Origin of the sequence: Bdellovibrio sp. HCB2-146, assembly GCF_047345725.1 — a bacterium.
In the GTDB taxonomy this organism is placed as follows: domain Bacteria; phylum Bdellovibrionota; class Bdellovibrionia; order Bdellovibrionales; family Bdellovibrionaceae; genus Bdellovibrio.
This window is the reverse complement of sequence record NZ_JBLEQP010000001.1, coordinates 798,297-853,806: the sequence shown is the minus strand read 5'-3', so window position 1 is coordinate 853,806 and position 55,510 is coordinate 798,297. Positions and strand designations below refer to the sequence as shown.

57 protein-coding genes and 1 pseudogene (2 of these 58 only partly in view) are annotated in these 55,510 nt (G+C 45.3%); 21 read left to right on the top strand and 37 right to left on the bottom strand.

Annotation, left to right across the window (positions count from 1 at the left end):
• Window positions 1-286 carry the 5' end (the start) of a hypothetical protein gene (locus tag ACLWOR_RS04185; RefSeq protein ID WP_413939415.1) on the bottom strand. The gene continues 728 nt to the left of window position 1, outside the view, so the window shows 286 of its 1,014 coding nt (coding positions 1-286); its start codon is at window positions 284-286; its stop codon lies beyond the left edge, outside the window.
• Window positions 287-384: 98 nt separating this feature from the next.
• Here ACLWOR_RS04185 and ACLWOR_RS04180 point away from each other — a divergent pair, with 98 nt between their 5' ends.
• From ACLWOR_RS04180 to ACLWOR_RS04160, 5 genes are all read left to right on the top strand, one after another.
• Window positions 385-933 (top strand): SLBB domain-containing protein, encoded by a 549-nt coding sequence (locus ACLWOR_RS04180; protein ID WP_413939414.1) that lies wholly within the window; start codon window positions 385-387, stop codon window positions 931-933.
• A 2-nt stretch (window positions 934-935) separates the two neighbouring features.
• Window positions 936-2,231 (top strand): O-antigen ligase family protein, encoded by a 1,296-nt coding sequence (locus tag ACLWOR_RS04175; RefSeq protein WP_413939413.1) that lies wholly within the window; start codon window positions 936-938, stop codon window positions 2,229-2,231.
• Between the two features lie 167 nt (window positions 2,232-2,398).
• Window positions 2,399-3,823: a hypothetical protein gene (locus ACLWOR_RS04170; RefSeq protein ID WP_413939412.1), complete on the top strand. Its 1,425-nt coding sequence runs from the start codon at window positions 2,399-2,401 to the stop codon at window positions 3,821-3,823.
• A 9-nt stretch (window positions 3,824-3,832) separates the two neighbouring features.
• Window positions 3,833-4,960 (top strand): polysaccharide deacetylase family protein, encoded by a 1,128-nt coding sequence (locus ACLWOR_RS04165; protein WP_413939411.1) that lies wholly within the window; start codon window positions 3,833-3,835, stop codon window positions 4,958-4,960.
• 6 nt (window positions 4,961-4,966) lie between these two features.
• Entirely contained in the window at window positions 4,967-5,347 is a 381-nt protein-coding gene (locus ACLWOR_RS04160; protein WP_413939410.1) for a YkgJ family cysteine cluster protein, read from the top strand.
• Here the strand turns inward: ACLWOR_RS04160 and ACLWOR_RS04155 are convergent, their stop codons facing one another.
• Window positions 5,348-5,752 (bottom strand): hypothetical protein, encoded by a 405-nt coding sequence (locus ACLWOR_RS04155; RefSeq protein ID WP_413939409.1) that lies wholly within the window; start codon window positions 5,750-5,752, stop codon window positions 5,348-5,350.
• A gap of 254 nt (window positions 5,753-6,006) precedes the next feature.
• Here ACLWOR_RS04155 and ACLWOR_RS04150 point away from each other — a divergent pair, with 254 nt between their 5' ends.
• Window positions 6,007-6,531, top strand: a complete 525-nt coding sequence (locus ACLWOR_RS04150) for a MarR family winged helix-turn-helix transcriptional regulator (protein ID WP_413939408.1) — start codon at window positions 6,007-6,009, stop codon at window positions 6,529-6,531.
• A gap of 68 nt (window positions 6,532-6,599) precedes the next feature.
• Here the strand turns inward: ACLWOR_RS04150 and ACLWOR_RS04145 are convergent, their stop codons facing one another.
• Window positions 6,600-7,352 (bottom strand): hypothetical protein, encoded by a 753-nt coding sequence (locus ACLWOR_RS04145; RefSeq protein ID WP_413939407.1) that lies wholly within the window; start codon window positions 7,350-7,352, stop codon window positions 6,600-6,602.
• A 154-nt stretch (window positions 7,353-7,506) separates the two neighbouring features.
• Here ACLWOR_RS04145 and ACLWOR_RS04140 point away from each other — a divergent pair, with 154 nt between their 5' ends.
• From ACLWOR_RS04140 to ACLWOR_RS04130, 3 genes are all read left to right on the top strand, one after another.
• Window positions 7,507-7,809 (top strand): hypothetical protein, encoded by a 303-nt coding sequence (locus ACLWOR_RS04140; protein ID WP_413939406.1) that lies wholly within the window; start codon window positions 7,507-7,509, stop codon window positions 7,807-7,809.
• 206 nt (window positions 7,810-8,015) lie between these two features.
• Complete coding sequence (locus ACLWOR_RS04135) at window positions 8,016-9,068, top strand: hypothetical protein (RefSeq protein WP_413939405.1); 1,053 nt, start codon at window positions 8,016-8,018, stop codon at window positions 9,066-9,068.
• A gap of 39 nt (window positions 9,069-9,107) precedes the next feature.
• Window positions 9,108-9,842 carry a hypothetical protein gene (locus ACLWOR_RS04130; protein ID WP_413939404.1) on the top strand — a complete coding sequence of 245 codons (735 nt, stop codon included), beginning with the start codon at window positions 9,108-9,110 and terminating at the stop codon, window positions 9,840-9,842.
• Here ACLWOR_RS04130 and rfaE2 read toward each other — a convergent pair.
• The 6 genes and pseudogenes from rfaE2 to ACLWOR_RS04100 all read right to left on the bottom strand — a co-directional run.
• A pseudogene (rfaE2, locus tag ACLWOR_RS04125) lies at window positions 9,843-10,271 on the bottom strand (D-glycero-beta-D-manno-heptose 1-phosphate adenylyltransferase); the annotation flags it as partial. It abuts the gene before it with no gap.
• Window positions 10,272-10,328: 57 nt separating this feature from the next.
• A complete protein-coding gene (locus ACLWOR_RS04120) occupies window positions 10,329-11,120 on the bottom strand; it encodes an RDD family protein (RefSeq protein ID WP_413939403.1) in 792 nt (263 codons plus the stop codon).
• Between the two features lie 11 nt (window positions 11,121-11,131).
• Window positions 11,132-11,893 (bottom strand): RsmE family RNA methyltransferase, encoded by a 762-nt coding sequence (locus ACLWOR_RS04115; RefSeq protein ID WP_413939402.1) that lies wholly within the window; start codon window positions 11,891-11,893, stop codon window positions 11,132-11,134.
• On the bottom strand, window positions 11,890-12,822 hold the full coding sequence (locus ACLWOR_RS04110; protein WP_413939401.1) for a 50S ribosomal protein L11 methyltransferase: 933 nt from the start codon (window positions 12,820-12,822) through the stop codon (window positions 11,890-11,892). The genes ACLWOR_RS04115 and ACLWOR_RS04110 overlap by 4 nt, the downstream gene beginning before the upstream one ends.
• Window positions 12,779-13,420: a hypothetical protein gene (locus tag ACLWOR_RS04105; RefSeq protein WP_413939400.1), complete on the bottom strand. Its 642-nt coding sequence runs from the start codon at window positions 13,418-13,420 to the stop codon at window positions 12,779-12,781. The genes ACLWOR_RS04110 and ACLWOR_RS04105 overlap by 44 nt, the downstream gene beginning before the upstream one ends.
• A 94-nt stretch (window positions 13,421-13,514) precedes the next feature.
• Window positions 13,515-13,778 carry a DUF2945 domain-containing protein gene (locus tag ACLWOR_RS04100; RefSeq protein ID WP_413939399.1) on the bottom strand — a complete coding sequence of 88 codons (264 nt, stop codon included), beginning with the start codon at window positions 13,776-13,778 and terminating at the stop codon, window positions 13,515-13,517.
• A 214-nt stretch (window positions 13,779-13,992) separates the two neighbouring features.
• On the opposite strand from ACLWOR_RS04100, the gene ACLWOR_RS04095 reads away from it, so the two are divergent.
• Window positions 13,993-14,985: an extracellular solute-binding protein gene (locus ACLWOR_RS04095; RefSeq protein ID WP_413939398.1), complete on the top strand. Its 993-nt coding sequence runs from the start codon at window positions 13,993-13,995 to the stop codon at window positions 14,983-14,985.
• 15 nt (window positions 14,986-15,000) lie between these two features.
• On the top strand, window positions 15,001-15,858 hold the full coding sequence (locus ACLWOR_RS04090) for a DUF6492 family protein (protein WP_413939397.1): 858 nt from the start codon (window positions 15,001-15,003) through the stop codon (window positions 15,856-15,858).
• On the opposite strand, the gene ACLWOR_RS04085 is transcribed toward ACLWOR_RS04090, so the two are convergent.
• The 12 genes from ACLWOR_RS04085 to ACLWOR_RS04030 all read right to left on the bottom strand — a co-directional run bounded on the left by ACLWOR_RS04085 (window position 15,855) and on the right by ACLWOR_RS04030 (window position 27,668).
• A complete protein-coding gene (locus ACLWOR_RS04085; protein ID WP_413939396.1) occupies window positions 15,855-16,712 on the bottom strand; it encodes a LysR family transcriptional regulator in 858 nt (285 codons plus the stop codon). The genes ACLWOR_RS04090 and ACLWOR_RS04085 overlap by 4 nt on opposite strands.
• Before the next feature lie 68 nt (window positions 16,713-16,780).
• Complete coding sequence (locus tag ACLWOR_RS04080) at window positions 16,781-17,698, bottom strand: hypothetical protein (RefSeq protein WP_413939395.1); 918 nt, start codon at window positions 17,696-17,698, stop codon at window positions 16,781-16,783.
• Entirely contained in the window at window positions 17,691-19,067 is a 1,377-nt protein-coding gene (locus ACLWOR_RS04075; protein ID WP_413939394.1) for an ABC transporter permease, read from the bottom strand. The genes ACLWOR_RS04080 and ACLWOR_RS04075 overlap by 8 nt, the downstream gene beginning before the upstream one ends.
• Window positions 19,058-20,368 (bottom strand): Mur ligase family protein, encoded by a 1,311-nt coding sequence (locus ACLWOR_RS04070; protein ID WP_413939393.1) that lies wholly within the window; start codon window positions 20,366-20,368, stop codon window positions 19,058-19,060. The genes ACLWOR_RS04075 and ACLWOR_RS04070 overlap by 10 nt, the downstream gene beginning before the upstream one ends.
• Before the next feature lie 2 nt (window positions 20,369-20,370).
• Entirely contained in the window at window positions 20,371-21,474 is a 1,104-nt protein-coding gene (locus ACLWOR_RS04065) for a glutamate-cysteine ligase family protein (protein WP_413939392.1), read from the bottom strand.
• A gap of 12 nt (window positions 21,475-21,486) precedes the next feature.
• On the bottom strand, window positions 21,487-21,984 hold the full coding sequence (locus tag ACLWOR_RS04060) for a PepSY domain-containing protein (RefSeq protein WP_413939391.1): 498 nt from the start codon (window positions 21,982-21,984) through the stop codon (window positions 21,487-21,489).
• Between the two features lie 278 nt (window positions 21,985-22,262).
• The gene (locus ACLWOR_RS04055) at window positions 22,263-22,661 is read right to left on the bottom strand and encodes a hypothetical protein (RefSeq protein WP_413939390.1); all 399 of its coding nucleotides are present in this window, start codon (window positions 22,659-22,661) and stop codon (window positions 22,263-22,265) included.
• 157 nt (window positions 22,662-22,818) lie between these two features.
• Window positions 22,819-24,609 carry a DUF4105 domain-containing protein gene (locus ACLWOR_RS04050; RefSeq protein ID WP_413939389.1) on the bottom strand — a complete coding sequence of 597 codons (1,791 nt, stop codon included), beginning with the start codon at window positions 24,607-24,609 and terminating at the stop codon, window positions 22,819-22,821.
• A complete protein-coding gene (locus ACLWOR_RS04045) occupies window positions 24,599-25,075 on the bottom strand; it encodes a DUF3015 family protein (protein ID WP_413939388.1) in 477 nt (158 codons plus the stop codon). The genes ACLWOR_RS04050 and ACLWOR_RS04045 overlap by 11 nt, the downstream gene beginning before the upstream one ends.
• Before the next feature lie 141 nt (window positions 25,076-25,216).
• On the bottom strand, window positions 25,217-25,996 hold the full coding sequence (locus ACLWOR_RS04040; protein ID WP_413939387.1) for a lytic transglycosylase domain-containing protein: 780 nt from the start codon (window positions 25,994-25,996) through the stop codon (window positions 25,217-25,219).
• 150 nt (window positions 25,997-26,146) lie between these two features.
• Window positions 26,147-26,809 carry a PAQR family membrane homeostasis protein TrhA gene (trhA, locus tag ACLWOR_RS04035; protein WP_413939386.1) on the bottom strand — a complete coding sequence of 221 codons (663 nt, stop codon included), beginning with the start codon at window positions 26,807-26,809 and terminating at the stop codon, window positions 26,147-26,149.
• 43 nt (window positions 26,810-26,852) lie between these two features.
• On the bottom strand, window positions 26,853-27,668 hold the full coding sequence (locus ACLWOR_RS04030) for a DUF4423 domain-containing protein (protein ID WP_413939385.1): 816 nt from the start codon (window positions 27,666-27,668) through the stop codon (window positions 26,853-26,855).
• Between the two features lie 122 nt (window positions 27,669-27,790).
• Between ACLWOR_RS04030 and ACLWOR_RS04025 the strand changes: the two genes are divergently transcribed.
• The gene (locus ACLWOR_RS04025) at window positions 27,791-28,945 is read left to right on the top strand and encodes a hypothetical protein (protein ID WP_413939384.1); all 1,155 of its coding nucleotides are present in this window, start codon (window positions 27,791-27,793) and stop codon (window positions 28,943-28,945) included.
• 50 nt (window positions 28,946-28,995) lie between these two features.
• Here ACLWOR_RS04025 and ACLWOR_RS04020 read toward each other — a convergent pair whose 3' ends face one another.
• Genes ACLWOR_RS04020 through ACLWOR_RS04010 form a run of 3 tightly spaced genes read right to left on the bottom strand, consistent with a single transcriptional unit; the run spans window position 28,996 to window position 31,864 of the window.
• A complete protein-coding gene (locus ACLWOR_RS04020; protein WP_413939383.1) occupies window positions 28,996-29,895 on the bottom strand; it encodes an EamA family transporter in 900 nt (299 codons plus the stop codon).
• On the bottom strand, window positions 29,892-30,857 hold the full coding sequence (locus ACLWOR_RS04015; protein ID WP_413939382.1) for a pseudouridine synthase: 966 nt from the start codon (window positions 30,855-30,857) through the stop codon (window positions 29,892-29,894). Before ACLWOR_RS04015 ends, ACLWOR_RS04020 begins: the two co-directional genes overlap by 4 nt.
• On the bottom strand, window positions 30,812-31,864 hold the full coding sequence (locus ACLWOR_RS04010; RefSeq protein WP_413939381.1) for a hypothetical protein: 1,053 nt from the start codon (window positions 31,862-31,864) through the stop codon (window positions 30,812-30,814). The genes ACLWOR_RS04015 and ACLWOR_RS04010 overlap by 46 nt, the downstream gene beginning before the upstream one ends.
• A gap of 108 nt (window positions 31,865-31,972) precedes the next feature.
• Between ACLWOR_RS04010 and ACLWOR_RS04005 the strand changes: the two genes are divergently transcribed.
• Window positions 31,973-32,479, top strand: coding sequence for a hypothetical protein (locus ACLWOR_RS04005; protein ID WP_413939380.1), 507 nt, complete (start codon window positions 31,973-31,975; stop codon window positions 32,477-32,479).
• A gap of 126 nt (window positions 32,480-32,605) precedes the next feature.
• Here the strand turns inward: ACLWOR_RS04005 and ACLWOR_RS04000 are convergent, their stop codons facing one another.
• The gene (locus ACLWOR_RS04000) at window positions 32,606-34,420 is read right to left on the bottom strand and encodes a protein-disulfide reductase DsbD family protein (protein ID WP_413939379.1); all 1,815 of its coding nucleotides are present in this window, start codon (window positions 34,418-34,420) and stop codon (window positions 32,606-32,608) included.
• Window positions 34,421-34,521: 101 nt separating this feature from the next.
• Between ACLWOR_RS04000 and motA the strand changes: the two genes are divergently transcribed.
• Both motA and ACLWOR_RS03990 read left to right on the top strand, forming a co-directional pair.
• Window positions 34,522-35,388 (top strand): flagellar motor stator protein MotA, encoded by an 867-nt coding sequence (motA, locus tag ACLWOR_RS03995; RefSeq protein ID WP_413939378.1) that lies wholly within the window; start codon window positions 34,522-34,524, stop codon window positions 35,386-35,388.
• A gap of 15 nt (window positions 35,389-35,403) precedes the next feature.
• Window positions 35,404-36,375, top strand: coding sequence for a flagellar motor protein MotB (locus ACLWOR_RS03990; protein ID WP_413939377.1), 972 nt, complete (start codon window positions 35,404-35,406; stop codon window positions 36,373-36,375).
• Here the strand turns inward: ACLWOR_RS03990 and ACLWOR_RS03985 are convergent.
• Window positions 36,344-37,024 carry a TorF family putative porin gene (locus ACLWOR_RS03985; RefSeq protein WP_413939376.1) on the bottom strand — a complete coding sequence of 227 codons (681 nt, stop codon included), beginning with the start codon at window positions 37,022-37,024 and terminating at the stop codon, window positions 36,344-36,346. The two genes, ACLWOR_RS03990 and ACLWOR_RS03985, sit on opposite strands and share 32 nt — an antisense overlap.
• A 125-nt stretch (window positions 37,025-37,149) precedes the next feature.
• Here ACLWOR_RS03985 and ACLWOR_RS03980 point away from each other — a divergent pair, with 125 nt between their 5' ends.
• Window positions 37,150-37,980, top strand: a complete 831-nt coding sequence (locus ACLWOR_RS03980; protein ID WP_413939375.1) for an exonuclease domain-containing protein — start codon at window positions 37,150-37,152, stop codon at window positions 37,978-37,980.
• On the opposite strand, the gene ACLWOR_RS03975 is transcribed toward ACLWOR_RS03980, so the two are convergent.
• Entirely contained in the window at window positions 37,977-38,984 is a 1,008-nt protein-coding gene (locus ACLWOR_RS03975) for a trypsin-like serine protease (protein WP_413939374.1), read from the bottom strand. The genes ACLWOR_RS03980 and ACLWOR_RS03975 overlap by 4 nt on opposite strands.
• A 159-nt stretch (window positions 38,985-39,143) precedes the next feature.
• Window positions 39,144-40,079, bottom strand: a complete 936-nt coding sequence (locus tag ACLWOR_RS03970) for a signal peptidase II (protein WP_413939373.1) — start codon at window positions 40,077-40,079, stop codon at window positions 39,144-39,146.
• A 128-nt stretch (window positions 40,080-40,207) separates the two neighbouring features.
• On the opposite strand from ACLWOR_RS03970, the gene dacB reads away from it, so the two are divergent.
• The 3 genes from dacB to ACLWOR_RS03955 all read left to right on the top strand — a co-directional run bounded on the left by dacB (window position 40,208) and on the right by ACLWOR_RS03955 (window position 46,930).
• The gene (gene dacB / locus ACLWOR_RS03965; RefSeq protein WP_413939372.1) at window positions 40,208-41,629 is read left to right on the top strand and encodes a D-alanyl-D-alanine carboxypeptidase/D-alanyl-D-alanine-endopeptidase; all 1,422 of its coding nucleotides are present in this window, start codon (window positions 40,208-40,210) and stop codon (window positions 41,627-41,629) included.
• A 34-nt stretch (window positions 41,630-41,663) separates the two neighbouring features.
• Complete coding sequence (locus ACLWOR_RS03960) at window positions 41,664-42,836, top strand: lytic transglycosylase domain-containing protein (RefSeq protein WP_413939371.1); 1,173 nt, start codon at window positions 41,664-41,666, stop codon at window positions 42,834-42,836.
• A gap of 86 nt (window positions 42,837-42,922) precedes the next feature.
• Window positions 42,923-46,930 (top strand): DEAD/DEAH box helicase, encoded by a 4,008-nt coding sequence (locus ACLWOR_RS03955; protein ID WP_413939370.1) that lies wholly within the window; start codon window positions 42,923-42,925, stop codon window positions 46,928-46,930.
• Window positions 46,931-46,965: 35 nt separating this feature from the next.
• On the opposite strand, the gene ACLWOR_RS03950 is transcribed toward ACLWOR_RS03955, so the two are convergent.
• Window positions 46,966-47,655: a TetR/AcrR family transcriptional regulator gene (locus ACLWOR_RS03950; RefSeq protein ID WP_413939369.1), complete on the bottom strand. Its 690-nt coding sequence runs from the start codon at window positions 47,653-47,655 to the stop codon at window positions 46,966-46,968.
• Window positions 47,656-47,820: 165 nt separating this feature from the next.
• Complete coding sequence (locus tag ACLWOR_RS03945) at window positions 47,821-48,270, bottom strand: hypothetical protein (RefSeq protein WP_413939368.1); 450 nt, start codon at window positions 48,268-48,270, stop codon at window positions 47,821-47,823.
• A 398-nt stretch (window positions 48,271-48,668) separates the two neighbouring features.
• Between ACLWOR_RS03945 and ACLWOR_RS03940 the strand changes: the two genes are divergently transcribed.
• A complete protein-coding gene (locus tag ACLWOR_RS03940) occupies window positions 48,669-49,448 on the top strand; it encodes a hypothetical protein (protein ID WP_413939367.1) in 780 nt (259 codons plus the stop codon).
• Between the two features lie 64 nt (window positions 49,449-49,512).
• Here ACLWOR_RS03940 and ACLWOR_RS03935 read toward each other — a convergent pair whose 3' ends face one another.
• The 6 genes from ACLWOR_RS03935 to ACLWOR_RS03910 all read right to left on the bottom strand — a co-directional run bounded on the left by ACLWOR_RS03935 (window position 49,513) and on the right by ACLWOR_RS03910 (window position 54,451).
• Window positions 49,513-50,733 carry a M14 family metallopeptidase gene (locus ACLWOR_RS03935; RefSeq protein ID WP_413939366.1) on the bottom strand — a complete coding sequence of 407 codons (1,221 nt, stop codon included), beginning with the start codon at window positions 50,731-50,733 and terminating at the stop codon, window positions 49,513-49,515.
• Between the two features lie 105 nt (window positions 50,734-50,838).
• On the bottom strand, window positions 50,839-51,852 hold the full coding sequence (gene murB, locus ACLWOR_RS03930; RefSeq protein WP_413939365.1) for a UDP-N-acetylmuramate dehydrogenase: 1,014 nt from the start codon (window positions 51,850-51,852) through the stop codon (window positions 50,839-50,841).
• Between the two features lie 14 nt (window positions 51,853-51,866).
• Complete coding sequence (locus tag ACLWOR_RS03925; RefSeq protein WP_413939364.1) at window positions 51,867-52,169, bottom strand: PilZ domain-containing protein; 303 nt, start codon at window positions 52,167-52,169, stop codon at window positions 51,867-51,869.
• A 78-nt stretch (window positions 52,170-52,247) separates the two neighbouring features.
• A complete protein-coding gene (locus tag ACLWOR_RS03920) occupies window positions 52,248-52,760 on the bottom strand; it encodes a dihydrofolate reductase (RefSeq protein WP_413939363.1) in 513 nt (170 codons plus the stop codon).
• The gene (locus ACLWOR_RS03915) at window positions 52,757-53,551 is read right to left on the bottom strand and encodes a thymidylate synthase (RefSeq protein WP_413939362.1); all 795 of its coding nucleotides are present in this window, start codon (window positions 53,549-53,551) and stop codon (window positions 52,757-52,759) included. Before ACLWOR_RS03915 ends, ACLWOR_RS03920 begins: the two co-directional genes overlap by 4 nt.
• Window positions 53,552-53,575: 24 nt before the next feature.
• Window positions 53,576-54,451, bottom strand: a complete 876-nt coding sequence (locus ACLWOR_RS03910) for a LysR family transcriptional regulator (protein ID WP_413939361.1) — start codon at window positions 54,449-54,451, stop codon at window positions 53,576-53,578.
• A gap of 211 nt (window positions 54,452-54,662) precedes the next feature.
• On the opposite strand from ACLWOR_RS03910, the gene ACLWOR_RS03905 reads away from it, so the two are divergent.
• On the top strand, window positions 54,663-55,364 hold the full coding sequence (locus ACLWOR_RS03905; protein ID WP_413939360.1) for a pirin family protein: 702 nt from the start codon (window positions 54,663-54,665) through the stop codon (window positions 55,362-55,364).
• 39 nt (window positions 55,365-55,403) lie between these two features.
• On the opposite strand, the gene ACLWOR_RS03900 is transcribed toward ACLWOR_RS03905, so the two are convergent.
• On the bottom strand, window positions 55,404-55,510 hold the 3' end of the coding sequence (locus tag ACLWOR_RS03900) for an RCC1 domain-containing protein (protein WP_413939359.1). The gene runs 3,199 nt beyond the window's last position; 107 of the gene's 3,306 nt are visible here — the last part of the coding sequence; its start codon lies off the right edge, out of view; the stop codon is at window positions 55,404-55,406.

Sequence of the window (55,510 nt, the reverse complement as noted above, 5' to 3'; positions counted from 1 at the left end):
TTGTGTTGTTGGCTCTTTCTGCTGAAAGTTGGTCGGCCAGTTGTTTTGACTGGGCGTCCAAGATTTCAGGACCGTAAGAAACGTTCTCGAGACTTTTGATTTTCTCGCGGAACTCTTCTTGGGATCCAACAAGCTCTGAGTGGAATTTTTTCATCTGCACTTGCATCTGCTCATACTTAGGTTGAGCTGGTACGGCCTCTCCGTCTTGGCCTTGTGAGCCTAGTTCGTTGAGTTTATTACAGATTTCATTAAATAATTTTTCGTGCTCTGGAACTGGATTCGTCATACTTCTGATTTTGCGGCACAGACAGAAGTCAAGTCACCGAAAATTTATTGACAAGAGTCGAGGCTCTCGATTTAGGTCCAGTGATGGAGGAAAATAAAATGAACTGGAATCGTGCTTTTTCTGGAATTATGTCCGTGGTTTTTTTCTTCAGCACCACTCAATTGGCATATGCAGAAGATTTTGGCCTGCTAAACGACATCCGTCCTCCACAGCAAACCTCTGAATACATTTTTCGTTCAAGTCCCAAAGAATCCCTGATTTCGGTTCAACTTTTAGGAGCCGTGAACAAGCCTGGTATCTATTATATTCCAGTTAACACCGATCTTTTAAAGCTTCTGACATTGGCAGGGGGGTCCAATAACGGTGGAGACATCTCTGAGATCCTTGTCCGCAAAGCTGAACCCAAAGCTTGGGCCGATATTAACACGAAAGCTGTGAATGAATATCAGGGAGCCTATGAAGTTGATGCCGAAAAAATTCTTAAATACGGCGGCGCCCGTCAGTTGAAACTTGCTCAAGATGATTTTGTCTATGTGCCACCTCGCACTCCGTGGATCAGCACCGAAGCATCACGAAACATAACAATTGTTTCAGTGGTTCTTGGTATTGTCCTCACGGCTGTTCTTATCCAAGACAACACTAAGTAGTTATGATTAAAGCCCACGATATTCGCATTGTCTTTCTGATCAAAGCGCTCGTCGGGCTGGTCTTTATTGCGAAGATTTGTTTTGGCAGCTTCCTTCCAATTCCATACAGTTTTTCATTTTTGATTTTCCAGCAGGGACTTCATCCGGTTCTCAATGTGTTCTTGGCGTTCCTATTTGGTGGACCTTTATTTTTGCTGTGGATGAAAGTGCGAGAGCGCCATCACCTCAGTGGTTTCTATAAACTTTTTGTTTTCCTTTTAATGATGACTTTGACGGTGCAAACTCTTTTGCAAATGCACTTTGTAAACTCGGAAGAGTCCGTGTTTATGCAACTGGCGGCCTTGGTCAGCTCTCTTTTTATGATCGGCATTTACGGTCTCGTCATTCCAAGTCTTTGGAACGTGGAAGACTTTGTTCGTTATGTGCAGCGATGGTCCGGTGCTTTGGTGGTGCTGTCGTTGTTGTTATGGCCGATTGCGGGCGGGGCCTTTTTCAAAGGTGGGCGCTTTATCGGCGTCTTTAAACATATCCCGTACATGGTAACTTGCGGAACTGTGGCATTTATTTTCTCACTCGGAGTTTTACTTTTTGCGACGAAAAAACAGGAAAAAGTAGGGGCCTTGTTTGTGATGTTGGCCAGTTTTTTTGCGATCATTCTCACTGGAACTCGCTCGTCGGCTGCAGCGTTATTAATTGCTTTGGTTTTAACAATGATCTTGCACAAAACGCGTTCGAATCAGGCGCGTTTGTTCAAAGTGGCGATGATCGGTGTCTTTGTTAGTTTCACGTTATTTTTTGGCTCCGAAACTTTGGAGCTTGCCCGCGGGTTGGCAACGGGAACAGCATCACTTGGCAATCGACAAGCGCAAGATGGTGTGGCTTCACGTTGGGAAGAAGTCGAACGCGGCAGTCAGATTTTCCAAGAACAACCTTGGTTAGGACACGGTTTGGTGTCCAAATTTGCATCGGGCAGTGAGGTGGATGTTTCAAACTACAATGCCATGAAGGATCCGCATAATATCTTCGTATCGGCGGGCGTGATTGGGGGATGGCCGTTGCTAGTTCTTGCCGCCGTCGCTCTTCTTTTGATGACTATTGGAGCTTTAAAGGCCCTTCGCAGCGCCGATATTTCTAAACGTCAGCTGGGAATTTATCTTGCCGCCCATATTCCGATTCTTGTGATTTATCACGTGCACTTGTCACTCGGAGGAATGGCAGATCGCATTTACTGGTTGGTCTTCGGATTTCTCGCCGCTTCCATCAATTTTAGCACTCGCAAACCTGTTAAGAACACCTAAGTAGCTGGGCTTTAAAAATAGAGCAATTAACCCACGTACCGCTCATTTACAAAAGGGGTATGTAGGAATTTCAAATTCTTAATTCTCATTACAGATTAAACAGAGGCCAAGAGTATAAATCAGTGGCACAACGAATGCTTAGGACTGAACGCAAAGGTGGCCGGGATATGAACGAGCAACAGATGGAACCTGAATTAACCGTTGGCGAGATCATGAAAGTGTACTTCTCGCATTGGAAGATGTTTGCGGTTTTTACCGGAGTTTTGTTTGTAATTAGCACTTTGATCTATGTTGTGAAAGTTCCGTACGTTGCATCTGCAACCATCGTTATCAACGATTCTCAAAACTCTTCCTTGCAAGCTTTCTCCAGTCAGTTCTTTGGTCTTTCTAAATCAGTTCAAGAATCTAAAAAAGGCAGCAGCCTTCTTTCTAAACACATTGAGTATCTTAAAACCCGCGAATTTTTTGAAAGCTTCCTCACTCATTTGCAGCAGCGAGGACAAAGTCCCCGCATCACGATGGAAGAGCGCGCGGGCTACGAACAGTTCGTACAAAATTACCAACAATATTTTGATGTCAAGAGTCCTGGCCATATCGATCTTTTGCAAAAACTCGACAGATGGACTCGCTTCCAATTGGATTCTGATTTCGAATTGAAAGTGTCAGCTGCCACTCCAAATCGTTCGCTGTCGTTGTTTTTGTCAAATAGCGCAGCGGAACTTGCAACTGAGCTTCTTAAAAAACGTGAGTTGCAAGAAATCTCGCGCGTTGAAAACTTCATGAATAAACAACGTGAAGACGCCGATCTTAAGCTGGTCGAAATTGGCAAAAAACTTTCTGATATGCAAAATAAAGATGGAGCGTTGTTGCCTCTCGTGTCGAAAGACAAGATGGGTGACTATGTTTCCGAACTCATCGTTCGTTCCAACGAAATCAAATTAAAGATCGCTGAAAACAGAAAGATGATCGAGTATCTACAAAAAGGTCGCAGTGGTCAGCGCGAAGCTTCGCTGTACGGTGTCGCTGGTAAAATCGAAACTTTGAAAATTGAAAACAGCATGCTTGGTGAAAAACTCGGCCAAGTTCAAGCTTCAATCAATAATCTTAAAAAAGAAGTGAAACAGTTGCCGTTTGAAGCGCAAATGGTTGAGGACTTGAAAAAGAAATCGGAGTTGGAGTTTGCGCGCTTCAAAGAACTCAGCACGGGTCTTGCGAAACTTGAAGCTCAAAAAATTTCGATCGACACGCGTTTTGAAGTTTTAGAATCAGCTCGATGGGATAATACGTTGCCACAAATCGGTTTGATGACATTGGCTCTGTTGTCCGTATTGATCAGTCAGTTCGCTGGTTCGTTGATCATTTACTTCCGTTACTTGTGGAATCCACACGTGGTGACGGCGCAAGCTTCAAGAAATGTGGTGATCTTGGACAATCATTCGGCGGATCCGCGCGTGATTATCGAAAATTCGAAAATCAAATTCAGTCTTAAAAAACCAGAGAAACCAAAGGACGAAGTTGAACAACAAGACGAGCAAAGCACACTTGCTTGGAATATGTTGAATATGGGGCAAAGTACCGACGTTTCTCAGTAGAGGTCGTATATGAAAGCTCAGTTGCTAATTGGAGTTCTATTCGCTGCGACTCTTGTGGGTTGTGGTAAATCCACGCAGGGTCTGGTCACTGATTCTGTACAAAGCAACCAAGATGCGACGACACTGGGTGATTGGGAAAGCTCGGACGCCCATCCTGAAGTTCTTTTCAGCCGCTGGCGCACAGAAGCCAAAGATGCCGATCGTGCGGCTTCTCTTAAAAAAGAAATCTGCGAAGCTCTGGTTCAATTAGATGGTCAGGCTTTGACTGTTTTTGAAGAAGAAATCGGAAAATCCGAAAACAAAGATTTGCTCTTGGGATGTCGTAGGGACCTTAGAGATCAATTGAATGCCTATTATGCGGAACAACGCCGTCGTCTTCCGGGAACTGTGGATGCGCGGGGAACGGCGGGCTCACAGAATCAATTTCGTTTCCCTGATAATGTTCAGGTCCGCGATTTTTCCAATGGCTATTATGCCGTCAGTGGAGATGTCGCGAGAAAAGAAGTCATTCTGACATTCGATGATGGACCAAGCGGTATTTACACGCCGTCTATTCTGCGCTCACTCAAAGAAGTCAATGCCAAGGCCATGTTCTTTCATTTAGGAAAAGCGGTTCGCGCCAATCCTGCCGTCGTCAAACAAGTCGCAGCTGACGGACACTCGGTAGGATCGCATTCGGTCACCCATCGTTGTTTGGGAACGCGTGATATCTGCGCCCGCAACAATGGACGTTTGCTGACTTTTGACGAAGCTGTGGAAGAGATCAGAGGTGGCCACCAAGCTGTCTATGACGTTTTAGGATGGGTTGATCCTACCTTCCGTTTCCCTTTTGGCGAAACTTCACCGGAGCTGAGAGATTTCCTCAAAACAAATTCCGTTGGCGAGTTCTATTGGGCGATTGACAGTGAAGACTGGAAAGCGCAATCAAATGAAGACATGCTCAGAAATACCCTAGCGCAAATCGATCAGCGAGGACGCGGAATCGTTTTATTTCATGATATCCAACGCAAGACCGCTGAAACTCTGCCTGCTTTCTTGAGCGAACTTTACAAGCGCGGCTACAGTGTTGTAGTGTTGAAACCCGCAGACCCGTCTGCGCGTTATAACAGTAAATTGGTGAAGAAAAAGCTGCCTTAGTATTCTATGAAACGCCCTGATAAAGATCGTCCCTCAACTTGGAAACCTTATAAACAAGGCATGTGCGAAGGCTGCGCGGGCAGCTGTTGTACAATGCCTGTTGAGGTGAAATTGTCAGATTTGATTCGCTTAGGTTTGACTGACGAGGATGAAGCACAAGGATCGATTAAAAAACTCGCCAAGCGTTTGATGAAAGAAGGCATTATCACTTCGTATCGTTCCGGCACGGAGTTTTTTATGCTGACTCAAAAATCGAACAACGATTGTCTGTTTTTGGATTTAAAAACTCGCCTGTGTACGGTCTATGAGAAAAGGCCCGATACCTGCCGCCAATTTCCAAGTATTGGGCCTCGTCCTGGTTTTTGTCCTGTGACTCCCAAGTCTTAATTAGTACAAAGCTGGGTAACACATTCCATTATAGTAGCCGTAGCGTTTTCCATATTGCGAGCAATATGCCGAGCAAGGACCTTGTTGTAGCGAACCCATCGCCGTTTGAACATACTCAGTCGAGCTACAAGTAGATGTTGTGGAAGTCGTCGTTGACGTCGCAGGGTAGCAGCCAGCGCTGTAGTAAGTGCCGTTGTAGTTTCCACCTGTCCAGTAGCCGTAGTTCGTTGACCCGCACATCGAAGCATTCGCCGTTAAGCAACCCATGCTTGTGTAGACTTGGCCGCTTGTGCAATATCCGTAAGCCGTGACTGTATTTGCAGAGTCACCGCCACCGTTTGAGCAATTCGCAAGTAGAAGTGTGATTCCGACTAAGAACAAAATGTTTAAAAGACTCGTTTTCATATATCCCTCTCTTTTTATGATTCTGAAATATCGTTTCACAATCATACATACTCAAGATCCGTGCCCTGATGCCAAGCTTGTAAAGCAATTGGCTGAGGGCTCAGGCGACTGTGCTTAAAGAGGTAAATTAGTTCAGACAAAAAATGACGACAGCCTGTTTTGAAATGTGAAGTGGGGTTCCACAGTTTCCCAACACTTACCATTTAAATTGAATTTCATGAGTGGAGCTAAACACTACTTGCGAGGAGCACGACATGGCAAAAGTCTTTAATAAAGAATTACTTTCCAAGGAATCAGTTCTGGAGCATATGGAAAAGTACAAGCTTGGGGGAAGTCATGTGGATATCCTCTTACACCTTTCGGTTCGTAAATTTACTAATGAGTTTGATACAGTGCTGGAGGATTTCTTTGCTCAGTGGGGCTTATCAGGCAGTCGCTTCGTTGTGCTGTCATTATTAAATGAATCGAGCGAAGGTATGACTCCAACTGAGATCGTTAAAAAAGTTGGCGTCACCAATGCAACTGTTTCCACAGTTCTGTCACATTTAAAAAGCGCTGGCCTCGTGCAAATGCAAAGCAATGCGCTTGATAATCGCTCTTACAGAATTCAAATCTCAGAGCAGGGGAAATCCCTCGTCAACGACCTGCAACAGCTTTATCACGACAATACGACTCGCTATTGGAGTTACTTCTCGGAGGATGAAAAAGTACAACTGACCCAGATGTTCACAAGAATGAGTCAAATTCTCTCTGTCTTTGCGACAAAGAAAGCTTACTAGAGCTTCAAAGTAAAAATCCGAAGCTTTTGGCTTCGGATTTTTTAATTTCGATTTTAATTCTTTATTTGTTAGTGTGTGGACGTGATATTTCCGCCGCAGCGGTTGGTCGCGTAGACCGTTAGTGTACCTGCTGTGGCCCAGTTTGTTGGCCATGTTGCGGTTTTGAAGCAATCGACTGTTGTGGAGCCGAAGCTACAAGTTGCGCCGTTGATGCCGGCACCGTTGTCTGTTGCCACCAGCGCAGAAGCAGAAGCGGCGTTGCGGTTGAATGTGAAAGTTGGAGAGAAGATTCCAGAAGCTGAGCACAGTTCAGCCACAGCGTCTTGAGTGTAAACGGAAGCGCTTGGTGAGGCTTTTACAATCACCCAAATACCTTTTTGATCAAGATACTGGGCACTGCCGACGAGGCTTGTGTTGACGAAGTTGCGCATCAGGATGCGCACGTTTTGGTCCATTGTGACGTCACTTCGGACACTGAGGGAAATGTACATGTAGCCGTTCGCGAAAACCGGAATACCGTATTTTGCCATCAATGAATTTCCGTCATTGTAGGCATACCACATATAGTTCGAAGCACTTTCTGTGAAAGCAGGAGTTTGAATTTTCAGAGTAATTTTTTGTCCGTTGCGGATCGTAATCGCATTGGTGATAGAAGGATAAGATACGATTGTCGAACCACCATTTGAAGAGCCGTCGTTACTGCCAAGGTCGCTGGAGCCATCAAGCGTAGCTGTGTTGTTAGAGCAGTTTTGAAAAGACAAAAGCAAAGCAACAGATAAAACGGCGAGGAGAGACCCCGTCCACTTCTTATTAAACGTCATACACTATCCCCCTATGCTCTAGTGTGTCTCAAAATCTCTTAAAAAGTGTGGAATTTTTGTAAGTTCTCTCGATTTGAGACAGATACAGACCGAAGTCTGGAACTCCATTTTCGTTCAATACTGTCTTTTTATTCTTCTAGAAAAGGAGAGTGCTATGAAAGCTTTCGTTAATAAAAAATCTTTGTTGGTGTTAATCACAGTTTTAGGCGTTTGTGTACAAGGCATGGCTCAGGAAGAAGGGCAGAAATCTCGGGAAGAAATTCGCGCGATTATGGAGAAATGTTTTGAGTCTGCGGGTATGGAAAAGCCAGAGCAAGGACAACGTCCCATTGCTCCGACCGATGAGCAAAGACAAATTGTCGATGCCTGTTTGAAAGAGAACAACGTGCAACCACCACCACACCGCGGTGGGGGTCATCACAGACGGGATGCAGCTTCTACAAACGCTGTTCAGTAAGAGCGAAACAAAGAGAAAAACGATTCGATTTTTAAGCTGCCTGAGAGGGCAGCTCTTTTTTTGTCTCAGCCTGAGACTTGTTAATAATTTCGACACCCCCATGCGCAAGAATGGCTCTGTCTCACAGTGAAAAGCCTAAGCCGCCCTATATTTGAGCACAGCTGGCACAAGCACTGCTCTCTATGAAAGTAGAAACAGGAGGCACTATGGGCTTCAGCGATAAAAAATTCGAAATTTCAATGGCGGCTTTGATCTTGGTCATGCTGGTTGGGATGGGTTATGTTTTTAAAAGCCCTGTTCAAAAGATGGTGAATGGTGAGTTCACTTTCGAAATGCCTCGTCCAAAAGCTTTCTTCGCATCACTTTTTGATCTGGGCGGCCGTGAAGTATCACGCACTTACATCAATCCTTTCGATAAAAAGAAAGACGATAAGCCCGTAGCAGCTGCAGATACGAAAAAAGCTCCACCAGCTCCACCTGCAAAAGCAGCTCAAGCAAAAAAAGCTCCGGAAAAGAAAAAAGACGCCGAGAAGAAACCTTCAGTTGAAGTAAACGTGGTGCAAAATTCTCCAAAAGAAGGCCTCGCGGGTGAAGGCTCTGCACCTGCTGACAGATCTGCAAAAGCAAACGGCGATTCTGGCCCAAATCAAAATACAGCAGCAGCTGATGCCGAAAAAGAAAAGAACAAAATGGCCGCCGACCAATGGCGCGCTCTTTTGAATGCACAACCAACCAAAGAAAACGTGCAAAAGATGGCGGCAGCGATGACAGCAGGCGAATTGGATGAGTCTTCTTACCTTTCAATCGCCACGGACCTTATCCGCAGCAACAATGCACAAACTCAGAAATTGGGTGTGTACGCTTTGACATTCTCTTATAAAGCTCAAGCTTTCGGAATTGCATCTCAGTACTATGATCAATTGCAACCGGAAGCAAAAACAGATGCTCACGCTTACTTGGTTTCTTATGCAACAACAGGCAAGCTTGGTATCCTGGCAGGAGCCCTGCAAAGCTCCAATGCAGCAGTTGTTGAAATCGCAGCGCAAGTTGTAATCGAGGGTTATAAAAAAGCTCAATCAAACGGTGGCGCCTCTGATCCACGTGATTCACGCGGTGACGTGAAATCTTCTGGTGGTGTGGCGAACTACAGTCAGTTTGTTCCAATCTTCCAACGTCTTGCGCAAAGCTCAGACTCAGCAATCGCACAACTTGCGGGCTCCGCATTAAGTCAAATCCAAGTCTCTGTCGCAGCTCTTTAAAACTAGACAGCGCACAGCTTTTACTATGAAAATAGGGGCATGAAATTCAGCCCCTTTTTTATTTCTTTGCTTATCGCCGTGTTCGCTTCCTGCGCACAGGCAGCCATTGTGTTGCCGCGAGATTTATCAGACGCCGATCAAAGAAGAGCGCTGGAAATTTTGGGATTTGGGACCGCTGGTAAAATTCTCGGCAACCCTTATCCACTGGGCGGTTATTCGGGGATTGAAGTGGGCTTGTCTTCAGAATATGTGCCTATTGATGACCTCGCCAGCCTGGGCAGCACGACTCAAGACAAAGGCGAACTCAATTACTACACGCTGACTTTCAGTAAAGGTCTTTACTACAACGTCGATACGCAAGTTTATTTCACGCCGTTTGTTCAAGGTGACAATGTTTCCAGTTACGGGGGACAGATTCGTTGGGGCTTTTACGAAGCTTCATTTTTCCCGATTTCTTTTTCAGCGATGATTCAGGGTGGGGGAGCGAACTTTAGCAATCTTATCAATGTGACCACTATCGGAGCTGACTTGTTAGCGACGGTGAACATTGAAAACTTGGCCCTTTATTTTGGCGGCGGCCGAGTGCGTGCGATCGGTAAATTTATCGGTGGCCCGGGTGGTATTACTGATAACGGCGAAACGACAGAGCAAGACTCGGTTGAAGATCACGGAGTTTTTGGTGTGAACATCCGCTTTAACAAATTCTTTGTCGCATTCGAAATCGATCGCTACAGCGATTCCGTCTATTCTGGCAAATTGGGGATGAGATTTTAATTACTTGTTCTCAGGCAACTGAGATTTTTCGATGATCTTAGTCGTTGAACGACCATCGACGAAATTCAGAGAACGAACCTGTCCGCCATAAGACATCACAAAAGGGGCGCCGACGATTTGATCAATTTTCCAGTCGCCACCTTTAACGAGCACATCTGGTTTTACAAGCTCAATCAATTTAATTGGAGTGTCTTCCGTAAAAATCACCGTAAAATCCGTGCAACCCAAGGCCGCCAGAATTTCAGCGCGATCATTTTCATTTTGGATAGGACGATTTGGACCTTTAAGGCGTTTCACACTGGCATCTGAATTCACACCGATCACTAAGGCATCACCTTGAGCACGGGCTTCTTGCAAATAGCGAACGTGACCAATGTGAAGAAGGTCAAAGACACCATTTGTGAAAACGATTTTTTTACCGGCAGCTTTTAAAGGGGCAAGGGCCGCTTCAATATCAGCAAAAGAGGAAACGCGGCCCATGAGGAACTACACCTTTTTATGAAGGCGAGCGCCCGTGATAGCGCCCGCAAGATCTTTATTCAGGATCAAAGACAGAAGAGGGAATACGATAAAACCAGTCGCGATTACAAGTGCGCTACGACCGACTACTTTCAATGCATAAGCTGCCGAGTTTGTTTCCTCGGGACGACCAATGCGTTGATCAAATGCCCATTCTCCAGGCGTTGAACCCATAAAGATGCGATTGATAACAAGATAGATAAATGAAACGCCCGCAAACAAAGAAGCTGTCGCGATATAGATCATACCTGCTTCATCAGGGTTTGTGAGGTTGCCAATCAGGTCCACTTTCGTAATGACCAACAAAATGATCATGCACAGAAGGCTGCCCGCCAAAACCAACATGCCATCCAAGATCGATGCTGAAAAATTCCAACGAGTTGGAACATACTCATCCGCTTTTGGAGTCGCTGTGACTTTAGTTTTTGTGTTTTCGAAATCAAGACGGCGATTTTTTTGCAGAGTCTTTAAGATCTCGTCAACCGCAGTTGAGGAAGTCGATCCGTCGCCGCCCACTTCTGTCAAGCCACCAGGAGCGGCTGGAATTGCAGAAGCTGATTTTTTACGAGGAAGTGGTGGACGAAGAGGATCTGTTGAACCTTCATCAATCAATTCTAAATTTTGACTTTTAAAAAGCGCAGATGAAGAAGCGGTCTTTTCAGGTTGAGAAGACGCCTCAGATGAAGCGGAAGCTTTTTTCTTGTGAAAACCCAGACCATCCGTTAGGGGCTTAAACTCAAACTCTTCAAAGGGATCCATTCCCTCTCCTTTCAACACATCAGATCAAAGTCATACTTTAGGACGGACACCAAAGCCATGCAAGCCGTTTCCACCCGCAAAACTTGCGGTCCCAGGGTCACTGGATGAAGGCCTAGGTCCTGTAATTTTTGAACCTCTTGATGTGAAAATCCCCCTTCAGAACCCACGATAATCCAAATATCACGGATTGCTTGGGAATTTGGGGAACGAAGACTTTGTACGTAATTCTTGATGCTTAGAGTCGACGGACCCTCATAAGCAAATAGACCCGCAGCACCAGCCTCGCGGTTAATCAAAGACGAGAGATTATCAAACGTCATCGGCTCGTTGATTTTCATGAGGTCGCCACGGCCGGATTGTTGAGTCGCGGATTTCACGATTTTTTCCCACCGCTCGAACTTATTGTCAGAAAGCTTTTCGCCTTTACGGAGGAAGCTAAACTCGGAGAAAAAAGGCTGAATACTGGACACGCCAAGTTCAACAGCCTTCTCCATCACCGCATCCATTACTGGAAAGCGCGAAATAGAAAGTGCGATATGAAGGCGTGGCTCTTTGAGTTTTGGAATTTCACGTTCTTCCAAGACTTGCGCGGTCGCTGATTTTTTTGTGACTTGAGTGACCTCAACAAAGTAAGCCTTGCTATCTTCGGTGAGAACTTCGAATTTCGAGCCGACTTCTTGGCGACAGACATCAAAGATATGATGGAATACGTCGCCCGTGAAGTTTACCTGATTTTGGAAGAGATCTTTTTTCTCAATCCAATATCGTCTCATGAACGCACCCAGTATCCGACCCATTCGTCTTTTTGCAAACGACGAACCACAGTCAGGCCAGAGCCTTCGATAAAGTTTTCGAAGAAGTGATTGTCACGTTCTTCCAAAATTCCAGTCAGAAGCATGTGTCCGCCTGGTTTTAAAACTTTCATGAGGTCTTTCTTAATTTTGATCAAAACGCCGTCAATGATGTTTGCAACAACCACGTCGTATGTGGAGTGGATATCTTCGATTTGTGTTTCAGGAACGTCGATGACTTCAAGTTTGTTCAACTTCACATTATCGCGAGCCACACGGCGAGCTTCAGGATCAATCTCGATACCTGTCACCAAGCCAAAGCCACTCATTTGTGCGAGCATTGCCAGGATTGCAGTTCCTGTGCCCACATCCAGCATTGCCCATTCCGCAATTTGTTGTGGATACTGTTGCGCCATTTTGTGAATAAAGTGTGCCATCATTTGCGTTGTTGCATGAGTGCCCGTCCCGAATGCCATTCCTGGATCGATATAAATCGGATGCTTGCATTCTTCAGGAGGAGTGAGCCAAGAAGGCACAACCCAGAAGTCGCCCACAAGACGGAAAGGTTTGAATCCCTTTTTCCATTCTTCGAGCCAGTCTTTGTTTTCTTCTTCGTTTACTTGCCACTGAATGCTGGGAGCAACCGAACGTAAGCCGTCGAAAAATTCTTGCGCGGGTTTTTCTGGGAAAAACACATCGAGATCATGATCACGCTTGTACAAAATTTTTGGATCGTAAGTGAGATCGGGTTGGGAAAAGGAAAGGGCTTCTGTCACTCCCGTGGCCCCGCAGCCGAAACTGTGCTGTGTAATAGCGTCTTCTAGATCTGCGGGAACGTGGCTTAGGCGAATACGAAAATAAGAATTATCACTCATGGGTGGAGGTGTTACCAGAATCCCCCACTTTTTCAAGCTTTTCCCCTTGGGACGGAGCTGCTGCCAGAGCTTCCTGAGCCTTCGCTTCAGGCGCCTTTGCGACCAGTGTAGGACTTACAGGGGCCGTGGCTTTTTCAGAGGCAGGGGCGGGGCCTGCGGTGCCTGTTGTTGTGACAACAACCCCAGTCGCCGTGGTCTCTGTGACCTCGCTGACTTTGCGTTTTTTAGGCTTGGAAGTGTCGATAAACGAACCCTTCGTTTCAATGCGATCGCCGGTCATAATTCCGATTTGCTCAAGCATTGGCAGCTCATCTCTGGAAAGAAGCGTGAACTCGCGAGCAACAGCGATGTTGTCATAGACGGCGATGATTTTAAGTTGTCCTACGGGAACTTGAATTTCCCCAAAGGCATTAGCACCACTGGCATCGCGAATATTGAGTTTGCGAACGGCGGTGACGACCATGTTTTTCTTGAGACCGGAGGCGCCAGCACCACCGAGATAGAAATCTTTGTAGACAGTGTCCTCTTCGCTCAGGGTGATGTTGCGACGAACATCAATAACAGCCAATTCTCCTGCATAAGAATTTTGAGCCAGGCCAAAAAGTATAAGACCGATTGCGATCGTGAACTTCATAAAAAACCCTTCCATGGTTTTTAAAATAAGTTTCTTCAATCAAGTTATCGGCTGTCTTATTTTGAAACTTAAATTCCTCGGGCGAAGGTCTAGTTCAGTCGTTTGAAAACATCCGAATCTTCGAGGATGAAGACGAGGAAGCAGAGGCTTTACGTAATTCAGTCTCGAGCTTGAGAGCAAGATTTCCGGCGCTAGACTTAACGAGGTAAGCAGGTTTTTCTTTTGAGCCGTGACGGGTGATTTTCTTTCCTTTAATCGTTTTCGTAACGGATTCAAAAAAAACTTCTTCGACAGTTCCATGGATAGAGCTGCCGGCCCACGCCCATTCTACTTTTGAGTTCTTTTTAAAGTTTGCCATGAGGCCTATAGTGCCTGAAGTTTTTCTCTGAAACCAGCGTCGTTTTAATGGGAATGCCGACCGTCAAGACAAGCGACAAAAGGATAATTTTTACTCTCAGTTTGTTTGCAAGAAGGCTGATTTATGGTGCCTTTGAAAGCCTATTGAGAACCGCAAGCGGTTGCCTTGACGGGGCCAGGAAAACAAGATTAATTCCAGGCCTTGTGAGGTACTTATGAAGGCTCTTGTTTTGTTCGTTCTGGTTTCGACTCTTTCTTTCGCGGCATCTGCAGTGACGTTGAATGTGGTTTCAACTCGCAGCCAAGCAAAAATGCAGCCGGTGTTGGATTTGTTTAAGAAAGAAAATCCAGGCGTTGATTTCACCTGGGTCAAAGGGGCGAACTGGGATTTGATCGCCGAACTTGAAAAAATTGGGGCTTCTGGGCAAGCGGATATCTATCTCACAAAAGATCTCACTTACATGAATGAAGCCGCAGAAAAAGGCCTTCTAGCGAAAATCAAGTCTGATGTTGTTCGCAAAAATATTCCAGCATTCATGATCGAACCAGATATGCAATGGGTGGGCTTGGCACTTCGTTCTCGCACGATCGCTTACAATCCTTCACTTGTTTCTCCGGAAGAGCTTGGCACTTACGAAGACCTTGCAGATCCAGCTTGGCAAACTCGCATGTGCCTTCGCACGTCACTTAGTTGCTACAGCGTTGCTTTCACAGCAAGCCTTATCCATCACGATGGCGAAGCGAAAACGGTTGATACTTTGAAGGGTTGGGTCGCGAACACAGCTATTGATCCAACAATCGGGGACGAATTGCTCTTGCAATCGATCGATGCCGGCATCTGTGGTGCCGGTGTTCTGAATACGCACTATTTCGTTCAACAGCTGAAAGCCAATCCTAAATTGAACGCAAAGATCTTCTTTGCGAATCAAAAAACGACGGGCGCTCATATGAACGGTTCGGGCATTGCGATCTTGAAGACTTCCAAAAATCAAGAAATCGCGACAAAGTTTGTTGAATTCATGACTCGCACTGATGTGCAAACGATGTTCGCAAAACAAGATATGGAATATCCAGGAAACGCAGCTGCTGAAACTCCAAAAGAGTTGCAGGCTCTTGGCACATTTAAACGTGACGAGACTTCATGGGCTGAGATTGGCAAATATCTTAAAAAAGCTCGCGAGCTTTTCATTGAGGCTGACTACCAATAGTATTACGATCGAGGGATGAGCACATCCCTCGATATTCTGATCCCGGTCAGGCCGCATCCGGCCTTTCATGGCTTTCTGCCGATTTGTTTAGAATCCATTCTTGAGAACGTTCAAGAAAATATTCGAGATATCATTTTAGTAGGTCATCCTGATCTGACTCTGCATTCGTCCTATCCGTTTCACGACAAAGTTAGGTTCATCGATGAAGAGGATGCGCGCAGAACAATTGAACAGAAATCTGCAGTGTCTTGGAGCTCTCTTGGTGCTCTTCATCCTATTTGGATGTGGCAGCAAATTTTAAAACTGCATAGTTATTATTTTTCTGATGCTGATCATATCTTGGTTGTAGATGCGGATCTTTGCTTCTTAAAGCCCGTAAGGTTCCGAGAAAATGGAAAATATAATTTCTATCTCGAAAATGAATATCATGCTCCTTATTTTAAAACGATTGAACAGCTGACTGGATTCGCTAAGAAGGTGGAATCAAGCTTTATCGCGGATCATTTGTTATTTGATCGTAGAATCTTGCAAGAAATGTTGGGTTTTATTGAAGGTCGAACTGGTGAATCATTTTTGGTAGCTTTGAATCGTGTTTTAGAAAGCGGAGTTGACGATCAGTCGACGAACTTAAGTGAGTACGAGCTTTATGGAACTTACCTCAGTCATCAACATCCTGAACTGATGGGCACACTTGAGGTTAATCCCGTAAAAGGACTTCCGCATTTTTATATGCCTTCGGCGTCCGACTGGAGCTATTCTAAAATTCGCGAAACGCTCGTTCATCCATACCCATTTATGCCGATGATTGCGGAACACAAAGAGGCCCTGGAACCCGAGCCTCTGACGGTCAAAAAGCTTCATCAGTGGCGCTAGCTTTGGCGCAGGTTTTCCGCAAAGTATTCTTTTAGATTTTCGGTGATTAGAGTGTGGATACTTCGATAATAAGGCTGAACATAGAATTGCAGATAGACGGGGACCACGAGTTTTTTTTTGGGCTCAATGATCTCCAGATCCTTTTCATTTTCTATCAAGTGCAAGGGTAAAACGGCTTTGCCATAGCCATTTTTGACTCCGTCGATAAGGCCGTAGACATCATCGAGATAGCGCATTGTTGTCGGTTTAAAGGACATTTTGTTTTGAGTGAAATAGCCTTTTGTCGTCGAATCGTTTTCGTCGTGATCTAAAAAGATATTGTTGTCAGTATGTTTTTTCGACGTCACCAAAACGTTGTCTTCATATCCTAGAAAAACATTTTCGATATCAGCTGTCTGGGACTTCGTATTGGTGAGGATATAATCCACTTCGGTGCGTCGGAGGAGGTCAAAAAGGTCATGCAGCTCTTTGGTCATCAGCTCCACTGAAAGCATTGGATTTTTCACCATCAGCTTTCTGAGGGCCGGAATAACAAGGGATCGGTTGACGGAAGAAAAGCCACCAATGCGAATAACACCAGCGACTTCGGTTTTAGATCCCTTCAGGCGCGCGATCAACTCAGACTCTGCCTGGTCATTGAGCTGACAAAAGCGCAGGACTTGTTCACCGGCTTCAGTTAGGCGAATAGAGGTGCGGTCGCGAATAAATAATGTCGTCTCGAGGTCTTCTTCAAGCTTTGCAATTCGCTGCGAGAGAGCCGATTGCGTGACATGCAGGGCTTCAGCAGCACGTGTGAAATTCGAAAGCTTAGCGACGGTATAAAAGGCTTCAAGCTGGGCGGCATTTGTTTTCATGCCATTAGAATAACTAATTGTGCGTTCAACACAATTAGTTTTACTTACATTTGAAAAATCGGTAGGGACTAGAAAACAGAGAAGATCGTGCTTACGTTCATCGTCACACTTTCCCAAGTCATATAGGCTGGGTAGAAAGTGAAGTACGGATTGATATAAACGTCACGAGCCGCAGCCCAACCCATGCCGACCTTTTGATTGATCGATTTATTGAGCAAAGCAAAGTTATCGGTGCGGGCGCGGGGATTCCAAAACGCCATGTTTGATGACGTCACGAAGCTGAGTTTGTCAGAGAAGTTGTATTTGACGTTGGGATTGAATTCCAAAGTATAGCGAGGTGCCTTGCCATCTTTAGTTTCGTATTCTTTATCGTACAAGAAGTAACCAGCCGCCATATCAACGCCGACAGCGAAACCACTGGGACCCAAGTCATAAACGATCGAGTGGTTGTCATAGATCATGCCGTATTGGCCGATTTTCTTAAATTCTGGGATCGTTCTATACACCAATCCTGGCGCATTCTTCATTTGCATGTCCCACACGCGCATTGAGTAATCGTAGGTCAAAGACGGATTGCTCATATCGGTGCGTTCAGCGCCATGGAACGGATGAATGGCTTTGATACCCGTTGAAACGCCCACAGAGCTTTTTGAGTTCAAGCGATAGCGAAGTCCCATCGAACCGCCCAAAGCTGTTTGGAAGCTTCCAACAGAACCATCTGGATTTGGTTGGTCTGGAGCAGAGAGGTCACCCATAGTTGGGCCTGTGTAGGTCAAATTGAATTTCAGGCTAAAGCGAGACAATGACCCGGCATCGGCTTTCAATTTCGCATCTGTGATCTCTGTATTTTCCTGGAACTGTTTATTGATGCTGGACTCTTTAATAACTTCAGCCGGAGCCACAGATGATGTGCTGGCTTGCGTGCTTTGAGCTTGCACAAGAGGAGCGCCAAGAAGAACTGCAAGAAGGAGTGAGAATTTATTCATAAGTTAAGCCCTCGGGTTTCAAATACACAGCTTTGGAGCCGAAGCGTTTTAGCTGTTCTTGGCTATGAGTGATCACAACCAAGTGTCTTGTGCCTTGAAGCACCCATTGGTTCAAATAATTTTCAATAAAACCCGTTCGTTGAGAATCAAGTGAGGATGTCGGTTCGTCTAAAAACAGCGTCTGTGGCTCTAATTGCAGGCTGCGGATAAGGTGTACCAATTGGCCCTCGCCGCCAGAGAGGGTTGTAGCACTTTTCTTAAGATAATCTTCATTCAGGCCAAAGCTATTAAGGAGATTTTTAACCTTTGTCGAATCGTAGGTTCTTTCCTTGTATGCTTTAAATTGGAAAGGCCATTGTAGGTTCTCTTCGACCGTGCCTGGAACGAAATGAGCTTTTTGATGGATGTAGTGAATTGATTCTTCGGTCGGATGCATTTCGATCTGGGATTTAGCTTTGATGTTTTCACGGATGTGAATGTCATCAAGACCTGTCATCGATTTTAAAAGACGACTTTTGCCTGACCCTGAGGGGCCACTTAAAATTAGTTTCTCACCTGGCTTTTGGGCAAATGACCAAGTCGGTGCGTGCTGAGTCAGCCAAGACGGCATAAAATAGAAATGGTTGAGCGTCAGCGCGATCAAAGTTCCAATCATCGCCGTCACCAGAATCAAAAACATCACTAGAATTTGAAAGCGGGCCGCAGTTAAAGGATCAACACCACCAATAAGTTGACCGGCCATCACGCCTGGTAAGCTGACGAGTCCGACAATCGTCATTCCATTTAGCGTTGGAGTCAGAGAGCCACGCAAAAGATCACGGTAAATACGGTGAGCAGCCTCAAAGTGAGTTGCGCCCAAGGCCTTAAAGGTTTCAATTTCTAAAATATTCTCAGCACGAACGCGTTCCAAATTCACGAGGGCCAGAGAAATACCCGAGAGGGCATTTCCCATAAGAACTCCCATAAAGGGAACAAAGAATGCGGCTTGGATTAGAGCGGAACTGTGAAAGAAAACTTCAAGACTGAGATAGCCGAGTGGCCAAACGCTTCCCAATAGAGAAAGAAAAGCCACGCCGTAAATTTTAAAAGACTTTTGCTTCAGACGAGACGTCACAGCTTGTGCTGCTACCAACGTCATAAAAAGCAGAACCAAAGCGTTTAGAAGCGCTGATTCACCTTTTAGGATCCAACGGAGGATGTATCCAACCGCAATCAACTGAACTGTCGTGCGGATGGAAGCGATAAAGAAGTCTTTTTCTAAATCAAAGCGAAGAAAATTTGAAATGCCAATAGCGATCAAAATCAGAACAGAAGCCATGGCAATTTGCAGATTGCCAAAGTCCTGTGCATAAAGAGAACTTACGGACACAAGTCCCCCTGAAAGATTTTATCAAGGCCAATGGATTTGGAACCTTTGAAGAATGCGATATCGAATTGACTGCGGATTTGGGAAAGCTCAGTACGAGCTGACTTTGAATCAGAGAAGATATGTGTGTTTTCAGATGGAAATCCCAAAGATTTAAGTGTCTCTACGATTGTGACGGCATCTTCGCCAATGACAGCCACATTCGTCGTTGGCGAAAAGATTTTAAATATCAGCTCGGCAACTTGGCTGTGTTTTTCTTGAGAGCTTGCACCAAGCTCTAACATTGAGCCTAAAACCAACAATGACTTCTTACTCTTAGCCAAGTTCGCGAATTCTTTTAGACCGGCAGCCATGCTTTCTGGACTCGCATTAAAGGCATCATCAATTGCAGGTGTGCCTTGCCAATCAAAAGATTGGAATCGACGGCTGACACCTTTAAAGGCAGCAAGTCCGAGCTTAATTTTATCCAGAGGAATTTCAAGAGCGAGAGCCAAGGCCACTGCGGCGGCAACGTTACGTTCTTTCTCGCATGTCATAAACGGGCAGTGGAACGAAACCTCTAAACCGCGCACGGCTAATTTCACCGTATCGGCGTTGCTTTCGAGAATACGAACACTGCTGTGGGAGGCAAATCCAAAAGTGATGACCTGTTTGTGCGCTTTCAACGCTTCAGCCATGATCATTTCGCTACAGGTTGGAACTACGAGAATTTGCGCCGATGGAGTAAAGAGTCCTGAGAGTTTTTCTTTACAGAGTTTTTCTTGCGAACCAAATTCACCAACATGGGCAGAGCCGATATTGAGTAATGCCACAACTGATGGTTGTAAGTAAGAAAGAGGGATTTCAAAATCACCGACGCGGCGAGCGCCCATTTCGAAACTTGCGACTTCGCAGGATTCCGGCAACCGCAAGATCTGAGTCGCTAGGGCAATCTTGGTATTTAAGTTTGCCGGGCTCATAAAGTGCGTTTCAGGATGAGAAGCGCGGATGATTGAACCTAAGAGTTCTTTAACTGTCGTCTTGCCATTGCTGCCAGTCACGACAGCGATTTTTGTTTTAAGTAAAGGACGTTTGAGTTGTGCGAGCTTAAAAAGATATTGGCGTAAATCGGGCACTTCCGAAACGGAATATCCAGCAGGCACTTGTTCGCCGGATTGAATGGTCACTCCGACAGCACCTTTTTGGAAGGCTTCCGAAATCAAAGAGTGTTGATTTACTTCTTTGATCGTCATTGGCAAAAACCAATCCCCTGCTTGGATCTTCGAGACATCAGTCTGAATGATATCAAACGGAGGATGTTGCATAATTAAACTCTAAATTCGCTACGAGATTTCAAGACTTCTTTAAGAGATTGAGTTTTTTGATAAAGCTCAATCATATCGTCTGCTGGGGTTTTACCTGTCAAAACGCGTTTCTTAAAGACTTCCAAAGCTTTCGGGTTAAAGCCCCATTGAGAAAGCACAGCAGGGGCTTTTTCAAGAAGTTCCGTGGCGCGTTCTTTCATATCTTCAGCCGCCAAACCATGGCGAGCGACTTGGCCCAGATCATAGATGCGAGTTTGTTTTGAAGCGCGACCTTGAAGTGACTCATCTAGAACCAACGCTAAGAACGTCAAAAATTGGGCTTCGATTTCTTCCAAAGAGTTTGGCATATCGAAAACTTTGAATTCGTAGCGGTTCTTTTCAGTTGGGTGGAACTCAATTGGAGGCGCAATATAGCTGCGTTTGTGCATACGGAAACTTTTTCCGAAACCTTCTTTAAGGCCCCAAAGGTTGCCATCGACAAATGGAGAAGCCACGCTCAACGCAGACAGGGCTGGGCCATAGTAGTTGATCTTCGCTTCGAGATCTTCATCACTCACCATTGCTGCCAAGTTTTCAGGAAGGCTGACGTTGATATCGGGACCGAAAGTCGTCATCACTTCCATCGACCATTGCCAATAATCGTGACGACGTTTGTTTTGCGGGCCAGAGAATTTAGAGTGAATAGGATGGTGAGACAAGCACACCAAATCAAAGTTGTGCGCGTTCATCGCAGCTCTGAGGCGCGTGTAAAGTGTGCTGTGAACTTGCAAAACATGTTCAAGGCTGTCGCAAACAGGCGTTCTGATTTCAACACCTTTCGGGAGAATTTCTTTTGCGCCAAAATCCATATCTGGAAGGTGATAACCTTCAACTACGAAAGGCATCAGTTTCGTTTGTGGTGGCTCAAGATCCAAACCATCACAAGAAGGAATACCTTCCAAAGAAACACTTTCAAAAATTCCGTTCAAGAGTTCAAAAGTCAAATCTTGGTGCCAAAGAGGAGTGAAGTCGTCTTTCTTAACAACGAGGTATTCCGACTCTAGGCCAAAGCGAAAGCCTTTTGCGAAATTCATTTTTTCTTCTTGAGAGAACTGCGAAAACTTCATAACCAAATCCCTTTAAGCCTTTTTCCTGCGAACCCAGTAAGGCTGAACAAAAATAACGACACCTGATACTAATAAAAAGAAAACTCCAAGAGCGCTTGGGAAAAAGATCCCATAGCGAATCATCGGGCCAAAGTAAGCGCCCTCATGCAAAGCCACTAAAGTTGAAAAACGGCGGATGCCTTTGCCAGTGACTTGTCCTGTGGCACCGTCAATTTGCAATTCCCACTGAGTGGTCTTAGCGCGCAAACGGATGTTGCCAGCAGCAGGGCGAATATCGATCTGCGAAACGTCTTTCCAAGATTGAATCTGAGCTTCGGGAACACTTTTCGCGGCTTCCAAGATTTGATCAAAGCTAACAGTCAGATTTGTTTTTACCGGGGCGTACTCAGGTTGCACCCAAGTATTAAAACCACGAGTCGCCAAGATAATCCCCGTGACCAAAGTGATCACGAAAGGAAGAGTGATAACGATTGAGACCCAGCGGTGATATTTACGCATCATTCGAAACATGAAGAGGGTATACTTCAGGAGGGCGCTCTTAGGAAAGTAAAGCATCGCGAATAGAAATAATGAAAATCAAGTGAGTCTGTTTTTCATTCTGAGGAGCACTCTTTTTCATTCGAGAAATTGATAAATCACAAAGCCGCAAAAAAACTGTCGAGTTTTTAAACGATCCTGAATCTTCTATAGTGCGATGGATTTGATTTGAGAGGAATCTTGAAAGCTAAGTGAGAAAAAGAAACCCGGCGTCTTGGAGGGGCCGGGCTTCTCGGGGCAAACAAATAATACTATTGTTGTTCGCAAGTCGCGTGGCTTTCACAGAAGAAACCGTTTCTTCTTGAACCCGCACGGCAGGCGCGTTGTGCATTGTTCGAAGCTTCAAGGCGAGTGGCACCGGTTCCAGAGAATTGACCGTCAAATGAAGACTCAACAACACAATAAAAGCGCTCGCTCACTGATGAGCCTGCCAAGATTCTCTCTGCGTAAGTGATACGTTCTTCGGCATTTTTGAGATTACGACCGATAGAACTCTGAAGAGGGCGAGGAATAAGCGCGCGGATCGAACTGATTTCGGATTTTGCGATTTGAAGCTGAGAGAGCGCTTCTTGTTGTTGCTCGTAAGTTACACCGGCGTGAGCAGATTGAGCAGCAATTACGAGGATAAGGGCAGTCATCAGTTTTTTCATGGGAAACTCCTTTGGTTAGGTTTGTTACGCATGATAAATACAGATTGTTAAACCTTCGTCCCATGAACTTCTCTGAACTTTTCAAGAATGAAAATGACAAGTCTGTCGAGTTTATTGACAGTCGTGAAGCTTCTACCTGGTTTTGATTTCAAACGTATCAGAAAACGATCGTCACTTGCAATTCAGGGGTATTTTCTCGATTGCGGGCTTCAAGACGCAACTCTGTTTTTAGGACATCAAACGAGAATCCGACTCCATAATCCCAGATCATTTCACCGGTCGTGGTTTTTAAAAGATAGCGGCCGTCAAGGAGACTTCTCCACGTGGAACCCTTGCTCATCAAAAGAAGTTCTCCTCCCAAATAAGGTTCAGCGGTATCAGCAAGTTGATAGTTTTCGCTGACTGCCATCAGGGTGCTGCGAGTTCCATCAAAGAAATTAAAGTCATAACTGTAACCAAAGCCCAAATTAAAATAAGGTGAGAGTTTCGGTAAGGTTCCGACGTCAACTTGCCATGAGACGGGAGTATCAAGTTCATTGATGGGAGATGTTGAGAGCATTTTCAATAAAACAAGTTGAGAAAGGTCAAGACTTGGCTTCTCGCTGAAATAGCGAAACTCGGCACTCAGAACTTCAAGGTGTGAAAATGGAATGCTGCCACTGTCTTGTGAAAGCAGATCATGAAAGGCTCTGCGATATTTCAAGCGGTAGAATTCGTTTTCGTCAAAATTTCCATAGCCGAAATAAAAGCTTCGTGAGTCGGGACTTACTAGTGGTGAGATCTTTTTGATTTGCGAGCTATCCGTTTGCACTCCCAAACGAGCCCGCGCGACGGAGAGATTGTATTTCGCATCTTTGGAGTCGCGGCGATGGCGATAGTCTTGAATTGATAAGTAGCGAAGGGAGGCGTCAAGAACTTCCACCTGTTCCTCGGTCGAAAACCCCTCAAGGACTTTCATATCCTGAGACTCTGTCAGTGTCTTCATCGCGTTCTTCTGTGAGCGATTGAGGTGGCGATAAGATTCTCTCCACTCACTTTGCAACGACAATCTCAGGCGCTCTTTTGAAAGCAGGTGGTTTTCTTCCAGCGCTTTTAAGGTATCTAGGGGAATGGTTGAATCACGAAACTGTGAGCTGAGATCTAAATCAGGCCTTGCAACCTCAATCAACTCTAAAATTTGTCGAGAGCAGTTGTCTTTTAAAAAGAAATATTCGGCATAGCTACTATCAAGCTCTAGCAAGTGATCGATGATGGCTTCGACTTGCTCAGGAGTGAGATTCAGTTTGTATTCCCAAAGATCGCGCCCTTCAAGATTCGTGTATTCACGCATTTTTTGATGATAGGGAAGCATTGAATAAGATCCCGGATAAAATCCAAACAGACCTTTGAGAGCAAATAGGGCTCCGTCGTCTTCGCCAGTTGAGGCAGCGTAGTTAATTCCATAATCCAAAAGATCCAGGTTCTGAATATTTTTGGGATTATGAGCTCGCAAAAACGTATGACCAAAACTAGAGCCCAAGCTGTTGAGATCTGCGGAAGCAAAGATAATGTAAATCTCCTGAGCGCCTAGCTGATTTTTCCATGTTTCGAGTTCAGGACAGGGGTGAAAAGACTCTACCGGAATTTCCAAAACCTTTTTTAGCCAGGCTGTGCGTGCGGGATAACGACATTGCTCGTCGGGTTTACTTAATAAGAGTTCGATAGATGCTTTCAGCTCTGCTGCAGGATCATTGAATCCTTCCGGAGAAATAAAAAGTTTTCCACGAAACGGGGATTCGTAGTTTCCAAAAAGACTTTTACGATAATGCCCCAGCCGTAACCATTCGGAGGAAGTTGCGAGATTCTTGTGCTCAGCGGTTTTTTGATAGTGAGAAATAGACTCAGAAGAAAAGCCCCACAGAGAAAGTGGGGCGAAGATAATAGCTATAAAAACAATCTTAAGAGCCATGGCACAATTGTGCCAGATCACCTTGCGATGTCATTTCATTATTCAAATTTTTCACCATGTCAGCTGCTGATGTTGAAGCCGATGGAAAAATTCTGGTATAAGAGCTTTGCGTAAATTGACCGAAAGCTTTTTGTGCCCCTTTAGAAGAGCAACCTTTCATTTGTGCCAATGTCGCCAATTTTTCACCGTGACCTTGTGCCATCTCACGGGAAAGATCTTCTTGGTTTACTTCAACAAAGTATTGGACTTCTTTATCATTCATCACAAGACCGCGCGAAGAGCAGCCCGAAGTTCCAGACGTGATACCCAAAGGCTGAGTGAAGAAGAAAGAGTTTGTAGTCATAGAAAGAAGTTGCAAACCTTTTGTATTCTTTTGAATGATGATGCTTCCCAAGCCACAACCAGAGTCGCCCGCAAAAACATTTGCACCCGAAAGCAAAATAGCCAAAACGATCCACTTTTTCATGAAGTCTCCTGTGTTTAGTTTTTTAAATTTTTGCTTATTTGCGGAGGAACTTCAAACGAACGTGCATTATGGCTAGTCGTAGAGCCAGAATTGACAGTTTCTTGTTCTAAATGTGTTCGCGACGTTAAAACGACTGAGACTCTATCGAGTCTCAGTCGTTTCGTCACCGCCATTGGCGCGAGCGACTTTAGGACCTTTCGGTTGCGGGACGGCCACCATTTGCTGATAGATCATTTGATAATTACGCATGACCTTTGAGCCATAGATACCATTCAAAAGCGTCCGTTCGTCTTCACCGACGCTTGCGATATCACGAGCGACTCGTCGCACGTTTTTGGGTCCCATATTGTAAGCGGGCACATAGTGATGCGCGCGGCTTTCAAACTGCGATCTCAAATACGAAAAATAGGCGATGCCAATTTTAACATTCGCAATCGGATCATAAAGAGTGTTCGGTCCGTTCCAAGGAATGTTGTACTTCTTGGCTATCCATTCTCCAGTTTGCGGGAGAATTTGCATTAAACCAATTTCGCCAGAAGTTCCTTTGGCGTAGGTATTAAACTGGCTCTCTGTTTGAATAATCGCGAGCACAAAAATGGGATCCATGTCCCGAGATTTAGATTCACGGATCAGCTCTTTGGTGAGCTGTGGAATCCATCTTGTCCATTCTTTCGCTAAAGAGGCTTCAAGTTTCTTAAAGACCAAATAATTAAGATCGCGTTGACCTTCCAGGCTTTGCGCGACACTGCCGATGTAATGGCTGCCTAAGAGTTCTTGTGCTTGATCCTTCCGGGCGTTTTCGTCAATCGCCGGCATGTTCAAAGTTGAGAATTCAACTGGAGTCATATTTTGATAGAACACCAGCAGAAAGAAGCCACCAACAAACGTACTTATAAGTGCGGATCTTTTACTTCTAAACATAGTGTATTCTCTATCGGCATGAAAATCCGTGAGACAGAGAATCAATTTGAATCAGTGCGGGTTTATTCTGAGTTTATTTAGCTTTGGCAAAATTAAAAATAATGCCAATTTTGACACGTTCTAAGAATGAGAATTCGCGATTTTTCTCTTTTATAGCATTAAACTTGCGATCACAAGGAAGTGAAAAACAGCAGCGATAATCACCATGAGATGAAAGATCTCGTGATAACCAAAAACCTTCGGCCATGGGTTTGGTTTCTTAAATGCATAGACCAAAGCGCCCAGCGTATAGATCACGCCACCTACGAGAATCAACACCACATTTGTGGTTCCCAGGGCTGCATTAAGTTCCGGAAGGTAAGGGAAAGCCAGCCATCCCATAACCACGTACAAGATTGCAGCGAGCCACTTCGGAGCATTCACCCAAAAGACAGACTGGATAATTCCTATGAGCGCTGCTATCCAAATAATCGTTAGAAGATTTGTTCCTGCTGGCTCTTGAAGTGCGAGCAAACAAAGCGGAGTGCCGGTCCCAGCGATCATAATAAAAATCGCAGCATGATCAAGGCGTCGCATCCATGCGCGCGGCCCCGGGCTCCACTGCGGTCGATGATAAAGCGCGCTGATCCCAAATAACGTCACAACGCTCAGCGAATAAATCACCATCGCAATTGCTTCCCGTGCATTATGCGATTGCGAGATTAACATCGCACACGCACCCAACGCAAAAAAGAAAGCCGCTTGATGAAAATGTCCTCGCAAAAGAGGTTTTACAATTTGAGGAACTTGCTCGTCCGCCATGCGTACCAGCATAGGCCGAGCTGAAATGTCAGGCAAGTTTCTGTTGTGAAACTATTTAAGCCCAAGGAAATAAATCAAATTGAACTTGATAAACTTCTTCCGCCGGAGCATCGGCCACCAGCTTCTCGACTTTTTTTAAAAATTCAACAAAGTGGTGCTGAATCTGTAATCGAGTTGCATCGTCTGCCGTGAAGGTCGCTAAAAACGAGTACCCGTTAGAGCCAATACTCTGGGTGCGATGCAGGGCTTGACTGCGCATCAAACTTTGTTGTGGACCACAAAGCGGTGAGGACTTTTGCAGATGCAGTTGGTCTTTTAAAACTGAGTACACGCCGTTTTTAAATTCAATGATGTGCAGGTCTTCGAGAGTCTTCAAAATTGCCGAGAGTTTTTCAGGAGCCAGCTGCGTTTTATCTGCTAACGCCAAAGGATTTTTGCGCCACTTTGGAATCGTCAAATACATGTGAATAATTTGCGCCCAAGGATCCAAATAGTAAGCGCTCAGATCCTGGGCTTCGTGCACTAGCTTTTTGGCATTGCGATTTTCACTCGGGGACAATTTCGTTTCTTGAAAAGCGGAGATTTCTTTTTGCAATTCATCCTTGCGCTCTTTCAATGAGGTGCGCGCCAGAGCTAAGAGCATCTTTAAATAGTTCTCTTCATCGGAGTTTAATTTTAAACGTGCGCACGCAAGATAGAGTTGATCTTCGCTGAGATCCGCATTGCCATTAAGAACTTTCGAGAGATAGGGGCTTTGCACACGAATGGCTTCCGCAAGGTCTTGATTGGTGATTTTTTCACCCCTCGAGTTCAGTCGCTCGAGGGCCCAACGGAGGCATTTTCGATAGTCTGTTGTTTTAAAAAATTCCATATTTCTGTATACTTACATAAAGTTTCCTAAAAGGAAATATTATTGCAATTATTTCTTTCATTTTAATTAAAATCACGAATCTTGTGTGCGAAAACTCTCTTCATGTTAAGAAGGAGGTCCTTATGAGACTTATTAAGACACTGATCGTAGCGTTCGCAATTTGTCCATTTTTAGCCCAAGCATACGGTGGCATGACCAGTAGTGGGGGCGATAACAAAAATCTCGCATGGGAAAGCGCCTGGTTTTTGGGTGAAGCTCCGGTTTCCTACTGCATCGAAATAGCTCCAACGGAAAAGTTAACGGCTGATCAAGCTAAACGTGATTTTGAATCTGTTGTTACAATTTGGAAGAAGTATTTCATCGAGCGTACTTCGGGCCGAGACAAACAGTACTTCCTCAATTTTAATTTTCAATTTGAAAGCTGTCGTCCAACGACGCTTCTCAAACTTTATGTTGGTGGCGATAATGCCGAGATAGCTAAGGCCAAAGCTCTTTATCAAAATCCGTTTTCAATCGCTTATCGAAGCGAGTACGACATGAATTCAGCAATGGGTAGGGGCTTTATTTGGTTTGCACCAAAAGGCTCCGTTTTTCCAAACGGATTTCCTGATTGGTCATTGCCGTACACATTCCACGGAATGCTTTTGCACGAAATGGGACATGTTTTCGGATGCGGGCACGTCGAAGGAACTATCATGGAAGAAAACTTGATTTCAAAATTGCAGACGGGCCAGTGGGAAGGAGATAGATGGGCTGCCGGTGGTAAGATGTATATGACTAACATTGATCACCATCAAATTTTGCTTCTCAAGGATTCCACAAATCTTTCAATGAAAGGTGAGATTCATCCAGATTTTACCGGCCAAGAGCCTCGTCGCGTATTCGAACTGCTAGTGGGTCGTAAGGCTCAAGGTCAAATCGAAGTTGAAGCGGTTAAGACAGGTTACCAAATGGAGCTGTTCTACAAAGACGACTTGGGAAAGACTTCGTTCAAGCTGAATTTACATCCGGATTTTGCGAGTCAGTTCGCTCTTGGCGGCCAAGTGTTTCGTTCAATGAGAACTATTAGCGCAACTGAACAAGGCGGGTTTAGCTACAAACCGACGGGCTATTCTTATACGACGTCACTTACCACTACTAAAGGCAAAACCTACGTAGCCTCTGTTGCAATCAATAGCGATGATCTAGGGCGCCCGATCGAAGTGAAGTTCTTTGATGGTAAGAATATGGTTACAGCATTCCGCGCCGATCTCTGGCTCACTCACGGAATTAAATAGAGTTTCTTACCGAGAGTTTGCTTAATGCGAACTCTCGGTTTCATTTCAAATTATTGAGCAGAATGGATGGCGTCGCGCTTGCGCAGAGTGTTTGAAACAAGAGCACCTAAAATAATCAAAGCTCCAATGATCTGTTGAATCTCTAAACGCTCGCCAAAAATCACAGCCCCCAAGATCGCAGCCGTCACAGGCTCAATCATCATCAAGAGTGCCACTTCATTAGACTTCAGTTTTTGCAAAGCCGCGAGTTCAAGCGACAACGGAATCACCGTACAAATAATCGCAAGACCAATCACCGCGGTCGCAGCGCTCGTTGGGAGTTCCATCGCATGCGACATTGAGGGTTGGTGAAATACACAAAGAGCTAAAGCGCCAAACGTAATAACATACAGAGCAGAAGAAACAGGTCTGACATCTTTCTGTAAACGACCCGAGAGCATCACGTAGATCGCGTAACTAATCGCCGCGCCAATACCTGCAGCAACCGCCCACATATCTTTGATCTCAATATGCCCCCATAACAAAAGCACCAAACCAAAAGAAGCCGCCAGCAATGCCAAGAGTTCTTTACGAGTGACCTTGTCGTGAGTAAAGAAATGCGAAAACAAATTCACCCAGAACGGGTAGGTATATAAGAGTAACGCCGCTAGAGTGATCGAGAGCCCCTCGACAGCTTTAAAATATAAAGTCGAGAAAAAGGCGTATCCAAAAATCCCGAGCATCGCCGCGATAAATAACTGACGGCCTGTTAAACGCACCCATTGCGGGCGGAACAACAACAAGCCAATCCAAATTAAAATAGCGGCAAGAGTAAAACGATAAGAAAGAAGCTCACCGACGGAAAGGCCAGCACCATAGGCCATCTTTCCGAAGACTCCAAGGAAGCCAAAGCCCATGCTGGCGATCGAAATTTCAATCGTACCGCGCAGACGGGGGCTTATGTGTTTCATGATCTTTTAGATTTAGGAGCTGATTTAGGTGCAGCAGATCTTCCCGCTGGTTTTGCAGGAGCTGATTTAGTAGCTGCCGTTTTTGCTTTATAAGCTTGAACTTTACGAGAGCCAGACGGAGCACGTTTGCCACCAGGTCCGACTTTTTTCGCAGCCGCAGCTTGTGCGCGACCTTGATAAGTACGTTTTGTTTTTACTTCTTCTGGATCATCCGCCAAGAACACGCGCTCGGCAGTTTCAGGAGGCAAGAATGCAATTTCGCCAGTCTTCAAATTTCCAATACGCAGGCGACCAATCGCCACACGTTGAAGCTTCATCACGTCGAAACCGATTTTTTCAAACATCTGACGGATCTGACGGTTTTTACCCTCAGTGATCACGATTTTGAACCATTCGTACTTGTCCGATTTTTTATCGCCTTGTTTGTGAATGCGCTCAATGTGACGAGCCGACACTTTACCGCCGACGATCGAGACACCCTTTTTCAATTTTTCCAATTGATGAGGTTGAGGAGCGCCATCCAATTTAACCAAATAAGTTTTCGTCACTTCTTCTTTAGGATGTGCAACGCGATTTGCGAAATCACCGTCGTTTGTAAGAAGCAACAAACCTTCAGAGTCCCAATCCAGACGACCTACAGGGAACACGCGCGCAGGAACTTCGCTGAGGTATTCAGCAACAGTAGGACGATCCAAAGGATCTTCCATCGTTGTGAGAACGCCTTTTGGTTTATTGAAGATCAAATAAAGTTTTTGCGAAAGAGGTTTACGCAGAGGTTTGCCATCGACCAAAATGCGATCAGCTTCTGGATCAACTTTTACACCCAACTCGAACACCTTTTTACCATTTACGGTAACAAGGCCTTCTTCAATCATGCGATCTGCGTGACGACGAGAAGCGAGGCCGCTATCTGCGATTAGTTTATTAAGTCTAATTCTTTGAGAGGAGTTATCTTCAGACATTCTTCATCAGCCTCAGCTACTAGTGGTTGAGGGCTCAATATATCACTGATGAGGGCAGAAGACGAGAGGTTCTTATGAGCTGTCTCGTGAAGCGCGTGACGGAGGTCACGGATCAAGAGAGTCATGAGTTTATCTCCCAAAAACACGTTATCAAGGGCTGTTTCAGCCTTATTCAGAACGATATTCGCCCAATTGATGGCCTGAGAATCACCCTGTTGGACAAGGGCGCAAGTTCTCTCAAGTTCGCTCACAAGATCCCCATAGTAAGGATCCGTGCGACGATCGACAAAGAATTGCTCAAGGCGCTTGATCGGGAACAAAACGCGAGTTTGCTCTTGAAGCGGCTCGTTTTTCATTTCCTGTAATTTTTGGAAAACATATCCACGAAGAAGGGCGCCAGAAACTTTATCGCCGTTGATTTGGAATTGCGCCGTGATGTACGGAGCAACTTCAATACGGTGAGAGTGATGTGGACTCAATTCCAAGTTGTCGGTGTAGTAAAGAACCAAGTCTGTGCGAAGCGGTTCCAAACGGCCATTTCTGATTGTGAACTTGCGGTCGTAAGTGCGAACTTCGAGGGATTTATCTTCACGCAGAAGGATCGCGACCACGCGTTTGTTCTGATCCGGCAAAACACGGAACTTGTCTTTTTCACCGCAGAGGGTTTTAACGTATGAACTCACTGCGTCAATTAGGTCGGATTGATGTTCGATCTCAATCAACTGCATGTGTTGCGGAAAGCGGATGGGACTGACATCAAACTTCTGTTGGTAGAACTTATTGAAATTCGCCAACAAAAACTGAACTTCGTGACCTAATTGTTGCTTATTAGACGCCCAATGCGGGTAATCCATGCAGTAATTGAAGAAAAGTTCAATTAATTCAGGAGTGAGAACGTCTTCAGGATGAGGGAAACCGCGAAGGAAGTTGTAAAAGGACAAACGCGTCGGCGTGTTCTGAGGATTCAGATCCGATACGAATTTCAAAAGTTGTCCAACTTTAAGCATTTTTCAGGGCTTCCTTCTTCGCTGCTAAATTATGAACATTTGAAATTTTAGTCCAGAGAAAATATGATAGTGAGAATAGAATTTTTGCGGTCCACGGAAGGGGTGCGTATGCATAAAGAATTAAATCCTGAATTGTTTGGTGAAAAAAAGGTCGTTAAAACACCATCCATGGACGCGGCGTCCTCAATGGGAGCGGCTTCTACGAACAATTATCTGAATACGGATCGCCAAATTTTCGAACTCAGATCACAAAATCAGGCTCTCGTAGACCAACTCAACAAAGTGGTCGCGACAGTGAATGAGCTGATTAAATCGTCAAACAACAAATTCGAGCGCCAACAAGCTCAGTTGGGTCGTTTGGAGCAAAGCCACAACGGATTGGCAACAGAAGCTGGGCAAAAAATCACGATGCTTTCTCAAAGAGTCAATGAGCGCCGTACTCTGGACGCCAAAGTCCAAGAGATGGTCGATCGCCATAACAACGTGATCAAAAGCTTTGAAGTGCGCATGAACCACATGCAAAAGTTGTTGGCCGAAAAAGAAGCCCAAGCCATCGCCAGCCAAACAGCCCTAAACGAAGCCAAAATGGAAATAGCCCGCCTAAAACGCCTCTAAAAGGTGCCTGGTGACTTTTCGGTACTGCGGCGCACTAAGATATTGAATTAACTGAGACGAAAATAAAAAGGCCACCCTCGGGATGGCCTTTTTTATTTTGAATTGCCGGAAAAAACACCGGGCACCTTATTGGCGGGCTTTTTCTAGGCGATTTAGGAATTTGTCTGGGGGTTCGAATTGGGTCAGGGTGAGGGCGTCGATCCAGACTCCGTTGGAGTTATAGAAAATCAGAGTTGGTAGGCCCATGATGCTGTATTTTTTCTTCAGAGCTTTGAGTTCGGGGCTGTCTTTGGTGGCGTCGAATTTTAGTAGCACAAAATTTTGTGCTAGGTTTCTGACCCGTGGATCTGTGAAAGTTTGTTCTTCCAGTTCGTGACAAGCGGCGCACCAGTCGGCCCAGAAATCAATCAACACAGGTTTGCGATCTTTCACTGCCTGGGCAAGAGCAGCTTCTGAGTAAGGTTGCCAGTTCAGCGCTTTGATTTCATTCACTGCAGCACCGTTGATCATGCGATTGCGAAGATACGGACGGAGATCAAACGCAGACAATGCGATGTAACCGATACCGACAAAGAGAACCGCCATCATCAAACCCTTTTGGATATGTTGATAAGATTTTTTTCCTTGAGCTGGCATGAATGCGCCGTAAACACTGGCGAGAGTGATCAGGCCAATACCGTAAGCTGCATCGAAGAAACGATCTGGTAAGAGCAGGTTCAAATAATAATAAAACACACCCAACATCAATGTGCCGAGAACGAACTTGATTCCGTTCATCCATCTGCCAGAGCGAGGTAGGTATTTAGAAAGCTGATTGGAAAGACCGAGAATGATAAAGATCAAACCTAGTCCCAAAGCATAAGTAAAAAGATAAATAAATCCTAAGAAGCGATTCTGAGTTGAAGCGACAAAAGTTAGAATCACAACGAGAACAGGTCCCACGCAAGGACTTGCCACGATCCCGGCAAACAATCCTGTCAGGTAAGCTCCTGCCAAATTCTTCTTATCATTTGCTCCACGACCAAAACGATTGCGAATAAATGCTGGCATTTGCAGTTCGAACAAACCATACATACTGAGCGACATCATCAAAAAGATTCCGCAGACCACAGACAACACAATGGGATTTCCGAGGGAAGCCCCAAAGACGCTGCCACTTTCAGCGGCGATAATACCCAAGATTGAGTACGTCGTCGCAATCCCTAAAACATAAACGCAGCTCGTGATAAAATTTTGCAAACGCGAGCGCTCGTTTGAGTGATTTCCTAAAACCGCCAGTGTGATCGGAATCATTGGGAAGATACAAGGAGTGAAGCTTGTGAAAATCCCCGCCGCAAAAATAAATAACAATCCCAAGACCATGCTGCCGCCCAAAAGAGCTTTGATGCGAGAAGGGTCGGTGAAGGAATCAGTTGTCACAACGGGAGTCACTTTTTCTGCTTCTTGGAGTTGCGCGGCTCCTTCAACCATTGTCACCATGATTGGAACCTCTAAAACTTTTGTCGTCGGGAATAAGCAGAACTGTGTTGAACAAGCTTGATACACTAACTCCAACTTCATTTTGTCATAACGTTTTAAAAAACGGTCGGGAGCTTCGATGTGAGCTGTAAGCGTCGCCGTTTTTTCGATCCCTCGTCGTTGTTTTTTAGAAAACTTATCGTACCACTCTGTGATTGGTTCGATTTTGAAGGGCGCAATTTGAAATCCGTCTGGTTCTAAAATCACAACGCGGAATTGATCTTCATAAGCATGAAAACCTTCCGGCAATTGCATTTTGATTTCGATATTTCCGCCCTGACCTGGACTCCATTCGTAGGGAACGACCTTCACGTTGGCAATCATTGGATCGTTTTCATCAGCCGTCGTTTGCGCCCAAGACTTAGGGCTGAGAGAGCAGATCAAAACAAAAACATATAGAAGAGAAATGAAAGAATGTCGCATAACTTGTAGTAATCCTTCTCTCGACCATCGGCAAGTTTATTGGGTCCTGCCTCAATATTAACACAGATGTCTCCGATAGAGAAATCAAGAGGTTATTCAATATGGGTTTTGTCGGTATATTGATAGTATTCGCGTGTGTGTTTGGTACCTTCGCGGTGCAGGGTGGATCGATGGGCGTCATCATTCACGCCGCACTTGGAGAGATGATCATCATCGGTGGTGCCGCATTCGGTGCCTACGTGATCGCCAACCCAATGAAAATCGTAAAAATGGGTATCAAAATGGGTCTTCACGCATTGACTGCGAAAGGTCCTCAGAAACCTGATTACACAGAACTTCTGCAAATGCTTTTCCAACTTTTCCAGTTGTTCCGTAAAGAGGGACCACAAGGGGTTGAGAAACATATCGAAGAACCAGATAAATCTGAACTCTTCAAAGCCTATCCTGGTTTCATGAAGAATCATCATGCTGTTCATTTCCTTTGCGATACGATGAAAGTAACTCTTTCTGCGGAACTGAGTCCTTATGACGTTGATGAACTTCTTGAGGGTGACATGAAAGGTATCCATGCGGAAGAGCATCTAGCGCAACATGCTGTTGCGGCAGTTGCCGGTGGTTTCCCGGGTCTGGGAATCGTTGCCGCCGTTCTAGGTATCGTAAAAACGATGGGTAAATTATCTGAGGGTACCGAAGTTATCGGTGCCAGCGTTGCCCACGCCCTGGTCGGAACGATGTTAGGGGTATTTTGTGCGTACGGTTTGATTGAACCGGTCGCGACAAAAATGGGTGCCGATATTGAATCAGAAGGTCGTTATCTTCAATGTATCCGTGCAGCTCTGGTAGCTTTGCAACGTGGAGCTCCTCCAATTGTATGTATCGAGTACGCGCGTCGTTCGATCATGCCAGAAGAGCGCCCATCATTCGAAGAAATCGATAAGGCAACAAAAGAAATTAAAAAGGCCGCTTAGGATTAAGGCAGATCAATGGCTGAGAAAAAGGCGACAATCGTCATTAAAAAAGTTTACGTGCAAGGCGGTGGAGGCCATGGGGGATCTTGGAAGGTCGCCCTTGCCGACTTCATGACCGCCTTGATGGCGTTCTTCCTCGTGATGTGGCTCTTAGGGCAATCCGAAGAAACCAAAAAAGCCGTATCAGATTATTTCTCAACACCATCAGTGATCGAGTACAACTTCCAAAACTTCGGTGCGGAATTAACACTTGAAAAACTTTTCTTGGATTTATTAAACGAGCCGATGAAAGCTTTCCAAAGCTTTATGGAGCCCGCTGATAAAACTCCAAACTTGCTCGACATGGGCTCAACGAAAGTTGTTGCCGCTTACATGGCCGATCAAATGAACGATGTTGCGAAAAACGTAACCGTGACTCCAGACGGTTTTGATTTTGATATTCCTGATTACATGCTCTTTGAGCGTGGAACTTCGCAACCGAATGCGAATTTCGTGAAGGTCATGGATAAAATCAAAGGTGTGACAATGGGACTTAAAGATGCCGACATTCGTTTGACATCAGGTCTTTTCATCCAAGCCGTTGCTGACAGCAGCACAATGCTTGCGAACAAGGTCGCATCAGAGCGTCTGGATATCGTCAGAAATAAAATTTTGGCTTCGCTTGAAAACAGCACTGTGAATGTTGCAGGGGCGATTTCTGTGAAAGACAAAAAAGGCGAGATTGACCCAGCGAAGTTGATTGGTTTTATCCGCGTGAAGATCGCGCAAAAAGAAATCACTTCGGACGGTCGTAAGCCGCGTAAGCTTGATACTTTATTTGGGACAGCCCGTGTAGATATGTCCGTCTATGACAACTTCGTTCATCAGATCAGCAATCGTAAAGAGAAAGCGAATGATGGAAAGAAGAAAACCTTGCACGAGCAAGTTGATCAAGATCTTCAAGATGAAGCGGGATCTACTTCAGTTCCGTCTTTGCAGACAGAATAAAAAACACATCGCCGGCTCCGTTTAAGTCGGAGGCGGCGGTTGTTCCAGTCACCGACCCATCAACAAAAATCGGACCCCATTGAGTTCCTAAAGATGTGCGTAAATCAAAGTACGGACTGATGCTTGAAATTTCCGGGCTGTTATATCCAGCTTCGTTATCCCAAAGCCAGTCGCCAAAAACTTTTGTTTCTTTACCGAAGCCAAGGCGGGCAGACCGTTGATCTGTTCCTTCCCAGTTGCTCATCATATCGTAAGTCACGCGGTACTCACCAAAGTGGAGATGTAGTCCCACGATATTCCCATTTCGATCGCCACCGTTGTAGTATTGGCTCTGGCTGTATGAGATCACCATGTAATTGGCGGCAGAAAAATCAACTTTGATATCACCGTTGATACGAAGATTGAAATGATCATCGCTGTTTTCGTAATTGGTATTTGATCCCCAAAGGCCCAAGCGAAATTGTGGGCCAAAGTTAAACCAGAATGATCCTTGCAACGCAGGAGATTTATCTGACTGAGAAAGGCCGTGCTCTACATAGTGTGAAAGGAGTGCCACATCTCCTGAAAGCGCAAATGTAGGGGAATTGTTAGATTGCCCGTGAGCCCAGCTGCTTAATAGAATGAGGATAAAACCAATGTATCTTCGCATAGATAGTTCGCTTTATTGTGAACGAAACTGGCGTGAAAAACAAAGAAATCAAATTGAGCTTAGACTCCGACCTAGACCAATAGCGAATATTCCGGTAAAAGAAGGGTCCCCAAAAGAGGTTGTGAGTGCTTGATTTGAACCGTCCTTTAAAAGACTGCACGTTTGTTGCCTTCGATACCGAGACCAGCGGAGCGTATCCGATCGGTCACGACATCGTCGAGTTTGGTGCAGTAAAATGGTATCAAGGACAAGAAGTCGGCCGCTTGCAGTTTCTTTTAAAACCGCGTGAGAAAATGACCGACTTTATTATCGGCATTCACGGTATCACCAATGAAATGGTGGAAACTGCGCCGACCATGGCTGAGAAAATTCACGAGATTCATGAGTTCGTCAAAGACTCCATCGTGATGGCCCACCATGCGCCCTTCGATTTAGGTTTTGTCACCGTAGATTTTGAAAAAGCACTGTTACCCATGCCAACAGAGCCTGCTCTGTGCACAAGCTTGCTTTCCAGAAAATGGATTCATGGTGTGGAAAATCACAAGCTGCAAACTTTGGTCAAACATCTGAACATCGACGGCGGAACAGCTCACCGAGCATACGACGACGCCAAAGCGTGTTTGCAAGTGGGACTCAAATGTTTTGAGTTGATGGGAGAGAACACAACGCTTGGCCAAGCCATCAAAAGCCAAGGCAAAGCACTCTTCTGGAAAGACTACACGCTGATTCACGGTTCAAACGAATCGGTGAAAAAATTGATCTCAGCTACATACGATAAAAAAGACATCGACATGATTTATGACGGGGGCTCAAACAAAGGTGAAACTCGTCGTCTGACTCCAGTCGGGATCGTGCGTAATCCCGATGGTGATTATCTGTATGCTTTCTGTCATCGCGAACAAACGAATAAGAGATATTATCTCAGTCGTATCAAAGAAGTCGAAGTCGTATTTTAATATTTCTGTTTGGGAACAAATCCCAACAGTCTCATGAAAAAATCGGAGCCCTTTCTCAATCGGAATGTCGTTGATTTCTCTTCTGTGGGAAACGCACCTGTTGGTGCGATGTCTGACGTGATAGCTGCTCTGACAGGGGCTTCGACATGCGTTGCCTCTGTTGTAAATACCATCGTGACCTGGGGTTTGCCGCGATTGCGCTCCACGGGTGGCAGTTGCTTCATATTGACGTTAAATCTCAAATAGTTATTCACTCCCATCAAATTCCATTGTCCATCAGCACCACGACAGAGCATCGGACCGCCGGAGTCTCCAGGCATGGAATGGGCGTTGAATGTTTCTTCATGGTCGATCACGGCCGGTGGAGCGAGAATAGTTTGAAGGCCGCCGTTTTCAGGAATATTTATTGCGGTCAATCCAAGAACTGTTGCGAGTGAGAAGGACAAGAACGCCTGCTCATTTTCTCCGATATCGTTGATTTTACCACTCACAAGAATTCCAGAAAAGCCGGAGTTCGTTCTGCCAAAACCAGAAAGTATACATTCGCTGTCGGGAGTGACTAGGGCCTCTTTGCTCAGAGGTATGGGCTTAATTGAAAGAGGGCGATCGAGTTTGATAACGGCTTGATCTCTTTTCGGATAAGAGAAGAAAGGTTCAGCCATCGCCGTTTCTTTAAAATAAACTCCGCTGGTGTAAACTTTTGAACCCATCTTGGTTCGGTCAATTTTGAAATTTTTTGATTCGTATCCCTGATACCCGCATTCCACTTTGATGGTGTTGTTGGGTGCAGGCAAACAGTGCGCAGCCGTTAGAACTTTTGTTGGTGTGACCAGTGTCCCTGTGCAGATTCCGTTGAAGTTGTTTTCTTCATTGTACATGAGGATGCGGCAGACACCTTGAGGGCCGCCCGCAATCAAATCCATGGCAGAGTTTCCTGAAATTGAAAAGGCTGAAGAGGAGGCCATCAACAGTGTGAGCGTCGTGAGAAAGTTACGAAAGTTCATTTGGCACCTCTTTTAGTGCAGGGACTTCTGCTTTTAATATGCAAGTCATGCCAGCGAAAAGAGTGTCTCAAAATGAGATTTGTCTGATGTATTAGAGAAATAGCAGGGGGCGCATGGCTGACGGGCGAATTCCGTTAGACACGCGCGTTTATTGTCGCATTAATCTTTCTTGTCTTCTTTAAATTCGACAACCTGAACTGTGCGTTCTTTTTTTAATTCTTGCATGCGGCGGTGAACTTCTTCAGCGAGTTCTTCAAGATGTTTGAACTCATCACCAGTGCGAAGCTTCAGTGGGTTGGGATTTCCTTCCAAAGCCTCCATCAAGAATCTTTCAAACGCATAAAGAGGTCCTGCAATACGGTGAGAAATCAAACGGCCCACCGCAAATAAGATTGCGCAGAACGCGACACTGATAATCACAAAAGTGATCACAAACGGAACGAGGAACTTATTCAGCAAGAATACATTGTTTCCAACCAGTTCTTCGATGGTCACACGCATATATGTGTAAGAGAAAACCAAGCAGATCAAAGTCAGGCTGAGTCCCACCGCCATCAACATGAAACAATATTTTAGCTGGAACGGCATATTGACCCAGTACTGTTTACGCGCGTTGTTTTCGGGCCAAAGCAGTTCACCTTCCCGCACGATCGCATAAACGATCAAACCATAACCGAGCCACTGTAAAGCGTCGGCAATATTAAATGCCGGGCTGGAAAGTCCTGGAGTCCCGACCACGATAAAGTCGACCACATAACCCCAAACGATACGGTCCGTGACGTTACCGATAATGCCACCAATTAAAATCGACAGGCCCGTCCGTAAGGTGAGCGATTTAATTGGAAGAAGGTATTGAATCAAAGCATAAGTACAGAGCAGAAACGCGCCGCCTGTTGAAAGAGACACCACGCGCAGAACGGTTGGAAGATCTGAGAATAAACCCAACATCGCACCGTGATTTTGGTGCAAGACGAAGTGCAGAAATCCAAAAGATTTGATTTGCGTGATGTCCAAGGCCCAAAGTTTCGTCAAACGATCCAGAGTCCAAGTTGCCAGCAGAGGTAGAATTACAATGAGCCATTCGCGTTTTTTCATGCCGAATCAGTCTAACAAGTCCGATGTGCTCTGGCGAAAGGAAATGCTCTGACATTACCATTGTCTAGCTGCGATGTTCGCGAAAGAAAAAGTAGACTCAATCAAGAGTGATAGAGACAATCGAGCTTATGAAAAAAATCATCCTTATCAGTCTGCTTTTCTCCCGCTTCACTTTTGCCGCACTTGCAACTCCCGAAGAAATCTCGAAAGAGTTCTCATCGTTGGCTAAAAAGTATGCAATCAAGACCGAAGATCTGGGAATATATGCGACCACAGGTGATGGGGAGTCCCAGCAAGTTCTTTTAGATGTGAACGGCAAGGTCGTGATGATTCCGGCATCCATTTCCAAAGTTGCCACAGCATCTGCAGTTCTGTCTGCATTTCCTCCCGGCACAAAATTTAAAACACAGCTTTGGACTTCGGGAAAAATTCAAGACGGTATTTTAAAAGGTGATCTGTACCTAAAAGGTGGAGGTGATCCCTCTTTTGTATCTGAAAACATGTGGTTTTTGGTGAACGCCTTTTTGCGAACGGATATCAAAAAAATCGAAGGTGATATCGTGATCGATGATTCGCTTTTTGATAAAGTTCGCTACGACATGAGCCGCCAAAAAGAACGCGTGGATCGCGCTTACGATGCGCCAGTAGGGGCGATGAGTTTTAACTGGAATTCAGTGAATATTTTTGTTCGCCCTGGAAATGGTGATGGTTCGGCGAAAGTTTTCATTGATCCAGAAAATGATTACATTCGTTTGGTTAACAAAGCAAAGTCGGCTCCAGGATCAGCGAATGATTTATTGGCTGATCGCAAAGATGATCCTAAATTTCCAGGTGATGTGATTTCAGTGGGCGGTCGCATTGGTCGAGCTAACAAAGAAATCGTGGTTTTTAAAAATATCACACAGCCCGATCTTTGGGCTGGTTATAATTTGAAGGCTTTCCTTGCCCAGCGTGGGATTCCAGTCACCGGAAAAGTTCGGAATGCTGAAGTCCCAGCCAGTGCCGACATGGTGGCTGAAAGTGAAAGCAAAGCCATTGAACAAATTGTCGCTGACATGAACAAGTTCTCTAACAACTATGTTGCTGAAATGCTGACAAAGAACTTGGGAACCTTGAAAAAATCAAAAGCAGTGACCTTGGCCGATGGTGTGGCAGTTATCAATGAACATATGCAGTCCTTAGGAATTCCTTCGGACCAATACAAATTAACAAGCCCTTCAGGTCTTACGCGTGACAATCGTCTGTCATCTTTTGCGATGTGGAAGGTCTTGCAACATTTGCGCAATGACTTCCGCGTGCAGCCTGAATTTCTCACATCTTTACCGATCGCGGGAATTGATGGCACTCTCAAAAAGAGAATGAAAAACGGACCGGCAGAAAGATGGGTTCGCGCCAAAACGGGATTTTTGACGAACGTCGTATCCCTGGCGGGTTACGCGGGATTGCAAGATGGTCGGGTCATAACATTCTCATTTGTGTATAACGGTTCTACAGATGAGGCGAAGGTTCGCGCCTTTTTTGATAATTTGCTTATTTATTTGGTAAAATAAGCCGAAATAGTTGTACCAGGAGGGTGAACGTAGGATGAAGTCTTTAAGTCTTTCCCTATTATTTGTATTATCTGGAACGTCTCAACTTGCAACGGCTGCAGAGGATTTGGCGGCTAAAGTTGTTCCGCAAGTTGTACCGGCATTAGCGGAAGGCAGTCGTCCTTGGCGTAGTCCCCAATTCGGCACACAAAAAGAAGCTCTCGGATATTCAGAAACTGCATTTGCTGTTCCGAAGGGAATGGAAAAGCAAGTTCAGTTTTGGGTGGATATTTATTCTAAATACACAACTCAACAAGGTGTGATCCACGATTCCGAAAATGTGGATGTGATTTACGAAGTCGTTGATCTGTCTGGTTTAAAAACGGATCGCGAGAGGCAACGTAAAATCGACGCCGCTAAAAAAGTGATCAGTGAAAAACTCAGCAAGGATGAGCGTGAGCGTTTGCGCTATCAATTGGGTCAAAAAGATCGCATTCGCGATGGGATTTTTTATTCCGGTCGCTACATTGAAGAGATGGAAACAATCTTCAAAGAAGCGGGCTTGCCAATTGAGCTGACTCGTTTAGCTTTCGTTGAAAGTTCATTCAACGTGATGGCTCGCTCGAAAGTAGGCGCGAGCGGAATTTGGCAAATCATGGGATACACAGCTCGCCCTTACAAAATGGTGAGCCCCACGGTGGATAAACGAAATCATCCGATGGAAGCAACCAAGCTTGCGGCGAAACTTTTGCGTAGCAACTACAATATGCTAGAGTCATGGCCACTTGCGGTTACTGGTTATAATCATGGCCCCACGGGTGTCAGAAAAATCGCGGACTTCCATAAGACCAAAGACATTTCAATTTTAGTGCAAAAAGTAGATTCGAAGAAAAGCTTAGGGTTTGCTTCCCGCAACTTCTATGCAAGCTTCTTAGCGGCCCTAGAAGTCGAAAAGAACGCTCCGAAATACTTTGGCTCTGTGGTTTGGTCTAAACCTTTGGATGGTCAAGATTTGAAGCTTCCGGTGTCAGTTCGTTATAAAGACATCCTTCACTGGTTTGACGGAGACGACGATAAAGCTCAGCTTTTTAATCCCCATTTGACGAGTGTCGCTCGTAAGGGACGTCCAATCCCAGCTAAGACTGTGATTTCAGTACCAAAGGATAAATATAACGTGGCCTTGATCTCGCTGGCTCGTAAAGACCGTACGGTCGCTTCTGAGAGATAATTAGCGAAGACTTTCAGTGACAATGTGCCTAATTTCATGCATCCTATTGAATGCCCATTTTTAGCGGGGCGTACAAAGGATGCATTTTGTTTCGTAATCCCATCACTCTTTCAGAGATCGCTAAGCTTTCGGACCCCCGAGAGCGGGTTTCTATTGCGGATACAACTTTGCTCCGCGTGGGTGTGAATTATATCCAGGATGGCAATTTCCGTGGTCATCGCGTTTTACCGGATTCTCGTAACAGTCTGAAGCTAAATTTGATCTATGTGTCATCGACGGAAAGTCTGACGGTCAAAGTTCAAGAAAACGGACCCGGTGGAAATTTAAACTTCCAATGTGATAAGTGCCAAACTACCGGCGGTTCGGGGCCTTCGTGCAAGCATCAATGGGCCTCGTATTATTTATTGTGGCAGGCTCTGACCAAAGATACCGCGAGCTTGGAGTCCTTGGGGCGCAAAGTTCAAGAGTTGGCCGCCGAGCTGAAGAAATCTGCAGTTGCTGCTGATGTAAAAGCTCCCGAACTTCAAGATGTCACTATTCCGGAAGATGCGAAATTAGAATCCGTTAGTTTATTTTTGGAAAACTTCCCGCACGGGAAGAATGCTTTGTTGGCAAGTCTCTTTAATTCCAACGTCGCTAAATATCAGTATCATGAGTTAGCAGAAAATCGCGAGCTCTTGGCGCCGTCGCTTTGGAATATGCCAGAAGTTTTCCGTCGTCGTTTGAAATCCTATTCTGGTCATTATTTGCATGAAGTGAACGAACTGAATCGCTTGTCGGATATGCTTCGTTATAACTTCAGTCATGGCTTGCAGGTCAGCGCGCGCGAAATTTTGCGTCACCCGTTACAAAAGATAGTCCCGAAAGAACTTTTGCCACAACGACGTTCGGCTGATGAAGCAACCCTTGTGCGTTGGCCTCTGGCTTTGCAAAAAGCCGGCGTTTTCATCAGTCAGAATATCCGAGATCTAGAAGAAATCATGCAATCGCTAATGTCAGTCGTGATTCGCAATCTGGAGCAAGGTAAAATTCAAGTTTACCTGCAAGCGGGACACGATCCTGAAAAGGCTCTGCAGATTCGTGAAATCCAAATGGATCCAGCGATGGAACTGCACTGGCGAGTTGATTTTGATGATCGCAGTGACGGCCTTGAAGGCGAATTCAAAATCATCGGAACTCAAAAGAATGATTTTATTTTCTTTGAGAATTTCGCGGTTCAACCTGAAGCGGGTGTTCTTGTTCCGTATTCCTGGGAGAACGAGCGCCAGGTTGTGGATAATTATGTGCGTGGGCTTTATAACCATGATCACGTCGGCGATACATTCCCGGAAATCGCCAGCACGCTGCGCCTGACGAATGAATTTGAAATTACATCGTTATTAAAATATCTGCGCTCGCGTTCGATCCCAGTTGTTGTTGAAGGCGGCGTGCAGGTTTTAAATGCGCGTGATAGCTTGTCTGAAATTCATCTTGATGAAAAAGGCGGCTTTTTTGTTCAACATAGAGCTGATGTGCGCGGAGAGTATTCGGTTTCGCGCAAGGGTTGGACACTTGCGACGCAGAAGTATTTAAAGACACTTTCACTTGGAATTCCTTTTTATCTTGATACCGATGCTCGTAACGTTGCTTCGCGTATGGGACGAAAAAAGGATTGGGATTTAAAACTGCTCAGACACTTAGGTGTCTTGCAATACCTTTTTGTTGAAATTCTTTCTTATCATTTTGATGGACACCTCACCGACCAGCGAGTGGTGACACCGGAAGGATTATTTCCGGCACTTCACGAGCGCATTCAGAACCTATTGGTCAGTGGTACGGGTGAACTCCTTTCTCGTGATAAATCACTCGAAGAACTTTGTTCCCGATCTGTTTTAGTTTGCTTTGAAAACTTTGTGACGAAAACACTTGAAGCCCTTAAGGGCGGAGAGTCGTTTTATTCGGAACGCGGTGAGCTGATTGTCGAAGGCTTGGTTGAAAAAGACTTCCGTCTTCTTTACGAAATCTTGAAACGCATGGCCTTGGTCACAGGTGGAGAGATTTATAAAAAATCTCGCACGACATTATTATCAAAAATTTGGACCGGAAATTTGGACATCGATCCACAAATGCAACGCGGAGATTTTGTTTTTCCTAAAGAGGACAAGGACTCAACGGGCATTCGCGAGAGCCTTGAAGTTTTACAACTTCTCGTTCCGCATGGATTTAAAATTTACTACAAGGGCCAAGTGCTTCAAGAACTTGGAGATGATGATTTCCGCGTTGATTTTGAAATCTTTAGTGAAGGTCCGAAAGACTTTAACTGGTTTGAACTCAATCCGCGCTTTTTCTTGCGCGGGGTTGAAATCAATCCTCACGAAGTGGGAAACTTTGGTCAAGGCGGCGTGATTGAATACGACGGTCGATTGTATCTGGTGCCGCAAAAACAAATGCCGTCGCTTCGTCGTTTAGAAGGTTTCTGGCAACGTCTGCAAAAAGGACAAGTTGCTAAATCTTTGAAAAAGAAATGGGAAGAAAAAATCTATAAACTTCCTCGTCATCAGGTTCTTGAACTTTTAGCTCTGAGATCTTCCGGATATGCGATCCGCGGGGATGATGATTGGAAAAAGCTGTGTGAATTTTATGATCAATTAGGTTCTGGGGCTCCCGCAGAAAGTCTTCCAAAATCAGTTAAAGCAAGTTTAAAACCCTACCAATCCTCGGGCGTGCAGTGGTTGCGTGATTTATATCGTCTTAAATTGGGTGCCCTGCTTGCCGATGACATGGGATTGGGAAAGACATTGCAGGCCCTTTGCTTCCTAGAAGATCTGCGCGTGAAGCAAAAGCTTGGATCTGTTCTAATTGTTGTCCCTTCGTCGCTGGTCTATAACTGGCAAAGCGAAGTAGAGAAGTTCACTCCTGAATTGCCATTAGCTGTGTTCACCAACAAAGATCGCGATGCCATTGGCAAACGCCTGGAAAGCAAAGAGGATCTAGTCGTTGTTTCGACTTATGGTCTTTTGATGGAGCATGAAACATTCCTGAATCAATACAACTGGAATGTTCTGGTTTTTGACGAAGCTCAAAACTTGAAAAACATCACAACTAAACGCACGAGCTCGGCCCGTACGTTAAATGCACAATTTAAAATCTGCCTGACGGGTACGCCAATGGAAAACCACTATGGTGAGTTCTATTCATTGGTGGATATCTTGGTGCCAGGCAGCTTAGGCAAGATTGAAGATTTCCGTCGTCAATTCGTGAATACCGAGATTGTTTCGCGCGAACAGTTGACGGATTTGAAACTAAAAATCAAACCGTTGCTTTTAAGACGTACGAAAAAAGAAATCCTCGATCAGTTACCAGAAAAACAAGAAACGAAGGTCAGCATTGCTTTTGAAGAAAAACAAAAGCGCATCTATCGCGATATCGCACTTTCTTACAACCACACAGTTCAAGAAAGTATGAAAGACAAAGGCGAAGCCAGCGTGCAGTTGCAAATGTTGACGGCTCTTTTAAGACTTCGCCAAGCATGTTCGGACCCAGGTGCCTTGCCTCAGGTGAAATACGATAAAACGCCTCCAAAGTTAGAAGCTCTTTTGGATTCAGCACAAGAAATTGTCGAATCAGGTGAAAGTGCGTTGGTCTTTACTCAGTTCCTGCAAACTTTGGAACACACCGAGCGTCTGTTAAAAGAACGCGGCATTCCGGTTTTTGTTTTGCACGGGGGAGTTCCTACAAAACAAAGACAGAAACTTCTATCCGATTTTAACAAACTTGATGGTGGTGCGGTTCTCATCATGACTTTGAAAACGGGTGGTGTGGGTTTGAACCTGACCAAGGCCAGTTATGTTTTCCATATCGAACCTTGGTGGAATCCGTCGGTTGAAAATCAAGCAACAGACCGAGCACATCGCTTAGGACAAAGCAAAGCCGTGCAGGTTTTCCGCTATATTATGCATGAATCGCTCGAAGAAAAAATTGAGTTGCTGAAAGACCGTAAAGACAAAAAGTTCCAAACGCTTTTTGCAAACTCAGAAAAAGAATCGGAGTTGGGCCCAGGATCAGGCGCATTGACGAAAGAAGACTTCGATTTGCTTTTAGGAATTAAGAATTAGGAAATAAAAAAGGCACCGTGAAGGTGCCTTTTTCTTTAGAGGTAATCGCCTTTTGGGCTGCTTGTTGCGCCAACTGTATTCACTGGCGTTCCATTCGGATTGAGATCCAAATATTTATAAAGCAACGCTGTCATTTCAGCGAGAATACCTTGATCGTTGATATAATCAGGTTTGTCCACGCACATCGTGTTCACCATTCCGATGAAGGCATTCACGATCACGTAAGAAACTTTCTCCATATCGCGACCAGGAATTGCAGGCAGATTGTATTTCACAACTTCTTGGAAATAACGAATCGTCTCTGTCATGTAAGAAGCTTCCGCAACGTAGTATTGAATTGTTGTGAGCTTTGATCGCAATTCGGAGTTACGACGGCAAATCTCGAAAGCAAGTTCCAACATCGCGCGAATTCTTTGCTCCGCAGGAAGTGGAGAGATAGAACGCATTCTATCGGCAAGAATTCGTTTGTCTTCTTCAAGGAGGTTTTTCACAACCGCTTGAACAACAGATTCTTTATTTCCAAAGAATTGATAAAGAGAGCCGATGCTGACGCCAGCTTCTTTCGCAATCTTATCTGTTGTGATGGCATAAAACCCTTCAGAAATCAGGAGGCGAGAGCAGGCATCTAAAATAGTAGCTACTGTTTGCCGGGAACGTTCCTGTGTTGGGGTCTTAACAATTATTTTAGTTTTTTTCGCTTTCTCTTTTTCCATAGACTGAATCATGACAAATGATTCTCCCTTTCTGCGGACGTGAGTCCTGAGGACAGAATAGGAAGCAATGGACGCGTGGGCAAGTCTGGATTTTTGCATTTTTGTAATGAAATGGAAAAAAACGCAGAAGGCCGAGAAAAAATCGTGATTTGCGGGCAAATTTTTGGTCGACGGAAGCTATTGTTGGCAGAAAACTCCAGCACGCTCTTCGTTCGCAGGATAACTCATGCGTTTTGCTATGTGCTGACATTGTGACTTCGTGATTTTTTTGTTGAAGCGGCTCAAACATTCCCAGCGAACATCATCACCCGAATCAGGATACTCCATAGATGCTGCAATCTTGCGGCACTCAGAGAAAGACACTTTAACTTTCTTCAAATCATAAAGACAAACCAAGCGAGCTTCTTCAGCGTTGTTCGAATATTCAAACGAAGCTGCGATCGCAAGACACTGATCCACATTGATTTGCGCGGCTTTTTGTTTCAAGCACTGCAGGCGTTGGTCATCACGTTGATCCATCGCCAGGCGTGAGCTTTTGGAAACTTGGCAAAGAGTTTCGGGTTGGGCATGCGTGCTTACGGCTCCCATCAAAACAGCAACTACGAACATCAACGTGAACTTCATCATTTTCCCGACCTCTCCGAGGATTCCAGTATTGCAAGCCCGAAGCCTTCGCCAGCTCTTATATATCGTTTTTAAGGCATTTTGAATGTCTAACTTCGAGACAGAGCAGACAAAGTGGAGGATTCGAGGGAAAAGAGCAAAATAATTGAATCGTGCTGCGTAAAAACACGCGCGTGAGAGGGGAATTTCTCAGTTACCTGATGCATCTATCAAACGGACGCAGCGTCGATTTCTATCACGCAAATGTCTTATGAATGCATGCACGAGGGGCAAAAACTGCCTGTCTCATTTTGAAATAAAAATAGATAAAAGTCTCACTTTGCGAAGAAAGCAAAGGCCCCCTTTACATGTTAAACACCCACTTGTTAGCCTGTTGATACACCACAGTGGGAGTACGTTGATTGAAAACAAGTGTTGTAGGTATCTTGTTGCTCATCCTTTTAGGCTGCTCACACTCTGCCCCCAAGCGCGGGCCGGAGGTTGTCGCAAGTTGTTTTAGCGACGGCGAAGAGCAAGAACCCATGTGTAAATCCCAACGAGTTGCCGAAGATTCCCGCATTGTGGTCACTCGCTGTATTGGTGCGAACAACCGTCTGGCCCTAGCAAATTTACGTGGAAAATGTGTCGAGAAGATTTGCCCCGCTGGCTCTAACACCGACTGTGAAACTCGTGGCGAGATCGCCGTTTTAGGTGCCTATGCAGAACTGGTGCGCGGTAAATTATTTGCCGAGGACGAAACACCAGCAGCTGCAACTCCGGCGGCTCCTGCGAAAAAAATGAAAAATAAAAAAGGCAAAGGTAAGAAGCTTGCTGCTGTAAATTCTGTCGAAGCAGAAATCGACGTGGATCCGAATGCACGCTTACCAGTTGAGCCGGAAAAAGAAGAACCAGCTCCTGCAGCTGTAACCGCAAAAGCCGTGAAGCAGGCACCAGCTGCTCCGGTTGAGCCTCCTCAAATGAATGTGGTATTAAAACCAGCGGCTAAAAAAGCACGTGGACCTTCGAGTGTCGCAAAACCTCAAGATGGCTTTCAACGTGTTTGTGTTGCAAAAGCGGATACCGCGGCACCGGAAAATTTGCGAGGCAAATGTGCAATTCGAAATTGCGATGCCAGTGGCAAGTGCACCTACAAGGGCCGCAAAGAAATGTTTGATTGGGTTGCCGCGAATCGGGCAGGTTAGTTCAAAATCCTAAAAACAAAAAAGGGCCTTTTCGGGCCCTTTTTAATTTCTCAGATATCGAATTTTAAGGTTTAAAAATCGGTCCGCGTTCCGCATCAAGTGCGCGATATGGATTATCTGCATAATCGATTAAGTACAAAACTGGCTCCAAGTTTTTCTGTTGAACGCTTGGAATTATTTCAGCACCCGGATAAAAACCTCCTGAGCCCCAACCGCTATCACCTGGATCCAATTCAAACGTGAAGGAAATAATTTTGTGTTCACCGTAAGACCAATCCGTCGTATCGCCCGCAGCTAAATACAAATCAGAAGATTTTTCTGGCGTATATCCATTCCAGGTTGCCATTTTTTTTGCCATCACCTCGTGAACTTGACGATCGCGTACCACGGGGATGTCATCATAGACGTGACCAAATGGGTAAAGGATTAACTGCGAGAAGGTGTGGAATGAAAGAAGAATCGTGATGTTCTGGTGATCTTCCACATATTTTTTGATCGCTTTTGTTTCTGGTTCGCTAAATGCCATCGGCCCGCGGAACGTATCACTGTTTGGATTTGAACTTGCTCCTTGGCCGCCCCAACCAAAACCGTAGTTACGATTCAAGTCCACACCGAAGCTGTTGCCAGAATTGCGCGCGCGGTTTTTTCTCCAAGAACGATAAGAGCCTGAAGCGATATCGTATTCAGCACCATCAGGATTTACCATGGGAATGATATGAATATCACGGCTGTTCACAAGACTTTGAATACGTGGATTTCCTTTTGCGTATTCCGTTAGTAAATATTCGACGTAAAAAATTGGCAGCTCAATCGACAAGTGTTCGCGAGCATGATGTCCACCCATAAAGACAACTGCAGGCAATTGATCCGCTTGCGCCAACTGGCCGGAAATTCTCACGGCCCAAATATCGCGTCCTTCGTATGTTTTACCGATGGATTGCATTGATGCGATGTTTGAATGAATCGCCATCAAGTCCTGCAACTTTTTCGTCATCTCATCATAGTTGTGATAAGCCGAATCACGAGCAGGGAAGTCCATTTCTGCCGTCATTGGGAAGCTCACTTCCAGAATTCCCAGTTCATCGAGCGCTTTCTTTTCGCTTTCGTTCCCGAGAGCCACAACGAAATCTTCGCGCACAGTTTCAATAGTCACGCCTGTCGCTGCGACAAGAGAACGCTCGTATTTATCTGTGGCTTTGATCTTCATCCAGTATTGAACGGAATCTTCTGCATAAGAAACGGAAGCCAGAAGAATTCCTGCGATCGCAAGAATAGTGGTTTTCATAAGGCCCCTCCTTGGGCACCGACTTTTGTCGGCATCTCTCAAGTTTGGAATGAGGCACTTCTTTGGTACAGGAATTAAAAGCGTACTGGACTTAAGGGCAGCTAACTACCAGCGAACAGGTTCGGCCTCGAGGCTGACGCCGAAAAGTCCCTGAATATCGGCACTGACTTTTTGTGCAAGTTTCCATACATCATCCGCCGAAGCACCGCCATGATTGACGAGCACCAGGGCTTGCTTCTCGTACATGCCCACAGGCCCGAGCTTGCGGCCTTTCCAGCCTGCACGGTCAATCAACCAACCCGCTGCTAGTTTGAAATTGTCTTGATTTGCAGGGAAGCTGACCAAATCGGGGAAGTCTTTGAGGAGGTCATTGCGTTTATCAGCGGTGACGATAGGATTTTTAAAAAAACTACCGGCATTTCCAATCACTAGAGGATCGGGGAGTTTGCTTTGTCGAATGGCGATCACAGCTTCGGCAACTGCTTTAGGCGTTGCCGTTGTAAAACGTCTTTCAACCTCTTTACGGATATCTCCATACTCCAGGTGCAAATGAAACTTCTTAGGTAAACGGAAAAGCACGCTCCAAACCATGTAGCGGCCGGCACCTTCTTGTTTAAAGAAACTATCGCGGTAAGAGAAATGACATTCTTTATTTGAGAAGGTTTTAAAAGATCCATCTTGCAGATCAACACAGGTAACTTCGTAAAGAGTGTCTTTCACCTCAACGCCATACGCGCCGATGTTTTGAATCGGAGCTGCGCCCACAGTGCCGGGAATCAACGAAAGATTCTCCAAGCCCGCATAACCTTGCTTCAACGTCCACTGTACAAAGTCATTCCAAATCTCGCCGGCAGCACATTGGACATACCAAGCATCGTCGTCTTCTTTCACCAGCGAATGCCCTTTGTTGGCAATATGAACGGTGAGTCCGTGCACAATTTTAGGAAGTACAAGGTTGCTTCCGCCGCCAAGAATTTTCCAGTTCTTGCTACGAAGAGAAGAGTCCTTCATCAGGGTCTGCAGGTCTTGTTCATTTTTGAGTTCGAAAAATAATTCCGCCTCGGCGTGGAGGCCAAGAGTGTTTAAGCGACTCAAATCAAAGTGTGTGTGAAGGATCATGGGAAAAGAGTATATTAAAAGGCGCCGTTTTTGGCCATCATTCTTTCAAGGACTTCGTCTTTGCTGATAAAGCAAATGCCAACTCCCAGTCCCTTACACCAAATGACTTCAGCGGCCATAATATGTGATTTTTTGAGACTGTCTAACGAGACGGTAAGGTTGAGCAGATCGCCCTTGCGAGGCATATAGTCACCCCGAGAAACTTCCAGGAAGGCTCCTGTTTGCGAGAGATTCCGCATGCTCGCGTTGAGCACCCCGATGTGTCCGTACACTTCGACATGGGCCTTTTCATTAGTTTTAAATCTCTTGGCGCTCATATCTTTATTGTCGGAAATAAAGCCGATTTTACTGAGTGAAAACGTCAGTAATCTCAAATTGAGAACCGAATCTAGACCCTATTTTCGGAAGTATGTCAGAAATGAAAAAGGAATGGGCAATTCCACATCTCGACGATTTGTAAGTTTGAATACATTTTCGTCAATTTCTGGGTAATACGTATCGCCTTTAAATTCACGATGGATCAGCGTTAGATAGATCTTATTGGCATAAGGCAAAGACTGCTTATAAATCTCGCCACCGCCGATAATAAACACTTCTTCGGGCCAAGTAGTGGTGTTGGCTTTTGCCAAGGCAATGGCTTCCTCAAGTGTTTTAACAAAAACTACGGGGCTTGATTCTGTTGACGGGAAGTCGCTGAATTTTTCAGGTTCACGCGTGATCACAATATGAAAGCGTTTAGGTAAAGCTTTACCCTTAAATGAGTCGAAAGTTTTTCGGCCCATGATCATGATATGACCCTTCGTGGTGTCGCGGAAAAACTTCATATCTTCAGGCAAGTCCCAAGGAAGATCTCCTTGAGTTCCGATGATACGATTTTCCGAACAAGCCGCGATATGGGTCAAAATCATACTGCCACCTCAGCCTTGATGGCAGGGTGTGGATCGTAACCTTCAATCGTGATGTCTTCGTATGTGAAATCAAAGATGTCTTTCACATCTGGATTCAATTTCAATTTTGGCAGTGGACGAGATTCACGTGTCAGTTGCAAGCGCGTTTGATCCAAGTGATTTGAATACAAGTGAGCGTCACCCAATGTGTGAACAAAGTCGCCGACTTCAAGATTGCAAACTTGCGCGATCATGTGAGTCAGAAGTGCGTAGCTTGCGATATTAAACGGAACTCCCAAGAAAATATCCGCACTACGTTGATAAAGCTGGCAAGAAAGTTTTCCATTCGCCACGTAGAATTGGAAGAATGCGTGGCAAGGTGGCAGCGCCATTTTATCAACGTCGCCAGGGTTGAAAGCCACAACAAGCAAGCGGCGAGAGTCGGGATTTTTTTTAATTTGATTGATCACGTTTGTGATTTGATCCACGGTGCGACCGTCAGCAGTTTCCCAAGAGCGCCATTGCTTTCCGTAAACGGGACCCAAGTTGCCGTTTTCGTCAGCCCACTCATCCCAGATCGTCACTTTGTTGTCTTGAAGATACTTGATGTTGGTGTCGCCTTTTAGGAACCACAAAAGCTCATGAAAGATCGAACGCGTATGAAGTTTTTTAGTCGTCACAAGAGGGAAGCCTTCTTGAAGATTAAAGCGCATTTGATAACCGAAAACAGAAATCGTGCCGGTGCCAGTGCGATCTTCTTTGTGGTTGCCGTTCTCAAGAACGAATTTCATTAAATCATGGTACTGCTTCATAGGGACCTCTCTCGGGGAGTGATTCTATTTCGCTCTCAAATTTTGTCTATTCGAAAAATAGCTCCACAGAAATTTGCCGCAGGGGCCTAAGTCTTTTTGCGAGTGACGCGCGATGTGGACGGGTATTTTGAGTGATTTAGCTGGTGCTGTCACAAGCTCTTTCTTCTTGATTTCAGAAGTGATGACATGTTCAGGCAGTCGTCCCCAGCCAAGACCCGCTTCGAGAAAGGCCTTTTTGGTTTGATAATCCTGAACGCTGATCACATTGGCAGGATTTAAAACCCCCATGGAGCGGGACGGGTTTTTACCTGTGCTCGCCATGATGATCTGTGGATGCTTCATCAGCTCTTCATCCGAAACTTTGCCCTTGAGTTTTGCGAGGGGATGTTTGGGGGAGCAGACGGGAATCATCTGCACCGAGAAAAGCTCTTGTGTCACAAGGAGGCTGCGGTCATTAAAAACGTGACCCAGCGCTAGATCTGCCTCCTCGTTGAGAAGCTGTTCATCATTGCCGAGAACATCTTGAATGATTTTGATCTCCGTCTGGGGATATCGAGAGGTAAATTCCTTCAGGGCGTTGACCAAATACGGGAGGGGCCACAACGCACTGACGGCCAGACGGATGATCGGTTCATGTCCTCTTTTAAGTAAAGTCGCAGTTTCGGAAAGCTCACTAAATCCAGCAATCAAGTCGTCCGCCTTTTTCAGAAAAGCGCGACCTTGTGGCGTGAGGGTTGGACGATATTGATCACGGCTAAAAAGTTTAAAACCCAACTCGTCTTCAAGCGTGCTGACTGCATAGCTCACAGCACTCTGTGCGCGATGCAGATCTTGTGAGGCCGCTCGGAAGCTTCCGGATTTAACGATTGTTTGTAAAACCTGTAGTTGATCAAGTGTCATCTCGCAAAAAGAATATCAAAAAATTAGATCATGTAAATAGAAAAATGATCGATTTTGCAGATCATTTTAAAACTAGACCAGGGTCTAGATTCCAGATCTGGCGCGGCGTTTGTGTCGATTGCTGGGGTTCAGATCAAGTTCGATCGAATTCGTTTTTCAGAGTGAGAAAACGGGCTAAACTAAGGCTGCCTGCTTTAAAAAGGAGAGGGTTATGATGTACCAACGTCACTCGCAAGATCGGGGCTACGCGGAGTTTGGTGGATGGTTGAAATCCCATCACACATTTTCTTTTAGTGACTATCATGACCCGCGCTTTATGGGTTTTCGCGATCTGCGCGTGATCAATCAGGATTGGATTGCAAGGGATTCAGGTTTTCCCGCGCATCCTCACCGCGATATGGAAATCATCACTTATGTTTTGCAAGGTGAGGTCGCCCATCAAGATAGTTTGGGAAATCAGGGAACAATAAAAGCAGGTGAAATTCAGGTGATGCACGCGGGCACTGGAATTCGTCATGGCGAATTCAACCCTTCGAAAACCGAAGATCTACAGCTTTTTCAAATTTGGATTTTGCCTGACAAAGTAGGTGTAGCACCTGGGTACACACAAGCTTCCTTCACGCGCGAAGAAAAACTCAATCGTTTGCGCCTCTTAGTTTCGCGTGACGGTCGAGAGGGCAGTCAAAAGATCCATCAAGACGTCGATATGTATGCGTGTATTTTAGAACCTGGTCACATGATTGGATTTGATATTCGTCCAGAGCGAGCCTTGTGGTTGCAAGTTGCCGAAGGTGATCTGAAAGTTAACGACAAGGTGATGAAATCTGGAGATGGAATGGCGATTGAGGACGAAAAGCATATCAAGATTGAGGCGTCAGCGGAGAGCGAGTTTTTATTGTTTGATTTGAGATGAGGCCTTCCCGACTCTTGCTGTCGGAAAGGTTTTTAAAAATTAACGAATGGCAAATCTTCCTTTACCGCCGGCGATTTGCAACCAATCGCTCGCAGTTCCGACCTGCACTGGTGAAATGATATTTCCACCCCAGTGCCAAACAGTTC

Excerpts from the sequence above, each read along its gene's own strand:
- ACLWOR_RS04180 (WP_413939414.1), top strand. The coding sequence starts at position 385 with ATGAACTGGAATCGTGCTTTTTCTGGAATTATGTCCGTGGTTTTTTTC.
- ACLWOR_RS04175 (WP_413939413.1), top strand. The coding sequence starts at position 936 with ATGATTAAAGCCCACGATATTCGCATTGTCTTTCTGATCAAAGCGCTC.
- ACLWOR_RS04170 (WP_413939412.1), top strand. The coding sequence starts at position 2,399 with ATGAACGAGCAACAGATGGAACCTGAATTAACCGTTGGCGAGATCATG.
- ACLWOR_RS04165 (WP_413939411.1), top strand. The coding sequence starts at position 3,833 with ATGAAAGCTCAGTTGCTAATTGGAGTTCTATTCGCTGCGACTCTTGTG.
- ACLWOR_RS04160 (WP_413939410.1), top strand. The coding sequence starts at position 4,967 with ATGAAACGCCCTGATAAAGATCGTCCCTCAACTTGGAAACCTTATAAA.
- ACLWOR_RS04155 (WP_413939409.1), bottom strand. The coding sequence starts at position 5,752 with ATGAAAACGAGTCTTTTAAACATTTTGTTCTTAGTCGGAATCACACTT.
- ACLWOR_RS04150 (WP_413939408.1), top strand. The coding sequence starts at position 6,007 with ATGGCAAAAGTCTTTAATAAAGAATTACTTTCCAAGGAATCAGTTCTG.
- ACLWOR_RS04145 (WP_413939407.1), bottom strand. The coding sequence starts at position 7,352 with ATGACGTTTAATAAGAAGTGGACGGGGTCTCTCCTCGCCGTTTTATCT.
- ACLWOR_RS04140 (WP_413939406.1), top strand. The coding sequence starts at position 7,507 with ATGAAAGCTTTCGTTAATAAAAAATCTTTGTTGGTGTTAATCACAGTT.
- ACLWOR_RS04135 (WP_413939405.1), top strand. The coding sequence starts at position 8,016 with ATGGGCTTCAGCGATAAAAAATTCGAAATTTCAATGGCGGCTTTGATC.
- ACLWOR_RS04130 (WP_413939404.1), top strand. The coding sequence starts at position 9,108 with ATGAAATTCAGCCCCTTTTTTATTTCTTTGCTTATCGCCGTGTTCGCT.
- ACLWOR_RS04120 (WP_413939403.1), bottom strand. The coding sequence starts at position 11,120 with ATGGATCCCTTTGAAGAGTTTGAGTTTAAGCCCCTAACGGATGGTCTG.
- ACLWOR_RS04115 (WP_413939402.1), bottom strand. The coding sequence starts at position 11,893 with ATGAGACGATATTGGATTGAGAAAAAAGATCTCTTCCAAAATCAGGTA.
- ACLWOR_RS04105 (WP_413939400.1), bottom strand. The coding sequence starts at position 13,420 with ATGAAGTTCACGATCGCAATCGGTCTTATACTTTTTGGCCTGGCTCAA.
- ACLWOR_RS04100 (WP_413939399.1), bottom strand. The coding sequence starts at position 13,778 with ATGGCAAACTTTAAAAAGAACTCAAAAGTAGAATGGGCGTGGGCCGGC.
- ACLWOR_RS04095 (WP_413939398.1), top strand. The coding sequence starts at position 13,993 with ATGAAGGCTCTTGTTTTGTTCGTTCTGGTTTCGACTCTTTCTTTCGCG.
- ACLWOR_RS04090 (WP_413939397.1), top strand. The coding sequence starts at position 15,001 with ATGAGCACATCCCTCGATATTCTGATCCCGGTCAGGCCGCATCCGGCC.
- ACLWOR_RS04085 (WP_413939396.1), bottom strand. The coding sequence starts at position 16,712 with ATGAAAACAAATGCCGCCCAGCTTGAAGCCTTTTATACCGTCGCTAAG.
- ACLWOR_RS04080 (WP_413939395.1), bottom strand. The coding sequence starts at position 17,698 with ATGAATAAATTCTCACTCCTTCTTGCAGTTCTTCTTGGCGCTCCTCTT.
- ACLWOR_RS04070 (WP_413939393.1), bottom strand. The coding sequence starts at position 20,368 with ATGCAACATCCTCCGTTTGATATCATTCAGACTGATGTCTCGAAGATC.
- ACLWOR_RS04065 (WP_413939392.1), bottom strand. The coding sequence starts at position 21,474 with ATGAAGTTTTCGCAGTTCTCTCAAGAAGAAAAAATGAATTTCGCAAAA.
- ACLWOR_RS04060 (WP_413939391.1), bottom strand. The coding sequence starts at position 21,984 with ATGTTTCGAATGATGCGTAAATATCACCGCTGGGTCTCAATCGTTATC.
- ACLWOR_RS04055 (WP_413939390.1), bottom strand. The coding sequence starts at position 22,661 with ATGAAAAAACTGATGACTGCCCTTATCCTCGTAATTGCTGCTCAATCT.
- ACLWOR_RS04050 (WP_413939389.1), bottom strand. The coding sequence starts at position 24,609 with ATGGCTCTTAAGATTGTTTTTATAGCTATTATCTTCGCCCCACTTTCT.
- ACLWOR_RS04045 (WP_413939388.1), bottom strand. The coding sequence starts at position 25,075 with ATGAAAAAGTGGATCGTTTTGGCTATTTTGCTTTCGGGTGCAAATGTT.
- ACLWOR_RS04040 (WP_413939387.1), bottom strand. The coding sequence starts at position 25,996 with ATGTTTAGAAGTAAAAGATCCGCACTTATAAGTACGTTTGTTGGTGGC.
- trhA (WP_413939386.1), bottom strand. The coding sequence starts at position 26,809 with ATGCTGGTACGCATGGCGGACGAGCAAGTTCCTCAAATTGTAAAACCT.
- ACLWOR_RS04030 (WP_413939385.1), bottom strand. The coding sequence starts at position 27,668 with ATGGAATTTTTTAAAACAACAGACTATCGAAAATGCCTCCGTTGGGCC.
- ACLWOR_RS04025 (WP_413939384.1), top strand. The coding sequence starts at position 27,791 with ATGAGACTTATTAAGACACTGATCGTAGCGTTCGCAATTTGTCCATTT.
- ACLWOR_RS04020 (WP_413939383.1), bottom strand. The coding sequence starts at position 29,895 with ATGAAACACATAAGCCCCCGTCTGCGCGGTACGATTGAAATTTCGATC.
- ACLWOR_RS04015 (WP_413939382.1), bottom strand. The coding sequence starts at position 30,857 with ATGTCTGAAGATAACTCCTCTCAAAGAATTAGACTTAATAAACTAATC.
- ACLWOR_RS04010 (WP_413939381.1), bottom strand. The coding sequence starts at position 31,864 with ATGCTTAAAGTTGGACAACTTTTGAAATTCGTATCGGATCTGAATCCT.
- ACLWOR_RS04005 (WP_413939380.1), top strand. The coding sequence starts at position 31,973 with ATGCATAAAGAATTAAATCCTGAATTGTTTGGTGAAAAAAAGGTCGTT.
- ACLWOR_RS04000 (WP_413939379.1), bottom strand. The coding sequence starts at position 34,420 with ATGCGACATTCTTTCATTTCTCTTCTATATGTTTTTGTTTTGATCTGC.
- motA (WP_413939378.1), top strand. The coding sequence starts at position 34,522 with ATGGGTTTTGTCGGTATATTGATAGTATTCGCGTGTGTGTTTGGTACC.
- ACLWOR_RS03990 (WP_413939377.1), top strand. The coding sequence starts at position 35,404 with ATGGCTGAGAAAAAGGCGACAATCGTCATTAAAAAAGTTTACGTGCAA.
- ACLWOR_RS03985 (WP_413939376.1), bottom strand. The coding sequence starts at position 37,024 with ATGCGAAGATACATTGGTTTTATCCTCATTCTATTAAGCAGCTGGGCT.
- ACLWOR_RS03975 (WP_413939374.1), bottom strand. The coding sequence starts at position 38,984 with ATGAACTTTCGTAACTTTCTCACGACGCTCACACTGTTGATGGCCTCC.
- ACLWOR_RS03970 (WP_413939373.1), bottom strand. The coding sequence starts at position 40,079 with ATGAAAAAACGCGAATGGCTCATTGTAATTCTACCTCTGCTGGCAACT.
- dacB (WP_413939372.1), top strand. The coding sequence starts at position 40,208 with ATGAAAAAAATCATCCTTATCAGTCTGCTTTTCTCCCGCTTCACTTTT.
- ACLWOR_RS03960 (WP_413939371.1), top strand. The coding sequence starts at position 41,664 with ATGAAGTCTTTAAGTCTTTCCCTATTATTTGTATTATCTGGAACGTCT.
- ACLWOR_RS03950 (WP_413939369.1), bottom strand. The coding sequence starts at position 47,655 with ATGATTCAGTCTATGGAAAAAGAGAAAGCGAAAAAAACTAAAATAATT.
- ACLWOR_RS03945 (WP_413939368.1), bottom strand. The coding sequence starts at position 48,270 with ATGATGAAGTTCACGTTGATGTTCGTAGTTGCTGTTTTGATGGGAGCC.
- ACLWOR_RS03935 (WP_413939366.1), bottom strand. The coding sequence starts at position 50,733 with ATGAAAACCACTATTCTTGCGATCGCAGGAATTCTTCTGGCTTCCGTT.
- murB (WP_413939365.1), bottom strand. The coding sequence starts at position 51,852 with ATGATCCTTCACACACACTTTGATTTGAGTCGCTTAAACACTCTTGGC.
- ACLWOR_RS03925 (WP_413939364.1), bottom strand. The coding sequence starts at position 52,169 with ATGAGCGCCAAGAGATTTAAAACTAATGAAAAGGCCCATGTCGAAGTG.
- ACLWOR_RS03920 (WP_413939363.1), bottom strand. The coding sequence starts at position 52,760 with ATGATTTTGACCCATATCGCGGCTTGTTCGGAAAATCGTATCATCGGA.
- ACLWOR_RS03915 (WP_413939362.1), bottom strand. The coding sequence starts at position 53,551 with ATGAAGCAGTACCATGATTTAATGAAATTCGTTCTTGAGAACGGCAAC.
- ACLWOR_RS03910 (WP_413939361.1), bottom strand. The coding sequence starts at position 54,451 with ATGACACTTGATCAACTACAGGTTTTACAAACAATCGTTAAATCCGGA.
- ACLWOR_RS03905 (WP_413939360.1), top strand. The coding sequence starts at position 54,663 with ATGATGTACCAACGTCACTCGCAAGATCGGGGCTACGCGGAGTTTGGT.